Origin of the sequence: Pseudomonas sp. CM27 (assembly GCF_013179515.1) — a bacterium.
Classification (GTDB): domain Bacteria; phylum Pseudomonadota; class Gammaproteobacteria; order Pseudomonadales; family Pseudomonadaceae; genus Aquipseudomonas.
This window is the reverse complement of the sequence record NZ_JABMCN010000004.1, coordinates 1-51622: the sequence shown is the minus strand read 5'-3', so window position 1 is coordinate 51622 and position 51622 is coordinate 1. Positions and strand designations below refer to the sequence as shown.

Genomic DNA, 51622 nt, shown 5'->3' with positions numbered 1-51622 from the left:
TGCCATCCCGGTCACGAGGGATATCCAGCCTTAGCGGGCCATCACCAGTGAGTACCGTTTTGCCGCTCTTCCCATTTCGCTGGTTGGTTTCATCCTCCGGGCGCTGCGCGCCCGGTGGATAGCCCAGATGATGACCCAGTTCGGCATTCAAGGCTCGCTCTATCAGCGCCTTCTTGAATGCCGCAGAGGCTTCTTCGATGGCTTCTGCGGTCATCAGCGGAACAGCGGAAAACTGTTCCAGCAGCTCTTTCGGAACCTTTGGTAACTCTCGGAGCGGTTTTTTTTTGGTTGGCATACATGCACCTCTTACTCATGTTATGCCCGAACACAAAATTTCTGACACCCTCGCCCTCATCGCCGGCAAGCCAGCTCCCACAGGAAGATCACCGCCCTCAAGAACTGTGGTGTACCTGTGGGAGCTGGCTTGCCGGCGATAGGGCCGGCGCCGGACTACCCCAAAGCCCGCTGCGCCTCGTCCAGTTCCAGCTCACTGAACACCTGCACCCCTGCCCGCCGCAGCAACGCCGTGGTAACCCCTTCCCCCAGCACCTTCACGCCACTGAACGTGCCGTCATAGGTCAGCCGGTTGCCACACGAAGGGCTGCCCGCCTTCAGCACCGCCACGCGGATGCCATGCCGTCGCACCAGCGCCAGCGCCAGCTGCGCACCGGCCAGGAACTCGGCACTGACATCCTCGCCCGTCACCGTAATCACCTGTGCGTCGCCATCAAGCACTTGGCCACCCTGCCCGCCGGGGATCTCCGCCGGCGGGCGCGGGGTCGGTAAACCTCCGGCTACTTCCGGGCACAATGGCACCACACGCCCTGCGGCCTGCCACTGCTGCAACAGGTCGGGGTGGCCGCTGGCGCGGCCGTCATAGCGCACCGGCTGGCCCAGCAGGCAGGCGCTGACCAGCACTTTGGGCACGTCAGAACGGGTCATTGCCACGCCGCCTGAACCAGCCCGTCAACGACAAACGCTCGCGCCCCGCCGGCAGCACCTCATGGGGCACTTCGCCGGACAGGAACACCACCAGGCAACCCGCCACCGGCTGCACATCGTGCTCGACACCGTCGCCCAAAAACATGCGCAATTGCCCGCCATCATCCGGCTGCCAGTCTTCGTTGAGATACAGCACCGACGAGACCATGCGCCGATCATCGTCGCGGAAGCGGTCCAGATGCCGGCGATAGAAAGCACCGCGTGGATACAGGGCGAAATGGCACTCGAAATCTTCCAGGCCCAGGAACAGGCCCTGGTTGATGGCCAGCCGCAACTGGTCCATGGCCGCCAGGTACTCGTCGCAAGCCTCGGCCTGCCCAGGGTCGATCCACTGGATCTGGTCGCCACGGATGGCTTCGCGCACCTCCTGAGTAGCCCCGCGCCCAACCCCCGCAGGGTTGAGTTCGCCTTCGGCATCGCGGCGCCGGCACTCGGCTGCCAGCGCACGCACCAGGTCGGCAGGCAGAAAGAGTGCCTGCTGGGACCAGCCATGGGTGGCCAGATCGTCGACGACGGCCGCAAGCATCGGGTGTTCAGGGGAGATGTGCATGGCGCGCATCATATCCATTAGCCCTGCCGGCGCACAGCGCCACTTGGCCGAGAAACACGCGCATATCTCGACAAACCGACGCCGGGCCAAGGACAATAGCCATCTGCCGACAGGAGTCCTGAATGCGCCGTCTGTTTTCCCTGATTCTGCTGATGATCTGCACCATGCCTGTCTGGGCAGACAACCTGGATCAACTGTACAAGGCCGCCGGCTGGCCCGACCAGCGCGCCCACTTCAACGATGCCCTGAGCGCCGCCCAGGAACGCTACCGCAACAGTTTGCCCCCCGCCGTGTACCAGGCGCTGGTCAACAACAGCAATCAGCGTTTCCAGGCCCAGGCGGTGGATCGGCGCGCCCAGGCGAAGCTGCGCACAAGCCTGCCCAACCCGGCGCCGGCGCTGGCCTTTTTTCAGTCGCCGCTGGGGCGCAAAGTGGTGGCGGCCGAGCTCAAGGCCACGCGCAAGGACGAACTGGCGAAAAACGCCAAAGGCTTGCCGAAGATTCAAGCCAGCGACAACCGCCTGCTGGTCATCGGTCATCTGGCCCAGGCCCTGCCGGCCCGTGAAGCCGGTGCCGAAGTCAGCCTGGCTATCGCCGGGGTAGCGGCCGACAGCCTCAGTTCGATGATCCCCGGCCTGTTCGGCGGCGGCCAGGCCCAGGGCCTGCTCGACGGCCAGCGGCAACGCCTGATGGGCCAGATCGGCGAAGACCTCAACAACACCCTGCTCTACGTCTATCGCGACTTGTCTGACGCCGAACTTGAAGAGTTCGCCACCTTTGCCGAGTCGCCAGAAGGCAAGGCTTACTACCAGGCCGCCCTGGCCGCTGTGCGTGCAGGCCTGGCGGTTGGCCAGAACGCCAACGACCTGAAGTGATCAGCCCAGGCGCTGGTCGATGAAGTCGAAATAGCGCTGGCGAATGCCCGGCAGCTCGTTGGCCAGGTGATGACGGGCCTCAGGCAGCATCAGGATCTGCGGTTCGGCGAACTTGGCCTTGAGCACTTCGAGGTTATAGGGCCAGTCCACCGTAGCGTCGGCCTCCCCCTGCACGATCAATGGTTGCCGCGTACTGCGCGGCGCGGCTTCGATGCGTTTGACCCAGGCAATCAGTGCGCCCACCCAGGCGGTTGGCAGGCGGCGCGGTTGCAGCGGGTCGGCCTCGAGGAACGCCAGGAAGGCCGGGTCATTGGTGTTTGCGCTGAAGCGCCGTTCAATGCCATTGACGAAGTGCCGCAGCACCCGGTAACTGAACTTCGACCAGCGCCAGGAACAAGGCCGCACCAGCGGGGCCAGCAGGATTACCTGGCCATCGATGGGGCTGCGGGCGCCCTGGGTCAGCAGGTGGTCAACGGCGATGGCGCCACCAGTGCTCTGCCCACACAAGTGCCAGGGGCGCGGCAGTGGTAGCGTGCGCGCCTGTTCGAACAAGGCATCCAGCACTTGCTGGTACACCGCGAAATCACTGATGCTGGCGCGCTCGCCGCTGGACAGGCCATGACCGGGCAAGTCGCAGCTGATGACTGCGTAACCCTGCTGCAACGCCCACTCGATCACGTGCCTATAGAGGCCCATGTGGTCGTAGTAGCCGTGCAACAGGAACAGCGTCGCGCTCGGCTGGTCGGGTAGCCAGGCCTGCCCGACCACATCGAAGCCCGCCGCCTGAAAGCCGCCCAGCCAACTTTGCGCCGGCATGTCCAGGCCATAGAAACGCTGGTAGTCCCGGGCTGGCGCCGACAGCGGCTGACGGGCAGTCAACGGCGCCAGGCTGGTGCGCAGGTGGTCAGGGTCAAAGGCGGTGGGCATAGGGTACATCCACAGTGAAGCAAGTATTGATCTGGGATATTCAGCTCTGGCCCGCGTCATGGCAAGCTTGGGCTATGTGTCACCTGTACGGGTCCTGTCGCCGGCAAGCCAGCTCCCTCAGGGATATCACCGGGTTTCAGGCCTGTTGGTAACCTGTGGGAGCTGGCTTGCCGGCGACAGGGCCACTGAGCCCACCACAAAATTACCCGCGGATATCCATGCAGACCCGCCTTGTAAAACCCGCCCTGATCACCGTTACCCTGCTGCTCTGCGCCGCCCTGCTGTGGCAAGCCTACACCAGCTTCCAGGCCCGCTACCTGCGCCCGTTCGACAACCAGGCCACGCTGTTCGAGGGCAGTCAGTTGCAGCTGCCCGCAGAGCTGGCCGGCCCAGGGCCGGTCCGTGTGGTGCACTTCTGGGACCCGGCCTGCCCCTGCAACGTCGGCAACCAGCAACACCTGGGCGACCTGGTCAGCCAGTTCGGCGACCTGGGTGTGAGCTTCCATGTGCTGCAAAAGCCCGGTAGCCACGGCCAGCTACCCGCCAACCTCACTGCGCTGAAGCCGCTTGCCAGCCTGCCGGGCAGCGAACACCTGCCCGCCTCCCCGGCAGTGGCCATCTGGGACCGGCAAGGCAACCTCGCCTACTTCGGCCCCTACAGCGAGGGCGCCGTGTGCAACGCCAGCAACAGCTTCGTGGAGCCCATCATCAAGGCCTTGCTAGAGGGCCGGCCCGTGCAGGCCAGCAATACCTTGGCCATAGGGTGTTACTGCCCCTGGTAGATAGCGAGTACCCGATAGATATCTACAGCGTCAGGCCGAGGGAGGAATTTTACCGTAGCGTCAACCACGCACCCGCGCCGGGTTACCCACAACCGTCACCCCCGCCGGCACATCCCGGGTCACCACACTGCCAGCACCCACCACTGCGTTGTCGCCAATGGTCACCCCCGGCAGGATGATCGCCGCGCCGCCGATCCACACGTTGTTGCCAATGGTCACCGCCCGCCCGCTTTCCAGCCCGCTGCGCCGCAGGTCAGCGTCCAGCGGGTGGTCGGCGGTGTAGATCTGCACATTCGGGCCGATCTGGCAGTCGTCACCGATACGCACCGGCATCACGTCGAGAATCACGCAGTTGAAGTTCATGAAGGTATTGCGGCCAACGCTGATGTTGTAGCCGTAGTCACAATAGAACGGCGGGCGGATCACCGTGCCTTCGCCAACCTGGCCAAAGTGCTCCAGCAATAGCCCATGGCGTGCGTCGTTGAGCAGTTCCACGCTGCTGTTGTAGCGGTGCATCCAATGTTTGTTGGCGATCTGCTCGGCCTGCAGCTCAGGGCAACCAGCATGGTAGAGCTGGCCTGTAAGCATCTTCTGTTTTTCGCTGAGTGACATGGAATCTCCTCCCCGGGGCTATGCTCTGTTCGCGAATCCGCCGATGATCGGACCACATTTTCTGCTTTGATGCACAAGGAGTCTGCATGAAACGCAGCCTGACCCTGTTAGCCGTGGTGGTTGCCGTGGCCGTCGGCGCCGGATACTGGTACGTGCAGGGCAAACTGCCGCAACGCGCGGGCGAGGTGGCCATCGCCGGCCTGCAAGCACCGGTCAGCGTGCGCTACGACGCCCGCGGCGTGCCGCACCTGCAGGCGCAGAGCGAGCCGGACCTGTACCGCGCCCTCGGCTACGTGCATGCCCAGGACCGATTGTTCCAGATGGAGATCCTGCGCCGCCTGGCCCGCGGCGAGCTGGCCGAGGTGCTGGGCGACAAACTGCTGCCCACCGACACCCTGTTTCGCAGCCTGCGCATTCGCGACCAGGCAGCACTGATGGCCCAGCGTCATGACCAGCAGTCACCCGCCTGGCAGGCCCTGCAAGCCTACCTCGATGGGGTCAACAGCTGGCAGGCCAGTCACCCCAAGCCGATGGAATTCGACCTGCTCGGCATCACACCGCGACCCTTCACCGCCGAAGACACCCTGAGCATCGCCGGCTACCTCGCCTACAGTTTTGCCGCCGCCTTCCGCACCGAGCCCGCACTGACCTACATCCGCGACCAGCTGGGCCCCGACTACCTGAAGATCTTCGACCTCGGCTGGCAAGCCGACGGTGCGCTGGCCAGGCCGTTGGCCGCCGCCGACTGGCAGAGCCTGGAGGCACTTGCCCGCCTTGGCAACGATGCGCTGGCCGACGCCGGCATCGCGCAGTTCGAAGGCAGCAATGCCTGGGCCATCGCTGGCAGCCGCACCCGCAGTGGCAAGCCGCTACTGGCCGGCGACCCGCACATCGGCTTCGCCGTACCGGCGGTGTGGTACGAAGCCGAGCTGTCGGCGCCCGGTTTCAACCTTTACGGCTACTTCCAGGCGCTCAACCCGTTCGCCCTGCTCGGACACAACCGCGATTTCGGCTGGAGCCTGACCATGTTCCAGAATGACGATGTCGACCTGATCGCGGAAAAGACCAACCCCGCCAACCCCGATCAGGTGATGATCGATGGCCAGTGGCAAACCCTGGAAAAGACCGAGCAGACGATTGTCGTCAAAGGCGAACAGCCGGTCACCCTCAACCTGCGCCGTTCGCCCCATGGCCCGATCGTCAACGACGTGCTCGGTGCTACCGCCGGGCCCACGCCCATCGCCATGTGGTGGGCCTTCCTGGAAACCGAAAACCCGATCCTCGAGGGTTTCTACCAGCTCAACCGGGCCGACACGCTGGCCAGGATGCGCGCAGCTGCGGCCAAGGTGCATGCGCCTGGGCTGAATTTCGTGTGGGCCAATGCCCGGGGTGATATCGGCTGGTGGGCTGCCGCGCAGCTGCCGATCCGCCCTGAAGGCGTGGACCCCGCGTTCATCCTTGACGGTGCCAGTACGCAGGCCAGCAAGCTGGGCTTCTACCCCTTCAGCGCCAACCCGCAGCAGGAAAACCCCGCAAGCGGCTATATCGTCTCGGCCAACTACCAGCCGCCGTCGGCGGTACCGATACCGGGCTACTACAACCTGCCCGACCGTGGTCGCCAGCTCGACCGCCACCTGGCCAACCCCGAGGTGAAATGGGACCTGCAGAACAGTCAGGCATTGCAGCTGGACACCGCCAGCGATCACGGCCCGCGCACCCTTGCACCGCTGCTGGCGACACTGCGCACGGTGGCCGAAGGCGACGAGGAAAAGGAGCTGGTCGAGCAGCTGGCCGCCTGGCGCGGTGACTATCCACTGGACTCGACCAGTGCCACGCTGTTCAACCAGTTTCTCTTTGAGCTGAGCTACGCGGCCATGAATGACGAACTCGGTGACACCTGGTTCCCGGTGCTCATCAGCACCCGCGCCATCGACGCTGCACTGCCGCGCCTGGCGGCGGACGCCAATTCGCCCTGGTGGAACACCCGTGGCGGCAATCTGCGCACCGACCGTACCACCATCGTGCGCATCGCCTGGCAGAAAAGCCTCAAACATCTGCGCGACAACTTGGGCAGCGACCCGGCCAGCTGGCAATGGGGCAAGGCCCATACACTCACCCACAACCATCCGCTGGGGGTGAAAAAGCCGCTGAACCTGCTGTTCAACGTCGGGCCCTTCGCTGCGCCAGGCACCCATGAAGTGCCGAACAACCTCTCGGCGAAGATCGGCCCGGCGCCATGGCCAGTGACATATGGGCCGTCGACGCGGCGGCTGATCGATTTTGCCGATGCCGGGCAGGCCCTGACCAGCAACCCGATCGGGCAAAGCGGCGTACCGTTCGACCGGCACTATGCGGACCAGGCCAAGGGGTACATCGAAGGGCAGTACCAGAAAGCGCAGCTGGGGGTGATCCCCGCGCAGAGCACCCTCAGGCTTGTGCCTGACATATGAACAAACACTGCCTTTAGCCGCACTCGGCTCACTCTCGCTACCCTGAAGTACCTCCATCGCCGGCAAGCCAGCTCCCACATTTATCGGCGTATGCCAAACCCTGTGGGAGCGGGCGTGCCCGCGAAGCTGTCGACGTGGTGGATGGCACCGGCTACGCCGGTGTTCGCGGGCACGCCCGCTCCCACAGGTAACTGCGCCCAGAAATGAAAACGCCGACACAAAGGTATCGGCGTTGGGTCATGCCGGTATTGCAAGCGGATCAGAACGCTGGCAGCACGGCACCTTGGTACTTCTTGGCAATGAATGCCTTCACTTCCGGGCTGGTCAGGGCCTTGGCCAGTTTCTGGATGGCTTCGCTGTCCTTGTTGTCCGGGCGGGCGACGAGGAAGTTCACGTACGGCGAGTCGCTGCCTTCGATTACCAGCGCATCCTTGGCCGGGTTCAGGCCAGCTTCCAGTGCGTAATTGGTGTTGATCATGTCCAGGTCGACCTGGTCCAGCACACGCGGCAGCATGGCGGACTCAAGCTCGCGGAACTTCAGCTTCTTCGGGTTCTCGGCGATGTCCTTGGGGGTGGCCAGGGCATTCTTCGGGTCTTTCAGGGTGATCAGGCCAGCCTTCTGCAGCAGGATCAACGCACGGCCGCTGTTGCTGCCCTCGTTAGGGATGGCGACGGTCGCGCCCTCTTTCAGCTCGCTCAGGCTTTTGACCTTTTTCGAGTAACCACCGAACGGCTCGACGTGCACGCCGACCACGGTTTCCAGGTGGGTGCCTTTACCTTCGTTGAAGCTTTGCAGGTACGGCAGGGTCTGGAAGTAGTTGGCGTCCAGGCGCTTCTGGTCAACCTGTACGTTGGGCTGCACATAATCGGTGAAGACCTTGATCTGCAGGTCGATACCTTCTTTGGCCAGGGTCGGCTTGATCAGCTCGAGGATCTCGGCGTGCGGTACCGGGGTAGCGGCAACCACCAGCTTCTCGGCAGCAGCAGCCAGGCCGGAGAACGACAGGGCAGCGGCCAGGGCGGTGGTCAGCAGGGTCTTCTTCATGGTGGTCCTTGTTCTGGATCTGGGCCATCGAGGATGGCGAATCGGGTGCCCAGCCGCATCAGCAGTGGGCTTGAGTCGGACAATACCGAGATTTTTTATTCCGGAACAATATCTTTTATTTAGCTGCTTATTCCAAAAACAAATTGCCACCAGCCTGTTTGCTTATGAGCCATGTCTAGCGCGCGATATTGGGCAGGTCGAGGTCTTCCGGCACGATCTCTTCGCTGTCATTCACCAGCAAGGCAAAGTGGATGACGTTCTCCAGTTCGCGGGTGTTGCCAGGCCACGCGTGCGCTTCCAGTACCTGCTGCGCGGCCTCGCTCACCAACGGCACAGGCCGCTGCAGGCGCACGCTGTAGATGCCCACGAAGTACTCGGCCAACGGCAGAATATCGCCCGGCCGCTCACGCAGCGGCGGCAGTGCCAGCGCGCCCTCGCGCAGGTATTGGTAAAGGCGCTCGTTGAAGCGACCCGCGCGCACCACCCGCGCCAGGTCGATGCTGGTGGCGGCCACCAGGCGCACATCCACTGGCTGTGGCTGCTGCGCACCGACGCGGGTGACTTCGCGGTTTTCCAGGGCGGCCAGCAGCTTGGCCTGGATGGCCAGCGGCAAGTCGGCGATCTCGTCCAGGTACAGTGTTCCGCCGTTGGCCGAGCCAAACCAGCCGGCGCGGCTACTGGCCGTGCCGCCGTGGCTGCCGGCGCTGTAGCCGAACAACTCGGCATCGGCGTAAGTGGGGCTGATGGCCGCGCAGTTGACCGAGACGAACAATCCGCCGCGGTCACTGGCCCGGTGGATGTGCCGGGCCAGCAGCTCCTTGCCGGTGCCGGTTTCGCCACCGATCAGCACCGGCAAGGGCTGCGGCGCCAGGCGCTCGAGGTCCTGGCGCAGCTGTTGCGATCGAGGGTCGATGAACACCAGGGCCTTGGCGCGAATGCTCAGTGGGCTCTTGTCCAGCTCGGGGAAGGTCAGCAACGGCTGGCCAAAGGTGTTTTGCAAAGTCATGACAAACTCCCGCCCCAGGCCTGCATTGGCCGGGCGTCAGGCAAACGGAAAACAGCAAGGGCGATCAGGCGCGGCGCAGGGCCCGCTGCTCAACCCGGCTCTGCAAGCGATACAGGTAGGCGAAGCCTTGTTCCCAGCGCTCATGGCCGGACTTGACGTTGATATGGCCAGCGTTGCTCAGCAGCCCCGCTTCAGCACCCCACACCTGCGCCAGGTACAGTGCCCGCGGCACGCTCACGGCCGGGTCGTTATCCGAGCTGACCACCTGGCTGGGGAACGGCAGCGCCTCGCTCGGGATTGGCGCGAAGTTGCGCAGGGCTGGCGCGCAGGTCGACCGCTCGACGTCCGCCGGGGCCACCAGCAGCGCGCCACGCACCCGACGCAGCAGGGCCGGGCTGGCCTGGGCGGCCCAATGGGCGACGGTGATGCAGCCCAGGCTGTGGGCAATCAGGATCACCGGCGAGTGCTCGGCAGCAATCGCCTGCTCCAGCGCCTGCACCCAGTCCTGCCGCTGCGGGGTCAGCCAGTCGAGCTGCTCGACCCGCGCGCTGTTGGGCAGGTTGCGCTGCCAGTGACTTTGCCAATGGTTGTCTGGCGATCCTTGCCAGCCCGGCACAATCAGGTAACGAATCGACTCATTGCGCATGGGGACGCCTCCGGTAACTTTGCGTGCTTGGAGACAAGTATAGGGATCGATCTATACCAGTAAAGGAATAAGAAGCTATTTGTTAATAACCTAAATGTTAACCTTGAGAAATTTGTCGCCTGTGAGACCGAGCGCCGCGCGGGCGGCGCTCGATCTCACAGGCGCTGAACCTGTCACGGCAAAAAAAAAGGCCAACCCCCTGCCAGGAGATATGGCCCATAAGCACTTGCCTGAAGAAGATTGATCGGGTTCAGCGCGCGGTAATCACCGCCAGTTTGCTGATCCCCGCCCGTTCGATGGCCGCCATGGCCCGCGCCACTTCGCCGTAGTTCACGCCGTCATCCGCCTGCAGCTGCACGCGCACATCCGCGTCCGTGGCCTTGGCTACCTTGAGGCGGGTTTCCAGCAGGTCGGGCTGAATCTGGTCTTTGTTGATGAACAGCTTGCCTTCGCCATCGATGCTGACCACCAATGGGTCCTTCTGCTCCACCGGGGCCACGGCCTCGGTCTTGGGCAGGTTGATGGGAATGGCGTTGGTCAGCAGCGGCGCGGTGACAATGAACACCACCAGCAGCACCAGCATTACGTCCACCAATGGCGTTACGTTGATTTCACTGAGGACTTCGTCGCTGTCCTGGGTCGAAAACGCCATGTCAGGACGCCTCCTTCACCGGCTGGGTGAACCCGGCCTGGGGCTTGTGCACAGCGGGGTGCACCAGCACGCGGAAGGCACTCTTCTGCGCCAGGCTGTAGAAGTCGTGGGCAAAGTCATCCAGGTCGGCGGCGGTCAGCTTGAGGCGGCGCAGGAAGTAGTTGTAGACCAGCACCGCGGGCACGGCGACAGCGATACCCACACCAGTGGCCACCAGCGCCGCGCCGATTGGCCCGGCCACGGTTTCCAGGCTGGCGGAGCCTGCCGCGCTGATACCCTTTAGCGCCTCCATGATGCCCCAAACGGTGCCGAACAGGCCGATGAAAGGTGAAGTGCTGCCGATACTGGCAACCACTGCCAGGCCGGTTTCCAGCGAGCGGCGCTCACGCACGATCTGCTGCCGCAGGGCGCGCTCCAGGCGGTCTTGATGATTGATGGCGTGGCTCAGGTCGTTGGCCTGGGTGTCACCGACGGCGATCGCGGCGTAGCCGGCCTGGGCAACGCGAGCAGCAGGCCCAGGCTGTTCGTGGCTGATCTGCGCCGCCGAGTCCAGGCTCGAAGCTGCCCAGAACTGCTGGTGGAAGCGCTTGTCCTGGTGCCTCAACCGTACGAACTGCGCAACCTTGACCAAGGCCAGGCCCCAGGTGACGACAGAAAAACCGACCAGCAGCCAGATGACTGCGCTTTCAACAGATTCGAGGGGGGATGCCAGCAGGCTCATGATGATGTTTTCCTGTGTTCTGAAAAGTTAGCGAAGCTTGAAATCGATCGGCACACTGACCCAGCCGGTCTGGGCCACGTCGCCCTGCTTGGCGGGCACGAAACTCCAGCGCTTCACCGCAGCCAGCGCGGCGGCATCGAGGGCATCGCGGCCGCTGCTTTTCTGAACCTGGATCTGCCCGGGCTTGCCACTGGGCAGCACCTCGACGCGCAGCAGCACGGTGCCTTCCCAGCCACGGCGCTGAGCCATTTGCGGGTATTCCGGCGCAGGGTTCTTCAGGTAGGCGGCGTTGGCCGATGCTGGCGTTACCGGGGCCGGCGCGGGTGTTGCTGGCGCAGTCGGTGCCGGGGCCGCTACCGGGGCTGGCGGCGGCGCTTCAACCGGCTTGGGCTGCGGTTTCGACTGCTGCTTGACCACCGGCTTGGGCACAGGCCTCGGCTTGGGTTTGGGTTTGGCGGCCAGTTCGTCGACCACTGGCGGCGGTGGCGGCTCGACCACAGTAGGAGCAGGCGCAGGCGGTGGAGGCTTGAGCACCGGAGGGGTCGGCGCGGCAAACTCGATGGTCATGGGTGGCACCTGTGGCGGTACTACCGGCAGCTCGGGGGTTGGCGCCTGACTCAGCCAGTACGCGGCCGCGCCATGCAGGGCCAGCACCAGCAAGCCCAACAGCAGCTTGTGGCGGCGCTTGATCCCACTGACCGGCGTGCGCTGCAGGCGCAGCTGGCCGAGTGGCAAGCGAAGCGTGCGCCCAAGCTCGACCAGGTCGCCCGGGGCTGGCCGCCATGGCTGGTCGTAGGCCCTGACGGCCGACTGCACATTACCCATTGATCAAACTCCTGGGGTCTCGATTCAGGTGTGTGGCTGAATCATCGGGGCCAGGGGCTTATCTCTTAAAGTAATGTTTAAAATTATGTTTAGAACTTATGGGAATATTTATTTGCCCTCTTCGTGGGAAGGCCTTGGAATTCGCGGGCTGTGGCTTGAGCGCCTCAAGTCGATGCACTGCGGGCATGCAAAATATTCGCTCAAGGCATGAGATTGCCGCGAGGGCTGCGCCCTCGATCGCCGGCAAGCCAGCTCCCACAAGGACCGCATCATAGCTCGCAGTCAATGCGATCGATGTGAGGGCTGGCTGCGCAGCCCCGGCAATCTCACAGGCAGAAAAAAGCCCAGGACCAACCCCGGGCTTTTCTTCATCAACGGTGACTCAGATATCCGCCACCTTCTGCCACACCTTGGGCCGGAAGAATAGCGTTTCCCCCCGCGCCAACCCGGTCAGGCTGTCATGGTCCTTGACCACCTCGGCCTCGATCAGCTCGCTCTGTCCTTCCACCTTCAAGGTAACCCGCGTGGTCGCGCCCAGCGGCCGGATATCCCGCACCTCGGCCGCATGGTGCCCTTCGGTCTCATGCCGCGACAGCGAAACCTCATGCGGGCGGAACAGCACATGGTGCCCTTCGCTCAGCGCCAGGCGGTTGGAATCGCCCAGGAAGTGGTAGACGAAATCGTTGGCCGGCTGCTCGTACACCTCGCCCGGCGAGCCGATCTGCTCGATCACGCCCTTGTTCATCACCACGATGCGGTCGGCCACTTCCATGGCTTCTTCCTGGTCGTGGGTGACAAACACCGAGGTCAGGTTGATATCTTCGTGCAAGCGCGCCAGCCAGCGGCGCAGCTCTTTGCGCACCTTGGCATCCAGCGCGCCGAACGGCTCGTCCAGCAGCAACACCTTGGGCTCCACCGCCAGGGCGCGGGCCAGGGCGATACGCTGGCGCTGGCCACCGGACAACTGCTCGGGGTAGCGGTCGGCCAGCCAGTCCAGCTGCACCATGTTCAACAGCTCATGCACCTTCTCGGCAATTCTGCTCTCGCTCGGGCGCTCGCCCTTGGGCTTCATGCGCAGGCCGAAGGCGACGTTGTCGAACACGCTCATGTGGCGGAACAGCGCATAGTGCTGGAACACGAAACCGACGTTGCGGTCACGCACGTCGTGGCCGGACACGTCCTCGCCATGAAACACGATGCTGCCCTGATCGGGTGTTTCCAGGCCGGCAATGATGCGCAGCAAGGTGGTCTTGCCGCAGCCGGACGGGCCGAGCAGGGCCACCAGCTCGCCGCTGTTGATGTCCAGGTTGATGTTGTCCAGGGCCTGGAAGCTGTTGAAGCGCTTGCTGACGTTACGAACTTCGATCGACATGAATCATTCCTCCGCGGCGCTGTGGCGCAGGCGGTTAATACGGTTCTCGCTCCACTGCTTGAGCAGCAGGATGAAGAGCGCCAGGATCAGCAACAGGCTGGCCACGCTGAAGGCCGCCACGTGGTTGTACTCGTTGTAGAGGATCTCCACGTGCAACGGCAAGGTGTTGGTCACGCCGCGAATGTGGCCGGAAACCACCGACACCGCGCCAAACTCGCCCATGGCCCGGGCGGTGCACAGCACCACGCCGTAGATCAGGCCCCACTTGATGTTCGGCAGGGTCACGTGCCAGAACATCTGCCAGCCATTGGCACCGAGCAGGCGTGCAGCCTCCTCTTCCTGGGTACCCTGCTCCTGCATCAGCGGGATCAGCTCGCGGGCCACGAACGGCACGGTAACGAAGATGGTCGCGAGGACGATGCCCGGCAAGGCGAACACGATCTGGATGTCGTGGTCCTGCAGCCACGGACCGAACAGACCTTGCGCACCGAACATCAGCACGTAGACCAGGCCGGCGATGACCGGCGACACCGAGAACGGCAGGTCGATCAGGGTGACCAAAATGCTCTTGCCACGGAAGCTGTACTTGCTCACGCACCAGGCAGCGCTGACGCCGAACACCAGGTTCAACGGCACGGAGATGACCACGGCGAGCAGGGTCAGCTTCAGGGCGGACAAGGCATCAGGCTCGAAGATCGCCTCGAAGAAGGTGCCAAAGCCGTTTTTCAGCGCCTGCGATACCACGATCACCAGCGGCAGCAGCAAGAACAGCGCGAAGACCAGCCAGCCAAGGCCGATCAGGATGCGCCGCGACGTGGCGCTGCCCCTGCGGGCGGCGTTGGCGGCGGCGTTTGCACTCAGGGATGAACTGGACATGCCGGCCTCCTTCAAGGGGTTTCGATGCGGCGCTGCAGCAAGTTGATCAGCAGCAGCAGGATGAAGGAAACCACCAGCATCAGCACGCCGATGGCGGTCGCGCCGGTGTAGTCGTACTGGTCGAGCTTGACCATGATCAGCAGCGGCAGAATCTCGGTCTTCATCGGCATGTTGCCGGCAATGAAGATCACCGAACCGTACTCGCCAACGCCCCGGGCGAAGGCCAGGGCAAAGCCGGTGAGCCAGGCCGGCAACAGCGCCGGCGCCAGCACATGGCGGAACACCTGCAGCGGCTTGGCCCCCAGGCAGGCGGCGGCCTCTTCCACTTCACGCGGGATATCGGCCAGTACCGGCTGCACCGTGCGCACCACGAACGGCAGGGTGACGAAGGTCAGCGCCAGGGTGATGCCCAGCGGGGTGTAGGCGATCTTGAAGCCCAGGTCGGTGGCGAACTGGCCGACCCAGCCTTGGGGGGCGTACAGGGCGGTCAGGGCGATACCGGCAACGGCGGTAGGCAGGGCGAACGGCAGGTCGATCATCGCATCGATGATCTTGCGCCCGGGGTACGTGTAGCGCACCAGCACCCACGCCAGCAGGGTGCCGATCACACCGTTGATGATGGCGGCGAACAGCGCGGTGCCGAAGCTCAGCTTGAGTGCAGCGATCACCCGTGGCGCACTGATGATGGTCCAGAACTGCTCGAAGGTCAGCTGCGAGGCATGAATGAACATGGCCGCCAGCGGTATCAGCACAATCAGGCTGAGGTACACCAAGGTGTAGCCCAGCGTCAGCCCGAAGCCGGGTATGACGGGGGAAATGCGACGTGACATAAATATCCCTGGTTGAACGCACCAAGCCCCGGCTCAGGCCGGGGCGGTGCAGGATCCTGAATCCTGGGGCTGCTGCGCAGCCCATCGCCGGCAAGCCAGCTCCCACAGGATTAACACAGGCCTGAGAGCTGCGCGATTCCTGGGGAGCTGGCTGGCCGGCGATAGGCCGCAAAGCGGCCCCGCTTTTCCGTGGCCTTTACTGTGCCTGATAGATCTGGTCGAACACACCGCCATCATTGAAGAATTTCGGCTGTGCAGTCTTCCAGCCACCGAAGTCTTTGTCGATGGTCACCAGGTCGAGTTTCGGGAACTGCTTGCCGAACTCGGCAGCCACCTTCTCGTCACGCGGGCGATAGAAGTTCTCCGCAGCAATCTTCTGCCCCGCCGGGCTGTAAAGGTGCTTGAGGTACTCGGTGGCGATCTCGGTGTTGCCCTTCTTCTCGGCGTTCTTGTCGACCACGGCCACCGGCGGTTCGGCGAGGATCGACAGCGACGGCACGACGATCTCGAACTTGTCGGCACCACCGTCTTCCTTCAGCGCCAGGAAGGCTTCGTTTTCCCAGGCCAGCAACACGTCGCCCTGGCCGTTGTTGACGAAGGTGATGGTCGAGCCGCGGGCACCGGTATCCAGTACCGGCACGTGCTTGAACAGCTCTTGCACATAGGCCTTGGCCTTGTTCTCGCTACCGCCGGCCTTCAGCCCGTAGGCCCAGGCGGCGAGGAAGTTCCAGCGTGCGCCACCGGAGGTTTTCGGGTTGGGGGTGATGACCGACACGTCCTTCTTGATCAGGTCGCCCCAGTCCTTGATGCCTTTCGGGTTGCCCTTGCGCACCAGGAACACGATGGTCGAAGTGTACGGGGTGCTGGCATCCGGCAGCCGGGTCTGCCAGTCGTCCGGCAGGGTCTTGCCGAGCTTGGCGATTTCGTCGATATCGCCGGCCAGGGCCAGGGTCACCACGTCGGCGCGCAGGCCGTCGATCACCGCACGGCCCTGCTTGCCCGAGCCACCATGGGATTGCTGGATCTTCACCTTGTCGTCCGGGTGGGCCTGCTGCCAGTGTTTGATGAACTCGGCGTTGTACTGCTGGTACAGCTCACGGGTCGGGTCGTAGGACACGTTCAGCAGTTCGTAGTCCTTGGCGATGGCGGAACCGGCAAAAACAGCACTGGCCAGGGCGGCGAGCGCATAACGGCGGATGGACATGGTGAAGCTCCCGATTGGCATTTTTCTAATTTTGAATGGTGTGGTGCGATCAGCCGGGCTTGTTGCCTGGCTGTTGCAGGCGGAACTTCTCCTTGCGTTCGATCTGCACCACCTGGGCGTTGTGCACGGTGATCTCCACCGCACCAAAGCGCAGATCGCGCAGGGCGCTCTGGATTTCACGCAGAATGGTGGCTTCGTCCTGACCGTCGACGCTACGCAGCGATGCACTCATGCTCGTTCTCCTTGGAGTGAGGTGCCGGGCAGGGGTTTGAAGGGGGGTTATTGCCTGGCTTGAGGGCAATAGTAGTGAGGCGGGATTATTCTTAAAAATACTGTTTAAGAATTTTTATATAACCAAATAAAAGACCATCTTGACGGGAATGCAAGACCCTGTGGGAGCGGGTTCACCCGCGAATGCGGCGGTGGTTTCACCATCGTATTCGCGGGTGAACCCGCTCCCACAGGGGCCGTACAAGGCTTCAGTTGTGTTTTTCAGGCTCGCGGATCTTGTACCAGGCCACATACAAGGCCGGCAGGAACAACAACGTCAGCAGGGTCGCGACGATGATCCCGCCGATCATGGCGTACGCCATCGGCCCCCAGAACACCTCACGGGCAATCGGGATCATGCCCAGGCTGGCGGCCGCTGCGGTCAGCAGAATAGGTCGCCGCCGGTGGTTGGTGGCCTCCACCACTGCATCCCAGGGCGAGTAGCCCTGCGCTTCGAACTCGTCGATCTGGGTCACCAGGATGACCGAGTTGCGAATGATGATGCCCGCCAGCGCGAGGATGCCGAGAATCGCCACGAAGCCCATCGGCGTGCCCGTCGGTACGAGCGCCAGCACCACGCCAATCAGCCCCAGCGGCGCCACACTGACCACCAGGAACAGCTTCTGCACGCTGTGCAGCTGAATCATCAGGAATGTCGCCATCAGGAACAGCATCAGCGGGATCACCGCCGCAATCGGCCCTTGGGCCTTGCTGCTTTCTTCCACAGTACCGCCCGTGGCCACTTCGTAGCCCACCGGCAGCTTGCTGGCGAACTCATCGATTTTCGGCTTCAGCTGGGCTACCAGGTCGGTCGGCTGGATTTCGCCGCTCACCGAGGCCTTGATGGTAATGGTCGGTTTGCGATCACGTCGCCATACCAAGGGCTGCTCCAGCTCGTAGCGCACGGTGGCAAAAGACAGCAGCGGAATCGAGGTACCGTTGGGGGTCAGGATCTGCAGGTTCTGCAAGGTATCAGGCGAGCCGCGCTCGCTGTCTTCGGCGCGGGCAACCACATCGATCAGATAGATGTTGTCGTTGACCTGGGTAATCGGCACGCCACTGACGATGCTGTTCATCACGTTGGCCACGTCCTCGGACGAAAGCCCTAGCTGGCGTGCCTTGTCCTGGGCGATTTCAATGCGCAGGACCTTACCGGGCTCGTTCCAGTCGTAGATCATTTCACCAATGTGCGGGTCCTGGTCGAGCAAGGTCGCCAGCTCGATGGCGTGCTTGCGCACCTGGTCGATGTCCTTGCCGCTGACCCGGTACTGGATCGGCCGCCCCACAGGCGGGCCCATCTCCAGCGACTGCACGTTGGTGCCGATGCCGACAAAGTCTTCGTGCAGGCGCTTCTGCAGGCGTGCCATCAACTCGCCGCGCTCTTCCAGGCCTTTGCTGACGATGACGAACTGCGCGTAGTACGGGTTCTGCAGTTGCTGGTCGAGCGGCAGGTAGAAGCGGATCGCGCCCTGGCCGATGTAGGTGCTCCAGCTGACGATTTCCGGGTCATCCTTGAAGGTGGCTTCAAAGCGATCGACCACTTTGCGGGTTTCTTCGATGGAGGCGTTCTGCGGCAGGTTCAGATCGACGAGGATTTCCGGGCGGTCCGAAGACGGGAAAAACTGGTTCTGCACGAAGCGCATGCAGAACACCGAGAGCACGAACAGCACGATGGTGCCGACGATGGTCAACCAGCGATGGCGCATGCACCACAGCAGGCCATGTTCGAACCCTCGGCCGACACGGCCAGGTTCGCTGTCATGGGCCTTCATTTTCTTGCTGTTGAGGATATGCACGCCGAGCACCGGTGCAAAGAACACCGCCACCACCCACGACACAATCAAGGCCACGGCGATTACCGCGAACAAGGTGAAGGTGTATTCGCCTGCCGAGCTGGCATTGAGCCCGATCGGCACAAAGCCGGCCACCGTCACCAGGGTGCCGGTAAGCATCGGGAACGCCGTGGAGGTGTAGGCGAACGTCGCCGCCTGCTCCTTGCTCTCACCCATCTCCAGGCGCGTGACCATGACCTCGACGGTGATCATGGCGTCATCCACCAGCAGGCCCAGCGCGATGATCAGCGCGCCAAGGGAAATCCGCTGCATGGTGATGCCGCTGTATTCCATGAATACAAAGACCATGGCCAGCACCAACGGGATCGAACAGGCTACCACCAGCCCGGCGCGGACCCCCAGGCTGACGAAGCTCACCGCCAGCACGATGATCACGGCCTCGAACAGCGCACTGGTGAAACCGCCGACCGCCTTCTTCACCACCACTGCCTGGTCGGAAACGGTATGCACGCCGATCCCCACCGGCAAGTCGTTGGTGATGCGGTCCATCTTCTTCTTCAACGCCTCGCCGAACACCTGGATATTGCCACCGGCTTTCATGCCGATGGCCAGGCCGATGGCGGTCTGGCCGTTGTAGCGGAACATGGGTGAAGGTGGGTCGGTGTAGCCGCGTTCGATGTCGGCGATATCGGCCAGGCGGAAGAAACGGTCGTTGATGCGCAGGTTGACTGATTGCAGGTCTTTTTCCGACGCGAACTGCCCGGTGGTGCGCACTGAAATACGCTCCGGCCCGGCCTCGATCACGCCGGCGGGGGTAACCGCGTTCTGCGACTGCAGGGCCTGCATCACCTGGCGCTGGTCAATGCCCAGAGCGGCCAGCTTGCGGGTGGAGAAGTTGAGGTAGAGCACTTCGTCCTGGGTGCCGACCATCTCGATCTTGCCGATATTGGGGACTTCTCGCACTTCGGCGCGGGCCTGCTCCACGTAATCGCGCAACTGGCGCAGGGTCAGGCCATCGGCCGTGAACGCATAGATCGAGCCGTACACGTCACCGAATTCATCGTTGAAACCCGGCCCCTGGATGCCCGAGGGGAATTCCCCGCGGATGTCCTGGATCTTCTTGCGCACCTGGTACCAGATGTCGGGGATGTTCTTGGCCTTGGTGGTATCGCGCAGGTAAACGTAGACCGTGGACTCGCCCGGCCGAGTGTAGCTCTTCACGTAATCGAGGGAATCCAGCTCCTCCAGCTTCTTCTCGATACGGTCGGTGACCTGATACAGGGTTTCGTCCTGGGTGGCGCCGGGCCAGCGGGTCTGAATGACCATGGTCTTGATGGTGAACGACGGGTCTTCCTCGCGGCCCAGGTTGAAGTACGAGAAAATCCCCATCAGCAAACCGACGAACATCAGGTACCAGACGAACGACTGATGCTTGAGCGCCCATTCGGACAGGTTGAAGCTTCCTTTCATTGCGCATCCTCGTCGAAGGCGACCTTCTGGCCAGGCTTGAGGCTGTTCACCCCCGCAGTCACCACCCGCTCCCCGGGCTGCACGCCGGAGGTAAGGATAATGCTGTCTGCGGTGCGCTCGAGCAGGGCTACATCACGGGTGGCCACGGTTTTCTGCTGGGTATCGATCACCCATACCTGGGTCTTGCCGTCCCGTTCCAGCAGGGCGCTCAAGGGCAACTCGCTGCGCGGTGTCACCTGCGAGCTCAAGGTCACGCTGATGGCGGTGCCCAGGTGGAACGCGGCGGGGGTACTGGCCAGCGTCAGGCGGGCGCGCCTTGTGCGCGTGGTGGCGTCAGCCTGGGGTTCAAGCTCGCGCAGGGTGGCAGTGGTGTTGATGGACGGGTCCAGCTGCGAGGCGACGGTAAAGGCAAGGTCCTTGTCCAGCTGCTCGGCCAGGCCGATTGGCAGGTCGATCACGGCCTCCTTCACATCCGGGCGGGCCAGGGTGACGACAGCCTGACCTGCAGTGACGGTCTGCCCGGCCTCGGCCTGCCAGGCGGTGATAACAGCGGCGTGGTCGCTGCGCAGGGTGCTGTAGTCGAGCTGGTCGCGGGCCTGGCTGACCGCTGAGCGCGCCTGCTCCAGCGACGCGCCGGTGGTTTTCAGGTTGGTCTGGGCAATATCCAGCTGGGCCTGGGCGCCGACGCCACGGTCGTACAGCTGCTGTTGGCGGCGGGCATCGGCCTGGGCGTTGATCCACTGCGCCTGCACCCTGGCCAGGTCGCCTTCGGCGGCGCGCAACTGGTTCTGTTGATCGGTCGGGTCGAGGGTGGCCAGGGTGTCGCCCGGCTTTACCTGGGCGCCAACGTCGAGCCAGCGGCGGGCGATACGCCCACCCACGCGAAAGCCCAGGGTGCTTTCGAAGCGCGCCTGAATGTTGCCGGCAAAGCGCCCCAACTGGGCCTGGACCTGCGGCTCGACCTTTACCGACAACACCGGGCGAACAGGCTCGGGGGCTTTTTCTTCACTGCCGCAGGCTGCCAGCAGCAAGCTGGCAGCAAGCATCCACAGGGGCTTTTTCATGGTGCAGCTCCCCCGGCCTTGGCATCGACTTTTTCCACCTTCATGTCGGGGTGCAACAGCTGCCCACCGCTTACCACCACGGTCTCACCGCCCTTGATGCCACTGGCAATCACCACTTTGCCGGTAAGATAACGCGACACCTCTACTTTGCGCAGTTCAGCCTTGTCGCCCTCGCCCACCACCCATACCGCGGGTTCATGCAAGGCCTTGGTCAGTGCCGACCATGGCAGCTCGATGCTCGGGCGGCCCTGGGCATTGGTGGTGGCAGTCACCGGGGCGCCCAGCTGCATGCCCGGTGGCACATCTTTCAATGCCACCTTGACCTGCACCGTGCCACTTTGCGCGGACACGGTAGGGGTGATTTCGCGGACGAAGCCCTGGGCCTTGACCTTCGGGTCGTCCAGCAGGCTGACGATTACCCCGGCATCGCTCGGCGGCGCCACCAGCAGTGACTCATAGACGTTGAACACCGCGTCCCGGTCGCCATCGCGGGCGAGGCTGAAGATCGGCATGGTCGCCTGCACCACCTGACCCACCTCGGCCTGGCGTTCGGTAATCACCCCATCGGCCTCGGACACCAGTGCGGTGTAGCTCAACTGCTCGTTGGCGTTGGCCAGCTGTGCCTGCGCCGCCTTGAGGGCACTCTGGTTGCTCAGCAACGCGGCCTGGGCGGAATCGTATTCGCTCTGGCTGGTGTAGCCCTTGGGCAGCAGTTTTTGCTGGCGCACGAAAGCGGCAGCGGTTTGCGTCACACGCGCCTGGGCTGCGAATACCTCGGCCTTGGCTGAATTGACGTTGTTCTGCAGGTCTTTCGGGTCCAGCCGCGCCAGCACCTGGTTGGCCTTGACGTGGTCGCCCACGTCGACGCTGCGCGAAATGATCTTGCCGCCCACGCGGAACGACAGGTCGGTCTGCACCCGCGCCTGAACATCGCCGGTCAGGGTGACCCTGGCAGCGAAATCAGTGGGCTCGACCCGCAGCACCCCGACCCGCGGCAACACCTCGGGCGCTTCCTCTTTGCTACAGCCCGCGAGCAGAACAACCAGCCCCAGACCAACGACCAACAGCGGACGCGTGAGCGACATGCAGGCTCCTAGCTTGCGCGCAAATGATTCGTGTAATGCGACTGTTAGCGTAGTTCAGGGTTCGATAAACATCACTGGCGGGGCTCAGTTCGGCATTGTCGGCGTCTGCCCGGGCCTCTTCGCGGGTGAACCCGCTCCCACAGACACTACCCACTCGAAGGCTGTGATTTCCCTGTGGGAGCGGGTTTACCCGCGAAGAGGCCGGTACAGGTCAAACCTGTACTGAAGCCTTGTTCAGCCCCAGCTCGATGTCATCGATCAAAGCTTTGGCAAAGCCACTGAGAATTCTTGCTGCACTACCAGCAAGCCGGTCATTTTCCATCTCGGCTTCGGTTGTCAGGTGAGTGATGCAGCCGAGCATAACGGAGAGTTCGGAGAAAGCATGATTGAAGGGGATGTTGGCCTGGACACGGAACAGGTCCATGCAGGTTTCCTGGCCGACGGTGCTGCTGTTTTCTGGGTGATCTGGAGCGTGCTTTGTCATGGTTGGAATCCAATGTCGTTAATTGGACCACCAACTCGTCTTTCTCACGGACAAGGGGTGGCAGCCGAACGTGGGGTGAGAAACCGAGGACATTGAACCCGGCCAGACCGAAGCCTGCCCACGTAAGGCCGCCATGACAGGAAGCCCGTTCAACATCGAGCGGGTTCTCACACCCGGTCGCCTTGCTTGGCGACCTAACGACGTTATCCCTGGGGCATTTCCCCTACAACAGAGCAGCTTCCACGCGGCTCGTAGGATAATTCCCAAGCTGACCCGAATGAAGCTTTGGGTTTGAGTTGATGAAAAGTCGTACGCCGTGAGGGCCTCTTCGCGGGTTTACCCGCGAAGAGGCCGGTATTGCCACCAAAGCGTCTGCCACATCCAGAAACCATCCTCTACACAGTATCTGTCTCCCAACCACTACCTTTGAAAGCTCACCTGCTTTTCAAGGAAGAAACCAATGCCTCGGGCCCAGTCTCACCTGCTTCGCCGTGGTCGCTATTCCGAGCTTGGCAGGCTCTATCTGCTAACCACCGTCACCCACCAGCGCAGCCACTGTTCCAGGACTTCCACCATGCTCGACTGGTCATACACCAACTGCGGCAGTCGGATGAGGAACATTCCTGCCGATCATTGGCTTGGGTGCTGATGCCGGACCATCTGCATTGGCTGATTGAGTTGAAAGGTACGACGCTGGGGACCTTGATGCGAAGATTCAAATCCAGGTCCAGTCTGGTGTTGCATCGGGCAGGGGTTGAGCATGATCCGGTTTGGCAACCCGGGTATCAGGACCGGGCACTCAGAAGGGAAGAAAACATGGTGGATTTCGCCAGGTACATCGTTGCCAATCCTTTGCGAGCTGGACTGGTCAGCAGTGTCAGGGACTATCCACATTGGGATGCAGTCTGGCTTTGAACATGTGCTGGGGCATTCGCGGGTGAACCCGCTCCCACAGGAATATCACAGGCCTCAAGGCAGTGTTGTCCCTGTGGGAGCGGGTTCACCCGCGAAGGGGCCGGATCAGGCCGAAGCAGCCACCTGCGTCGGGCGCCGGACCTGCGGCTGCGAAGCATTGGCCGCAGCACCCTCCTCGATCGCCTGCTGAATCGCCTTGCGGCGACGCTCTTCGGCGCGGCGGCTAAAGAACCAGACAAAGAAGGTCACCAGCGATACCGACAGCAGAATCAGACTGGCTACGGCGTTGATCTCCGGCTTCACGCCCAAGCGCACCGCCGAGAACACTTCCATCGGCAAGGTGGTCGAACCCGGGCCGGACACGAAGCTGGCCAGAACCAGATCATCCAGCGACAGGGCAAACGACATCATGCCGCCCGCCGCCAGCGATGGCGCGATCATCGGAATGGTGATCAGGAAGAACACCTTCCACGGCTTGGCACCCAGGTCCATTGCCGCTTCCTCGATCGACAGGTCCAGCTCGCGCAAACGTGCCGACACCACCACCGCCACATATGCCGCACAGAACGTGGTGTGGGCGATCCAGATGGTGACGATGCCGCGCTCCTGCGGCCAACCGATCATCTGTGCCATGGCCACGAACAGCAGCAACAGCGACAGACCGGTGATCACCTCGGGCATCACCAGCGGCGCGGTGACCAGGCCACCGAACAGCGTGCGGCCCTTGAAGCGGGTGACCCGGGTCAGCACGAACGCCGCCAGGGTACCCAGCGCCACCGCCGCCACCGCCGTGTAGCAGGCGATTTCCAGCGAGCGCATCACCGAGCCCATCAACTGGGTGTTGTCGAGCAGGCCGACGTACCACTTCACCGACCAGCCGCCCCACACCGTCACCAGCTTGGAGGCGTTGAACGAGTAGATCACCAGGATCAGCATCGGCAGGTAGATGAACAGCAAGCCGAGCACCAGCATCAGCTTGGAGAAACTGAAGCGCTTCATGCCCTGCCCTCCATCTCTTTGGCCTGGCTGCGGTTGAACAGCAGGATCGGTACGATCAGGATCGCCAGCATCACTACTGCCAGCGCGGATGCCACCGGCCAGTCACGGTTGTTGAAGAACTCCTGCCACAGTACCTTGCCGATCATCAGGGTTTCCGGGCCGCCGAGCAGTTCAGGGATCACGAACTCGCCCACCACCGGGATGAATACCAGCATGCAGCCGGCGATGATGCCGTTCTTGGACAGCGGAACGGTGATCTTCCAGAAGCTGTTGAAGGTGCTCGAACCCAGGTCCGAAGCAGCCTCCAGCAAGCTCTGGTCGTGTTTCACCAGGTTGGCGAACAGCGGCAGGATCATGAACGGCAGGTACGAATAGACCACACCGATGTACACCGCCAGGTTGGTGTTGAGGATCTGCAGCGGCTGGTCGATCAACCCGGTCCACAGCAGGAAGCCGTTGAGCAGGCCGTTGTTGCTGAGGATGCCCATCCAGGCATAGACGCGGATCAGGATCGCGGTCCAGGTCGGCATCATGATCAGCAGCAGCAGGACCGTCTGGGTCTCCTTTTTGGCATTGGCGATGGAGTAGGCCATCGGGTAGCCGATCAGCAGGCACAGCAGCGTGCTGAAGAACGCCATCTTCAGCGAGCCCAGGTAGGCCGAGAGGTACAGCTCATCCTCGGTCAGCAGGCCGTAGTTGGCCAGGTTGAGCACCAGCTGGATCTTGTCTTCGACGTAGCTGTAGATTTCGGTGTACGGCGGGATCGCCACGTCGGCTTCGGCAAAGCTGATCTTCAGCACGATGAAGAACGGCAGCATGAAGAACAGGAACAGCCAGATGAACGGCACGCCGATCACCAGGTGCCGCCCCTCCGGGGTGAGGCGCTGGAAGGCTCGCTTGAGCTTGCGCAGTTTCATGACCGCAGTACCACGCCGCTGTCGTCTTCCCACCACACGTACACTTCATCGCCCCAGGTCGGGCGGGTGCCCTGGCGCTCGGCGTTGGCGACGAATGACTGAACCACCTTGCCACTCGGCAGCTCCACGTAGAATACCGAATGGCCACCCAGGTAGGCGATGTCGTGGACCTTGCCGCGCGACCAGTTGTGCTCGAAATCCGGCTGGGTAGTGGTGACCAGCAGTTTTTCCGGGCGCAGGGCGTAGGTGATGTGCTTGTCTTCCACCGACGTGGTGATGCCGTGGCCGACGTAGATCTTGCGCTCCAGTTCCGGGCTGGCAATGATCGCGTGCCCTTCGGCGTCGTCGACCACGTCGCCCTCGAACAGGTTGACGTTGCCGATGAACTCGCACACCAGGCGGCTGGTCGGCGTCTCGTAGATATCCACAGGCGAGCCAATCTGGGCGATCCAGCCCAGGTGCATGATGGCGATGCGCTGGGCCATGGTCATGGCCTCTTCCTGGTCGTGGGTCACCATCACGCAGGTCACGCCTACGCGCTCGATGATCTCCACCAGTTCCAGCTGCATCTGCGAACGCAGCTTCTTGTCCAGTGCACCCATCGGCTCATCGAGCAGCAGCAGCTTGGGGCGCTTGGCCAGGGAGCGGGCCAGGGCCACGCGCTGGCGCTGGCCACCGGACAGCTGGTGCGGCTTGCGCTTGGCGTACTGGGACATGTGCACCAGCTTGAGCATCTCGGCCACGCGGGCATCGATCTCGGCCTTGGCCATCTTGTCCTGCTGCAGGCCGAAGGCGATGTTCTGCGCCACGGTCATGTGCGGGAACAATGCATAGGACTGGAACATCATGTTGATCGGCCGCTCGTAAGGCGGCATATCGGTGATGTCGACGCCATCGAGGAAAATCCGCCCTTCGGTCGGGCGCTCGAAGCCCGCCAGCATGCGCAGCAAGGTGGACTTGCCAGAGCCGGAGCCTCCCAGCAGGGCGAAGATCTCGCCTTTGCGGATTTCCAGGGACACATCGTCCACGGCTATCGTTTCGTCGAACTTCTTCGTGACCCGGTCGATCTTGACCAGCACCTGCTTGGGTTGCTGGCCACCCTCGAGGGCTTTCTTATAGGCACCGGAGGCAACTGCCATGAGTGAAACTCCCAACAAGATTTTTGTGCCCGCGCGGCCTGTTCTGCAGGAGCCGCGGCGGGCCTGGATTTTTACTTGCCCGACTTGACCTTGGTCCAGCTACGGGTCATCAGCCGTTGCACCTTGGGTGGCAACTCTGAGTTCACGAACATCTTGTCCAGCACTTCCTGCGGTGGGTAAACCGCGGCGTCAGTCCTCACGGCCTGGTCCATCAGGTCGCCAGCCTTGGGGTTCGGGTTGGCGTAACCGACGTAATCACTGACCTGGGCGATAACCTCAGGCTTCAGCAAATAGTTGATGAAGGCGTGCGCCTCCTTGACGTTCCTGGCGTCCTTGGGGATCGCCAGTACGTCGAACCAGAGGTTGCCGCCTTCCTTGGGAATGGCGTAGGCCAGGTTCACGCCCTTCTTCGCTTCTTCGGCGCGGGCCTTGGCCTGGAAGATGTCACCCGAGAAGCCTGCCGCGACGCAGATGTCGCCGTTGGCCAGGTCGGTGATGTATTTGGACGAGTGGAAGTAGGTCACGTACGGGCGCACGGCCAGCAGCTTCTGTTCGGCCTTGGCGTAGTCCTTGGGGTCGGTGCTGTTGGGGTTGAGCCCCATATAGTTGAGCACCGCCGGCAGCATTTCGTCCGCCGAGTCGAGGAACGCAACACCGCACTTGGAGAGCTTCTTCATGTTCTCGGGTTCGAACAACACGGCCCAGGAGTCGATGGTGTCCACGCCCAGCGCAGCCTTCACCTTCTCGACGTTGTAGCCGATGCCGTTGGTGCCCCACAGGTAAGGCACGGCGTACTGGTTGCCGGGATCGTTCTTTTCCAGGCGCTTCATCAGCGCCGGGTCGAGGTTGGCAAAATTGGGCAGCAGGTGCTTGTCGAGCTGCTGGAACGCGCCCGCCTTGATCTGCTTGCCGAGGAAATGGTTGGACGGCACGACCACGTCATAGCCGGTGTTGCCGGCCAGCAGTTTGCCTTCCAGGGTTTCGTTGGAGTCGAAGACGTCCTGCACGGGCTTGATGCCCGTGTCTTTCTCGAAGTCCGCGAGTGTGGTCGGGCCGATGTAGTCGGACCAGTTGTAGAAGTGCACCGTAGGCGCCGCTTGGACGCTGCATGCCAGCGTCAGGCCCGCGCCAGCCATAAGGGCCTTGCGGATTACAGAAATAGACAAGTGGGTGGTCCTCACAATCAGTGCCTGGGTAGCAACAGTGCTGCCGCACACGCAAAACCGGCGCGCAACTTACCTTCGCAGCTTCGATGCCGCAATCATCAATTGCCTTTCACTGGCTCTGGGCCGGAAAACCCCGGCCCAGAGGCGCTGCATCGGGCTTATTTACCCGACTTGATCCTGGTCCAGCTGCGGGTGATCAAACGCTGCACCGAGGCGTCTGGCGCGGCAATCGCATACAGCTGCTTCTTCACGTCTGCTGGCGGGTAGATGCTCGGGTCGCCGGAAATGTCCTTGTCCACCATCGGGGTGGCTGCCTTGTTGCCATTCGGGAAGCGCACGGCATTGGTGATTTCAGCCATGATTTCCGGCTGCATCAGGAAGTTCATGAACTGGTAGGCGGCGTCTTTGTGCTCGGCATCCTTGGGGATGGCGACCATGTCGTAGAAGGTACCGGCACCTTCTTTCGGAATGACGTAGTCCACTTTGACCTTGTCGCCGGCTTCATGGGCGCGGGCCTTGGACTGCTCCAGGTCACCCGAGTAACCCACGGCTACGCAGATGTTGCCGTTGGCCATGTCGCCAATGTACTTGGACGAGTGGAAGTAGGTGATCGAAGGACGAATCTTCAGGAACAGGTCTTCAGCGGCCTTCAGGTCTTCTTTCTTGGTGCTGTTGCTCGGCAGGCCCAGGTAGTGCAGCGCGGCCGGGATCATCTCGGTTGGCGCATCGAGGAAGCTCACGCCACAGCTCTTGAGCTTGGCGATGTTCTCGGGCTTGAACACCACGTCCCACGAGTCGATCTTGTCCACGCCCAGCGCAGCCTTGACCTTCTCCGGGTTGTAGCCGATACCGATGGAGCCCCACATGTACGGGAAGGCGTGCTTGTTGTCCTTGTCGCTGGCATCACCGACGGCCTTGAGCAGGTCTTCGTCGAGGTTTTTCCAGTTTGGCAGCTTGGAACGGTCCAGCTCCTCGTACACCCCAGCCTTGATCTGCTTGGCCAGGAAGTTGTTGGACGGTACGACAACGTCATAGCCCGACTTGCCGGCCAGCAGCTTGGCTTCGAGGGTTTCGTTGCTGTCGAATACGTCGTACTTGACCTTGATACCAGACTGCTTCTCGAACTTGGCGATGGTGTCCGGAGCGATGTAGTCCGACCAGTTGTAGACGTTCAACACTTTGTCTTCAGCCTGAACAGCAGTAGCCATGGCACCCATCAGGGCTGCGGCCAGCAACGTCTTACCCATTTTATTCATGCGTAATGCTCCAGATTTTTTATTTGGCAACTGTCCAGCAGCCAGGACCCACGGTGCAGAGCGCGCGGCGACTGGATCAGTCGCTAGTCTGGCAAGTTACAAGGCACTGTTTCAAGGAAACCAGAGCCCTGTAACGACTTAATGTCACATCGCTAGCCTAGCAGTTGATCAGTTGATCGCCTGCAGGGTCAGATCGAGGCATTTGCGCGCTTTTTCCACCAGCTCGTCGATCTCCGCATGGCTGATCACCAACGGCGGCGCGATGATCATGGTGTCACCCACCGCACGCATGATCAGGCCGTTGTCGAAGCAGAAGTTACGGCAGATCATGCCGACGCCCTTGCCTTCGTAACGGCTGCGGGTGGTCTTGTCCTTGACCAGCTCGATCGCGCCGAGCATGCCCAGGCCGCGTACCTCGCCTACCAACGGGTGGTCCTGCAGCTCACGCAAACGCTTTTGCAAATACGGTGCCGCTTCGCTGCGCGCCTTCTCGACAATTTTCTCGTCGCGCAGGATGCGCAGGTTTTCCAGGCCTACGGCGGCCGCCACCGGGTGCCCGGAGTAGGTGAAGCCGTGGTTGAAGTCGCCGCCTTCGCTGACCACCTTGGCCACGGTGTCACGCACGATCACACCGCCCATGGGGATGTAACCGGAGGTCAGGCCCTTGGCGATGGTCATCAGGTCAGGCTTGAGGTCGTAGTAGTCGGAGCCGAACCACTCGCCGGTGCGGCCGAAACCGCAGATGACTTCGTCGGCGACGAACAGGATGTCGTACCTGGCCAGGATCTCCTTCACCTTCGGCCAGTAGGTCTGCGGCGGGATGATCACGCCACCGGCGCCCTGAATCGGCTCGGCGATGAAGGCGGCGACGTTGTCTTCGCCGACTTCGAGGATTTTCTTCTCCAGCTGCTCGGCAGCCCAGACGCCGAACTCATCCGGCGTCATGTCGCCGCCTTCGCCGAACCAGTACGGCTGAGGGATATGCACGATGCCAGGAATCGGCAGGCCGCCCTGCTCGTGCATGCCACTCATGCCGCCCAGGCTGGCGCCGGCCACGGTGGAGCCGTGGTAGCCGTTGACCCGACCGATGATGGTCTGCTTGTGCGGCTTGCCCTTCAGCGCCCAGTAGTGGCGAACCATGCGCAGCACGGTGTCGTTGCCTTCGGAGCCGGAGCCGGTGAAGAACACATGGGTCATGCCCTCGGGCGCCACGTCGGTGATCGCCTTGGCCAGCTCCAGCGCTGGCGGGTGAGCGGTCTGGAAGAACAGGTTGTAGTACGGCAGCTCGCGCATCTGCTTCTCTGCCGCCTGTACCAGCTCCTCGCGGCCGTAGCCCACCGCCACGCACCACAGGCCCGCCATGCCGTCGAGGATCTTGTGCCCCTCGCTGTCCCACAAATGCACACCCTGGGCCTTGGTGATGATGCGCGGCCCCTTCTCCTTCAGCTGCTTGTAGTCACTGAAAGGTGCAAGGTGATGCTCCCCGCTGAGGGTTTGCCATTCACGGGTTTGCGGGTTGTTGACGCTCATGTGCTTCTCCGTTGTTCGACAGCCGCGCTCCTGCGGCACCAGGGTTGATCAGACAGCAAACAGCAGGAACTCACGCTCCCAGGAACTGATGACGCGTTTGAAGTTTTCGTGCTCGGCGCGCTTGGTGGCGACATATCCGGTAATGAATTTTTTGCCCAGGTACTGCACCAGCGCACGGCTGTTTTCCATGCGTTCCAGGGCGTCCTCGATGGTCAGCGGCAGGCGCAGGTTGCGGCGTTCGTAGCCACGGCCCTGCACCGGGGCGCTGGCCTCGATGCCTTCGACCATGCCGATGTAGCCACACAGCAGGCTGGCGGCGATGGCCAGGTAAGGGTTGGCGTCGGCGCCCGGCAGGCGGTTCTCTACCCGTCGGTTTTGCGGCCCGGCATCCGGCACGCGCAGGCCGACGGTGCGGTTTTCCTCGCCCCACTCCACGTTCACCGGTGCCGAGGTGTCTGGCAGGAAACGGCGGAACGAGTTGACGTTGGGGGCGAACAGCGGCAGCGCTTCGGGGATGAACTTCTGCAGGCCACCAATGTGGTTGAGGAACAGCTCGCTCATGCTGCCGTCGTCGTTGCTGAAGATGTTCTTGCCGGTGGCAACATCGACCACGCTCTGGTGCAGGTGCATGGCACTGCCAGGCTCGCCGGTCATGGGCTTGGCCATGAAGGTGGCGGCCACATTGTGCTTGAGCGCCGCCTCGCGCATGGTGCGCTTGAACACCAGTATCTGGTCGGCCAGGTGCAGGGCATTGCCGTGACGGAAGTTGATTTCCATCTGCGCCGTGCCGTCTTCGTGGATAAGCGTGTCGAGGTCCAGCTGCTGCAGTTCGCACCAGTCGTAGACGTCTTCGAACAGCGGGTCGAATTCGTTGGCGGCTTCGATCGAGAACGACTGACGGCCGGTTTCCGGGCGGCCCGATCGGCCTACCGGTGGCTGCAGCGGGAAGTCCGGGTCTTCGCTGCGCTTGGTCAGGTAGAACTCCATCTCGGGCGCGACGATAGGCTGCCAGCCCTTGTCGGCGTAGAGCTGCAGCACCTTTTTAAGCACGTTGCGCGGCGACAGCTCGACCGGGTTGCCCTTCTTGTCGTAGGTGTCGTGGATGACCTGGGCGGTCGGCTCTATGGCCCATGGCACCAGGAACACAGCGTTCTCGTCGGGGCGGCAGATCATGTCGATGTCTGCCGGATCGAGCAGTTCGTAATAGATGTCGTCGTCGACGTAGTCGCCGGTCACGGTCTGCAGCAGCACGCTCTCGGGCAGGCGCATGCCTTTTTCGGCGATGAATTTGTTGGTGGGCGAAATCTTGCCGCGCGTGATGCCGGTCAGGTCACTGATCATGCATTCGACTTCGGTGATCTTGTGCTCTTTCAACCAATCGGTGAGCTGGTCGAGGTTGTTACTCATAAATACCTCAGGAGGTAAGGTGGTCCGCGCATTGATTCTGGATGGAGTACATTGCTAAAGCAAAACACGCGCGCACGGCCGCAGTGGATACACTGAAAACAGATGTGTCCAAAATGAGTTCGAAGGGCAGAAAGACGAAACGAAGGGCAGCAAACCGCTACGAGGGCGGGCATGGAAGCGCCAAGCGTCAATTATTGCGGCCAGGGCGACCACGCCATTGACGAAGCTTGCAAAAACGACGGAGGTACCCGATGGCACTGCGCAGGCAGTGCTTTCAGGTCGCGGCAAGCGGACCATGTGACCCTCGTATTATTGTGTTTTGGGTTGAGACCGAGCTTAGCCTTGTTCATTTTTTTACACAACACCTCCGTAAAAAATAAAACACGGCACGTCGGAGATACCCCTTTGTGAAAGAAATAGCGGATAATGGCACGCCCCGATTTGCAGCAAATCTGCCGTCGATGTGCCATTTCAGGGCATCATGGGGTTGGCTTGACATCAGTTTGTCTTTTCGATTGACTGGACCTGCAAGCCCCCCTTGATTGATATTTTTAACAACAAAGGTGTTGCATCATGTCGGTACCCCCGCGTGCCGTTCAGCTTAACGAAGCGAACGCGTTCCTTAAGGAACATCCTGAGGTTCTCTACGTTGACCTTCTGATTGCAGATATGAATGGTGTGGTGCGCGGCAAGCGCATAGAGCGCACCAGCCTCCACAAGGTTTACGAAAAAGGCATCAACCTGCCTGCCTCCCTCTTTGCCCTGGATATCAACGGTTCCACCGTCGAAAGCACCGGGCTTGGCCTGGACATCGGCGATGCTGACCGCATCTGCTACCCGATTCCCGACACGCTCTGTAACGAGCCGTGGCAAAAACGCCCCACCGCCCAGCTGCTGATGACCATGCACGAGATCGAAGGCGAGCCGTTCTTCGCCGACCCTCGTGAGGTACTGCGCCAGGTCGTCAGCAAGTTCGACGAAATGGGCCTGACCATCTGCGCCGCCTTCGAGCTCGAGTTCTACCTGATCGACCAGGAGAACGTGAACGGTCGCCCGCAGCCGCCGCGCTCGCCAATCTCGGGCAAGCGCCCGCAGTCGACCCAGGTCTACCTGATCGACGACCTCGACGAATATGCCGACTGCCTGCAGGACATCCTCGAAGGCGCGAAGGAACAAGGCATTCCAGCTGACGCCATCGTCAAGGAAAGCGCCCCGGCGCAGTTCGAAGTCAACCTGCACCACGTGGCCGACCCGCTCAAGGCGTGCGACTACGCGGTACTGCTCAAGCGGCTGATCAAGAACATCGCCTACGACCATGAAATGGACACCACGTTCATGGCCAAGCCCTACCCGGGCCAGGCAGGTAACGGCCTGCATGTACACATTTCCGTGCTGGACAAAGATGGCAACAACATCTTCACCAGCGAGGATCCCGAGCAGAACGCCGCGCTTCGTCACGCAATCGGCGGTGTGCTCGAGACCCTGCCTGCATCGATGGCGTTCCTCTGCCCGAACGTCAACTCGTACCGCCGCTTTGGCGCACAGTTCTACGTGCCGAACGCGCCCAGCTGGGGCCTGGACAACCGCACCGTGGCCTTGCGTGTACCAACAGGCTCGGCGGATGCCGTGCGCATCGAACACCGCGTGGCCGGTGCCGACGCCAACCCGTACCTGATGATGGCGGCTGTGCTGGCTGGCGTGCACCACGGCCTGACCAACAAGATCGAGCCAGGGGCGCCAGTCGAGGGCAACTCGTACGAGCAGCACGAGCAGAGCCTGCCGAACAACCTGCGCGATGCCCTGCGCGAGCTGGACGACAGCGAGATCCTGAACAAGTACATCGATCCGAAGTACATCGACATCTTTGTCGCGTGCAAGGAAAGCGAGCTGGAGGAGTTCGAACACTCGATCTCCGACCTCGAGTACAACTGGTATCTGCATACCGTGTAAATGAAAACGCCGCCCACAAGGGCGGCGTTTTTCATTCTGGGGAATGCACCGGCTGTACCGGCCCTATCGCCGGCAAGCCAGCTCCCACAGGTAGAGGCCAGCTTTGAAGGCTGTGCAGTACCTGTGGGAGCTGGCTTGCCGGCGATAGGGCCAGTAAAGGTTTACAAAGACTTCTCGAAAATCTTCGAATTGCGCTGGTAGTTGTACAGCGAAGCCCGCGCCGCCGGCAGCCGTTCCACACCACTGGGCGCAAACCCGCGTTCGCGGAACCAGTGCGCCGTGCGCGTCGTCAGCACGAACAGGGTATTCAAGCCCATCTGCCGCGCCCGGCTTTCGATACGCTCCAGCAGTTCATCCCCACGCCCACCATGGCGGTATTCCGGGTTCACCGCCAGGCACGCCAGCTCACCGGCCTCGGAATCGGCAATCGGGTACAACGCCGCACAGGCGATGATCATGCCTTCGCGCTCGACCACGCTGAACTGTTCGATCTCGCGCTCCAGCACCTCGCGCGAGCGGCGCACCAGGATGCCCTGCTCTTCCAGCGGGCTGATCAGGTCCAGCAAGCCGCCGACATCCTCGATGGTCGCCTCGCGCACCACTTCGAACTGCTCCTGCGACACCAGTGTGCCGCCACCGCCACGGGTGAACAGCTCGGTCAACAAGGCACCGTCCTCGGCATAGCTGACGATATGGCTGCGCGCCACGCCGCCTTTGCAGGCCTCGGCGGCGGCATCCAGCAATTCGCCCTGGTAGTCGCTGCCCAGACGCTTCAAGTGCGGCGCAACCTGCTGCGGGCGCAGCTCGCGCACCAGCTTGCCGTCGGCGTCCAACAGGCCCGGTTCGGCGCCGAACAGCAGCAGCTTGTCGGCGCCCAGTTCGATGGCGGCACGGGTGGCCACGTCTTCGCAGGCCAGGTTGAAGATTTCTCCGGTGGGCGAATAGCCCAGCGGCGACAGCAGCACGATGGAGCGCTCGTCGAGCAGGCGGCTGATGCCCTTGCGGTCGACCCGGCGCACTTCGCCGGTGTGGTGGTAGTCCACCCCTTCGAGCACGCCGATCGGCCGCGCCGTGACCAGGTTGCCAGACGCCACGCGCAGCCGCGAGCCCTGCATCGGCGAGGCAGCGATGTCCATCGACAGGCGCGCCTCGATGGCCAGGCGCAGGGCGCCGACGGCATCGATCACGCAGTCCAGGGTGGCGGCATCGGTGATGCGCAGGCCATGGTGGTAGTGCGGCGTGAGGCCGCGATCAGCCAGACGGCTTTCGATCTGCGGGCGCGAGCCGTGCACCAGCACCAGCCGCACGCCAAGGCTGTGCAGCAGCACCAGGTCGTGAACGATATTGCCGAAATTAGGGTGTTCCACCCCATCGCCAGGGAGCATGACCACGAAGGTGCAGTCGCGATGGGCATTGATGTACGGGGAGGCATGACGCAGCCAGTTGACGTAGTCGGGCATGACAGGGCCTGTGGATAAGTGGACGGAGAACGGCGATACAGGGGGCGTTCAGGATCATCGTCGGAACAGGCTTGCGGTCACGCGCGGTCTCCTCTAGGCAGGAACGAATCAACTTGATTGACGTTTAGTGCAGGCAATAGTGCCGGATCAGGTCACGCAATAGACGCACGGTAGGCTCGATTCGTGACATTTCCAGGTATTCGCCGGGCTGGTGGGCACAGGCGATGTCGCCAGGGCCCAGCACGATGGTCTGGCAGCCCAGCTGCTGAAGATAAGGCGCTTCGGTGCCGAACGCTACCGCTTCGGCGCGATGGCCGGTCAGGCGTTCTGCCACCTGCACCAGCTCGGCGTCGGCGGCTTGCTCGAACGCGGGCACCTCCGGGAACAGCGGCGCGTAGTCGATACGCACTTCATGGCGCTCGGCTACGGGCCGCAGTTTTTCGCGGATGGCCGCGCGCAATTGCTCCACATCCATGCCTGGCAGCGGGCGCAGGTCGAATTCCAGGGCGCACTGGCCACAGATGCGGTTGGGGTTGTCACCGCCGTGGATGCAGCCGAAGTTCAGGGTAGGGGTTGGCACGCTGAACTGCGGGTTGCTGTAGTTTTCCTGCCATTGCTGGCGCAGGCCCATCAGCTCGGCCATCACCGCGTGCATGGCCTCCATCGCGCTGCGGCCCAGGCTTGGGTCCGACGAATGGCCGCTGCGCCCGAGGATATCGATGCGGTCCATGAGGATGCCCTTGTGCATGCGGATCGGCCGCAACCCGGTAGGCTCGCCAATCACCGCCGCGCGGCCCAGCGGCTGGCCGGCCTCCGCCAGGGCACGGGCGCCGGACATGGAACTTTCTTCATCGCAGGTGGCGAGGATCAGCAGCGGCTGCTTGAAATCGTGCTCCAGCAACGGAATGACCGCTTCGATGACCAGCGCGAAGAAGCCCTTCATGTCGCAGCTGCCCAGGCCGATCCAGCGGCCATCGGCCTCGGTCAGCTTCAGTGGGTCGCTGGCCCACAGCTGGTCGTCATAGGGCACGGTGTCACTGTGCCCGGCCAGCACCAGGCCACCCGGGCCGCTGCCACGGCTGGCCAGCAGGTTGAACTTGCCGGGGCTGACCTGCTGGATATCGCAGGCGAACCCCAGGTCGCCCAGCCAGCCGGCCAGCAGGTCGATGACCTGGCGGTTGGACTGGTCGAGCGCGGGCTGGGTGCAACTGACCGAAGGCGCGGCGATCAAGGCGGCAAACTGGTCTTTCAGCGTCGGCAACGGCATGCGCGTACTCCTCGGAAGCGTTACCCATCATAACAATGCCGTCCATTCGCAGGACAACCCCGCGAACAATCGACCACGATCCAACAGTCGACAGCCGACTGCTGTAAACTCCTTGGCAACCACGCCCCCTCCTTCGAGTCTGTGATGCACAAAGAAACCGAACTCAAGCTCCGCGCCAGTCGCGAGACCCTTGCCGCCTTGCGCGAGCACCCTCTGCTGAAAAAGCGCAACAAGTCCGGCTGGCAGACCCGCGAACTGACCAACCAGTACTTCGACACCCCCGAGCGCGAGCTTTCTGCAGCCCGCGTCGCCCTGCGCCTGCGCCGCGATGGCGAAGTCATCATCCAGACCTTGAAGTGCCGTGGCCAGAGCGTGGCCGGTCTGTCCGTACGCCAGGAACATGAATGGCAGCTGGACAAGGCCAAGCTCGACCTGAAGAAACTCGACGCCACCTGCTGGCCCGAGCAGCTGGCCGACCTGGACAAGAAAACCATCAAGCCGCTGTTCAGCACCGATTTCACCCGTGAATTCGCCGAAATCGCCTGGGGCCGTGGCAAGAGCAAAGTGGTGATCGAAGCTGCGCTGGACCAAGGCTTCGTCATCGCCGGCAAGCGCAAGGAAGAGATTTGCGAGCTGGAGCTGGAACTGCGCGAAGGTGAGCCGCAAGCCCTGCTGGAGCTGGCCGCCGAGCTGGCCGCCAGCCTGCCGCTGATGCCCTGCGACATCAGCAAGGCCGAGCGTGGCTACCGCCTGCTGCAGCCGGACAGCTACGAGCTGGGCCTGCCCAGCACCGAGCTGGACGCCGAAATGGCCTTGGACGACGCCTACGCTGCGGTGGCCTGGCAACTGTTGGCCAGCAGCCAGCGCCTGGCCGAGCAATACCGCCACAACGGCCACTGGCGTCTGCTGCAAGACTGGGTCGATTGCCTGAGCGAGCTGCGGGCGCTCACCGCCAGCCTGGGCCAGGCCGCGCCACGTGCCACCACCCGCGACCTGCGCAGCAGCCTCGACGCCTTGCTCGAAGACTGGCGCCCGCTGGTGCAGGCCGGTAACGATGACGAAGACATCCGCCGCGCCGCCCCCGAGCAGTTTGCCGAAGAGCTGGAAGATGTGCGCTGGGGCCAGTTCTCGCTGGAAACCTCGCGCTGGCTGCTGGCCCGAGCCTGGACCGTGGACCGCAAGGGCCGCGGCGAACGTCAGGGCAAGGCGCAGCTGGCCAACTGGCTGGCGCACCTGCTGGGCGAAGAAGGCCGTGCATTGAAGCTGCCGTTGTACACCCAGCGCCCGGAAGACCTGGCCGAGCAGCTGCCACGTATCGAGCAGTTGCTGGCCTGGCTGCACCATGCCCGCCAAGTGCTCGAAGCACCACAGATGGACCGCCTGTATGGCGACCTGAAAAAACTCCACGAGCTGGCGGAATCGCCGCTGGGTGAAGAGCCCAACGAACTGCTTGAGGCGCGCATCGACCAGGCGCGTGCAGTCGATCAGAGCCGCGGCTGGAAGCACCTGCTCAAGGGCTGATCCCTGTAGGAGATTGCCCAGCTCATTGGGCTGCGCTGTCGCCCAGAGAACTGATGCTGGGCGCTCCGCGTAACCTCTGGGAGCCGGCGCGCCCGCTCCCACAGGGTCCCTTCTAAATCAGTAAGTTATATGCACTTCTATGAGGACGGGCTTGCCCGCGAAGAGGCCGGCACAGGCACAGCAAGATTTCGAAACTTAACTTTCGCGGTAACCCTCCCCCGTCCGGGCTAGCCTTGCTCAGCACTTCCATCAGGCACGGACGCCAATCATGCATACCCCCGACAACCCGGCACTCGACCTCAAGCGCGTCCTCGAAGCGCTGCTGGCTGATCAGCACCTGCACGCCAACGACACCCTGCACGTGCTCGAACACGCCGCAGCCAAGCCAGCCTGCCACCCCCTCGAGCAAATTGCCGCCTGCCACCTTGAAAACCGCCAGGACCCTGGCCACCCCCTGGACCTGGAGTACCTCTGCCAATGGTTGGCCGGCAAGGTCGGCCAGCCCTACCTGCGCATCGACCCCCTGCAACTCGACCTGCCCCAGGTCGCGGGTCTGATCTCCCCGGCGTTCGCCCAGCGCCATGGCATCCTCATCGTCGCTGCCGACCCATCCAGCGTTACGGTCGCCAGTGCCCAGCCCTACCAGCAGGACTGGCAGGCCGACCTGGCCCGCAGCCTGGGGCGGCCGATCCGTCGTGTCCTGGCCAGCCCACTGCAACTGCGCCAGTCAGCGCAGTCGTTCTCCCGTCTGGCCCAGTCGGTAAAAGGTGCGCAACACCAGCAATCGGCCAGCCTTGGCGAACTCGAACAGCTGCTGGAGCTGGGCAAGCGCCAGGCCGAAGCCAGCGCGGACGACGCGCACATCGTGCATATCGTCGACTGGCTGCTGCAGTACGCCATCGAGCAGCGCGCCAGCGATATCCACCTGGAACCGCGCCGCGAGCAGGGCCAGCTGCGCTACCGCATCGACGGCGTGCTGCATAACGTGTACGCCTTCCCCGCCGGGGTGACCCTGGCATTGGTCAGCCGCCTGAAACACCTTGGCCGGATGGATGTAGCGGAAAAGCGCCGGCCACAAGACGGCCGGCTGCAAAGCCGGCTGCAAGATGGCGGCGAAGTGGAGCTGCGGCTATCGACCCTGCCAACCCCGTTTGGTGAAAAGCTGGTGCTGCGCCTGTTCGACCCGCAACAACTGCAGGTGGGCTTTGACCGGCTCGGCCTGCAAGGGCAACAACTGGCCCGGTGGCACGACCTGCTGCGCCAGCGCCAGGGCATCATCCTGGTGACCGGGCCCACCGGCTCCGGCAAGACCAGCACGCTGTATGCCAGCCTCAAGCTGCTGGCCACGCCGCAGGTCAACCTGTGCACCATAGAGGACCCGATCGAGCGCCTGGAGCCCGCCTTCAACCAGCTGCAGGTCCAGCCCACCCTGGACCTTACGTTTGCCAGCGGTGTGCGGGCGATGCTGCGCCAGGACCCGGATATCATCATGATCGGCGAAATTCGCGACCGCGAAACCGCTCTGGTGGCGGTACAGGCAGCGCTGACCGGTCACCTGGTACTGTCGACCCTGCATACCAACGACGCCTGCGCGGCGATTACCCGCCTGCAAGAGCTGGGTGTTGCCGACTACCTGCTCAAGGCAACGCTGGTCGGGGTCATGGCCCAGCGACTGGTGCGCACGCTGTGTGCCGACTGCCGGGGCGATGCGGCGGCAACCAGCGGCCAGCCATGCCGTACTTGCCGCGGCACCGGGTTTCATGGCCGCACGGGGCTGTTCGAACTATTGGTGCCCAGCGACAGCCTGCGTGCGCAGATAGGCCCGGGCAGCGACCTGGCCACCCTACGGCGCCAGGCCGTGGCCGATGGGCTGCTCGATTTGCGCAGCTGTGGGGAGGCCAAAGTGGCCTGCGGGCAGACCCGGCTGGAGGAAGTACTGCGGGCCTGTTCCTGAGCAAAAAACCCTTGTAATCAAGGAACTTGCCCTCTGAAGCAAGATCAAACCGCGCATCTTCAACCCTCACCCTTCGAGGTGTTTCAACATGCGTCTCAAAACCGCCATCGCCGCCGCTGCCTTGCTTTCGCTGCCTCTTGGCTCGGCCATGGCCGATACCTTTTGGCGTAACGTGATTTCTTCCGGTGCCACTACCGCATCCAGCTACCTGACCTCGCGGGATCACAAGCTGGTGATGGCGGCGCAGGATGACGCCGGCAGCTTCGTGGCCAGCGAGGGCGCCATTCGCGGGCCGTTCCTGGAGTCGGCGCTGAACCAGGTGCGCGCGGAGAACCCGGGCATGCAGGCATCCGACATGGAGCTGGCCAATGCCATCCTGGCCAAGAACGCGGTAGCCGAATAACCGCGCTGGATTCTTCGCGGGCAAGCCCGCGAAGAATCCACACCATCCTCAGCGATAAGCCTCCACCGGCACACACGCACAGAACAGATTCCTGTCCCCATACACATTGTCGACCCGGTTCACCGCCGGCCAGTACTTGTGCTGACGCACATGAGCACTGGGCGCCACCGCCTGCTCCAGGCTATACGGCCTTTCCCACGCCCCCAGCACATCGGCCAAGGTATGCGGCGCATGCTTGAGCGGGTTGTTCTCCGCTGGCCAGTTGCCCTCCTGCACCTCAGCAATTTCCGCCCGAATCGCCAGCATCGCCTCGACGAACCGGTCCAGCTCGGCCTTCGATTCACTCTCGGTCGGCTCCACCATCAGCGTGCCCGGTACCGGGAATGACATGGTCGGCGCGTGGAAACCATAGTCCATCAGGCGCTTGGCCACGTCCTCCTCGCTGATGCCGGTCAAGGCCTTCAACGGCCGCAGGTCGAGGATGCACTCATGCGCCACCCGCTGGTTGCGCCCGCGATAGAGCACCGGGAAGGCGCCACCCAGCTGGCTGGCCAGGTAGTTGGCCGAGAGAATCGCCACTTCGCTGGCATCGGCCAGCTGTGGCCCCATCATGGCAATGTACATCCAGCTGATCGGCAGAATGCTGGCGCTGCCCCAGGGTGCGGCGCTGACCGCGCTGTTGTTGGGGTCCAGGCCCGGCACCGGTACCACCGGGTGGCTGGCGACAAATGGCGTTAGGTGCGCACGGATGCCGATTGGCCCCATGCCCGGGCCGCCACCGCCGTGGGGGATGCAGAAGGTCTTGTGCAGGTTCATGTGCGAAACGTCGGCACCGATGTCTGCCGGCCGCGCCAGGCCCACCTGGGCATTGAGGTTGGCGCCGTCCATGTACACCTGCCCGCCGTGCTGATGCACCACCTCGCAGATTTCGCGAATGCCCTCTTCGTACACGCCGTGGGTCGACGGATAGGTGATCATCAGGCATGACAAGCGCTCGCCAGCCGCATGGGCCTTGGCCTTCAGGTCGGCCAGGTCGACGTTGCCATCGTTGTCGCAATCGACGATCACCACCTCCATACCGGCCATTTGCGCCGAAGCCGGGTTGGTACCGTGGGCCGAGGACGGGATCAGGCACAGGGTTCGTTGCGGCTGGTGGCGGCTGCGGTGGTAGCGGGTGATGGCCATCAGGCCGGCGTACTCACCCTGGGCGCCCGAGTTGGGCTGCATGCAGATGGCGTCGAAACCGGTGATCGTACACAGCCAGCTTTCCAGCTCGTCGATCATCGCCTTGTAACCCGTAGCCTGGGCCGCCGGGGCAAACGGGTGCAGTTGGGCGAAACCCGGCCAGGTAATGGGGATCATCTCGCTGGTGGCGTTGAGTTTCATGGTGCACGACCCCAGCGGGATCATCGATTGGTTCAGGGCCAGGTCCTTGTTTTCCAGCTGCTTGAGGTAGCGCAGCATCTCGGTTTCGCTGTGATGCAGGTTGAACACCGGGTGGGCGAGCAATGGCGTGCGCCGCACCAGGTTGGCCGGGATGCCCTCGGGCAGTGCCAGCTGGTCGAGTGCCGCAATGTCCAGGCCGTGGTCGACACCCAGGAAGATGTCCAGCAGGCGCAGCACCGTCTGCTCGTTGCACGTTTCGTCCAGGCTGACACCCAGGTGCCCGCGACCAAGGATGCGCAGATTGATGTGCGCCGCTTCGGCGCTTTCGATGATGGCGGCCTGCGCGCCACCCACATCCACGGTAAGGGTGTCGAAGAAGTGCTGGTTGAGGCGCTGGATGCCCTTGGCCTCAAGGCCTGCGGCCAGGATGAAGGTCAGCCGATGCACCCGCTGGGCAATACGCTGCAGGCCTTGCGGCCCGTGGTACACCGCATAGAAACCGGCGATATTGGCCAGCAGCACCTGGGCCGTGCAGATATTGGAGTTGGCCTTCTCGCGGCGGATATGCTGCTCACGCGTTTGCAAAGCCATGCGCAGCGCGGTGTTGCCCCGCGCATCGCGGGACACGCCGATGATGCGCCCGGGCATGGCCCTCTTGTAGTCGTCGCGGCAGGCGAAATAGGCAGCATGGGGGCCGCCGTAGCCCATCGGCACGCCGAAGCGCTGGGTCGACCCCAGTACCACATCCGCGCCCAGCTCCCCAGGCGGCGCCAGTACCACCAGGCTGAGCAGGTCGGCAGCGACGCAGGCCAGGGCCTGCTGGCCGTGCAACCGGTCGATCAGCGGGCGCAGATCGCGCACTTCGCCGTGGGTATCGGGATACTGCAGCAAAGCGCCGAATACCGCGTGTTTGCCAAGGTTATCCACAGAATCGACGATCAGCTCGAAGCCAAAACCCTCGGCACGGGTCTTCAGTACCGACAAGGTCTGTGGATGGCAGTGCTGGTCGGCGAAGAAGGCATTGCTCTTGTTGCGCGCCACCCGTTTGGCCAGGGCCATGGCTTCGGCGGCGGCGGTGGCTTCGTCGAGCAGAGAGGCATTGGCCAGGGCCAGCCCGGTGAGGTCGATGACCATTTGCTGGAAGTTCAGCAGCGCCTCGAGCCGGCCTTGGGCGATCTCGGGTTGATAGGGGGTGTAGGCGGTGTACCAGCCCGGGTTCTCCAGCACGTTGCGCAGGATCACGGTTGGGGTGATGGTGCCGTGGTAGCCCATGCCGATCAGGCTGGTCCAGACCTGGTTCTGCTCTGCGTAACCGGCGAGTTTGGCCAGGGCGGCTTGCTCGTCCAGCGCCGGCGGCAGGTCGAGAGGGCGATTGAGGCGAATATCGGGCGGTACGGTCTGCTCGATCAGCTCACTGCGACTGGTAATGCCCAGCGCATCGAGCATGGCCTGCTGCTCCGCGGCATCGGGGCCCAGGTGGCGACGCAGGAAAGGGTTGAGTTCTTGCAGTTGACGCAGGGACGGCGACTGGGACATGACGACGCTCTCTTCCTGGACCAGGTCTCATGGAGACTTACAAGTCTAGGAAGGGATTGCCGATTCTGCGGGGAAACTTGTTTACAGGCCCGGCCTCTTCGCGGCTAAAGCCGCTCCTACAGGGGGCTGCACCGGTTTCGGGTGCAGCGCTGTATCTGTGTAGGAGCGGCTTTAGCCGCGAAGCAGGCGACGCGGTCTTACTCGCCGATGGCCGCCTTGTAGCCCGCAGCATCCAGCAGCTTGTCCAGCTCGGCCTTGTCGCTAGGCTTCAGCTTGAAGATCCACGCGCCGTAAGGTTCTTCGTTCAGCTGCTCCGGGCTATCGGCCAGCTCTTCGTTCACCGCAATCACTTCGCCACCGATCGGCGCGTAAATATCCGAAGCGGCCTTCACCGACTCGACCACACCGGCAGCGTCGCCAGCGTCAAACACCTTGCCGACTTCGGCCAGTTCGACAAACACCACATCACCCAGGGCTTGCTGGGCGTGGTCGCTGATGCCCACGGTCACCGTGCCGTCGGCTTCCAGGCGGGCCCATTCATGGCTTTCGGCAAAACGCAGGTCGGCGGGGATATTGCTCATGTCTTGAATTCCTCGATTGGCTCAGCGGTAGGCCCGCCGTTAAAAATTGTTCAGATCAGGATCTTGCCGTGGCGCACGAAGGTTGGTTTCACCACCCGCACCGGGTACCACTTGCCGCGGATTTCCACCTCGGCCCGGTCACCGGTAGCCATGGGTACGCGCGCAAGGGCAATGGACTTGCTCAGCGTAGGTGAGAAACTACCACTGGTGATCTCCCCTTCGCCAATACCGGCTACTCGTACCACCTGGTGGGCACGTAATACACCTCGCTCTTCAAGCACCAGGCCAACCAGTTTTTCCTGCACGCCGTGCTCGATTTCCGCCAACAGGCCGGTGCGGCCGATGAAGTCGCGGTCGGCTGGCTCCCAGGCGATCGACCAGCCCAGGTTGGAGGTGAGCGGGGTGTGGGCTTCGTCGATATCCTGGCCGTACAGGTTCATGCCGGCTTCCAGGCGCAGGGTATCGCGGGCGCCTAGCCCGCTTGGAGCAATGCCGGCACCGACCAGATCGTTGAAGAAAGCCACGGCCTGATCACCCGGGAAGATGATCTCAAGGCCGTCTTCACCGGTGTACCCGGTGCGGGCAATGAACCAGTCACCTTCCGCTACGCCTTCGAACGGGCGCAGCTCACGCACCAGAGCGGCGCGCGAGGCACTGAGCAAAGCTGCGACTTTTTCGCGGGCGTGCGGCCCCTGGATGGCGAGAATGGCCAGGTCGGGGCGTGCCTTGAAGCTCACGGAATGGTCGGCCTGCTGACGCTCAAGCCAATCGAGCACCTTGGCCCGGGTGGCGGCGTTGGTAACCAGGCGATAGCCGTTTGCCGTGCGGTAGACGATCAGATCATCGATGACGCAGCCCTGCTCGTTAAGCAGCGGGCTGTACATCGCCTTGCCAACCCCTTCGAGCCGGGCGACATCGTTGGCCAGCAGATGCTGCAGCCAGACAGTGGCGTCAGCGCCATCGACATCGATCACCGTCATGTGGGAAACATCGAAAACCCCACAGTCGCTACGCACCTGATGGTGCTCTTCCACCTGCGAGCCATAGTGCAGGGGCATGTCCCAGCCACCGAAATCGACCGTCTTGGCACCTAGCGCCAGGTGCAGGTCATACAAAAGCGTGCGCTGTCCCATGGGTTTCTCCTTCCGGGCGTGGCGAAGCGGCGGCGGTCGATGACGTTTGGTCGTCAGCTCTTCTTGTAGGACCCGCCGCGCGAATGCCGCGCATTGTAGCCGCAAGGTCGCGAACTGGCATCCTCACTGACTGTGACCGGGTCGTCGTGCCGAACGGCGGATCAGGCCGATAACCGGCAGCAAGCCCACAACTATCAGGGTCAGCGCCGGTAACGAGGCCCGCGCCCACTCGCCTTCGCTGGTCATCTCGAACACGCGCACCGCGAGGGTATCCCAGCCGAACGGACGCATCAGCAAGGTGGCCGGCATTTCCTTGAGCACATCGACGAACACCAGCAGGGCCGCGCTCAGCGCACCCGGTACCAGCAACGGCAGATACACCTTGAAAAACAATCTTGCGCCACCTACGCCCAGGCTGCGCGAGGCCTCGGGCAATGACGGGCGAATGCGCTCCAGACTGCTTTCCAGCGGCCCGTAGGCCACCGCGATGAAGCGCACCAGATAAGCCAGCAGCAACGCCGACAGGCTGCCGAGCAGCAGCGGCTTGCCCGCCCCGCCCAGCCAGGTCGACAGCGGGATGACCAGGTGGTTGTCGAGGTAACTGAAGGCCAGCATGATCGCCACCGCCAGCACCGAACCTGGCAAGGCATAGCCCAGGTTGGCCAGCCCGACCCCGGCGCGGATACCGCCTGTCGGCGCCTGGCGCCGGGCAAACGCCAGCAGCAATGCCACGCACACCGTCACCAGCGCCGCCATGCCGCCCAGGTACAGGGTGTGCAGTACCAGGCCGACATAGCGCTCGTCCAGGTCATGCCTGCCGCGCTGCCAGAACCACGCCAGCAGCTGCAGCAGCGGGATGACGAAGGCGCAGGCAAACACCAGCAGGCACCAGCCGCTGGCCAGCAACGCCTTGACCCCACGCAGGTGATACAGCGCCTGCGCCCGCGGGCGTTCGTTGCCGCTGCGGCTGGCGCCCCGTGCCCGGCGCTCGCCGTACAGCACCAGCATCACCGCCAGCAACAGCAGGCTGGCCAGCTGCGCCGCGCTGGAAAGGCTGAAGAAGCCGTACCAGGTCTTGTAGATGGCGGTGGTGAAAGTGTCGAAGTTGAACACCGCCACCGCACCGAAGTCAGCCAGGGTTTCCATCAGGGCCAAGGCAATACCGGCACCGATTGCCGGCCGCGCCATGGGCAGGGCCACGCGCCAGAACGCCTGCAGGGGGGACAAGCCGAGTACGCGGGCCGCTTCCATCAGGCCCTTGCCCTGGGCCAGGAACGCCGTGCGTGCCAGCAGGTAGACATAGGGGTAGAACACCAGCACCAGCACGATGATCACCCCGCCGGTGGAGCGCACGCGTGGCAGGCGCATCGGCCCGAATACCTCGCGCAGGGCGGTTTGCACCGGGCCGGCGAAGTCCAGCAGGCCGACGAAGACGAATGCCAGCACGTAGGCCGGGATGGCGAATGGCAGCATCAGTGCCCAGTCCAGCCAGCGCCTGCCGGGGAACTCGCAGAGGCTGGTGAGCCATGCCAGGCTCACGCCCAGCACGGTGACGCCGATGCCGACCCCCACCACCAGGGTCAGGGTATTGCCGAGCAGGCGGCTCATCTGGGTGTCGAGCAGGTGCGACCAGATCTGCAGGTCGATCGATTGCCAGGACAGCAGCAGGACGCTGAGGGGCAGGAGTACCAGGGCCGCGATCAGTGAGACCGGGAGGTACCAGCGGCGTTGGGGGGTGTGAGGCAAGGCTTGGTTCTCGATTGCGATGGCGACCGCTGCGCGGTCGTTCGCGGCTGTTCGGCGTTCCGATGAACCGCCGCGAAAGGGCCCTTGCAGGCCCCGGAAGGATAAGCCTTGGCGCTTAGTTGTAGCCAGCCCGATCCATCAGGCGGATGGCCTCAGCCTGGCGCTTGCCGGCAATTTCCACAGGAATGCTGTCAGCCTTGAAGCTGCCCCACGCCGCCACTTCCTCCGAAGGCTTGACCTTAGGGTTGGCCGGGAACTCCTGGTTGATGTCGGCAAACAGCTTCTGCGCCTCCTCGCCAGTCATCCATTCCACCAGTTTTTTCGCCGCTTCCGGGTGTGGTGCGTGCTTGGTCAGGCCGATGCCCGACAGGTTCACGTGCACGCCACGGTCACCCTGGTTGGGCCAGAAGATCTTCACCGGCAGCTGCGGGTTCTGCTTGTGCAGGCGGCCGTAGTAATAGGTGTTGACCACGCCCACGTCGCATTGGCCAGCCGCGACCGCCTGGATCACGGCGTTGTCGTCGGAGAACACATCGGTGGACAGGTTGTTGACCCAGCCTTTGACGATCTGCTCGGTCTTGGCCTCGCCATGGGTTTCGATCAGGGTGCCGGTCAGCGACTGGTTGTACACCTTCTTCGCTGTACGCAGGCACAGGCGGCCTTCCCATTGCTTGTCGGCCAGGGCCTCGTAAGTGCTCAGCTCCTGCGGCTTGACCCGCTCGGTGGCGTAGATGATGGTGCGCGCCCGCAGGCTAAGGCCGGTCCATTCATGGGACGAGGCGCGGTACTGGGGCGGGATGTTCTGGTCGATGATGTCGGACTTGATCGGCTGCAGGATGCCCATCTGCTCGGCTTGCCAGAGGTTGCCGGCATCCACGGTCAGCAGCAGGTCGGCCACGCCGTTATCGCCCTCGGCCTTGATGCGCTGCATCAACGGTGCTTCCTTGTCGGTGATGAACTTGATCTTCACCCCGGTCTTGGCGGTATAGGCATCGAAGACCGGCTTGATCAGCTCGTCGATGCGCGAGGAGTACACCACCACTTCGTCTGCTGCCTGGGCAGTGCCGCCGAACAGGGTCAGGGCCAGGGCGGCCAGTAGGGGCTTGCGTGGCAACATGGAAAGCACTCCTCGGATCGTATGAGAGGCGCAAATGGTAGTGAATCCCATTTTCCAGCTCACCCTCCGCGCAGTTACCGGATGTTGCAGAAGCCGCACATTGTCTTTGTAGGAGCCGCCTTGTGCTGCGAAAGGGCCAGCAGCCTGATCCAGATGTTCGGCTAGGCTCCCGAGCCTCTTCGCAGCACAAGGCTGCTCCAACAAGGCATTGTCGGCGGCCTTCAGGCCTTTGCCAGATCTGGCAGGTCACCACTGAGCCCCAACGCCTGACGCACAAACAGTGCCTTGGCCTCCGGCATCTGCTCTACCAGTTTCAACCCGCTGTTACGCAACCAGCGCAGCGGCAACGGATTGGCCTGGAACAACCGCTCGAAGCCCTCCATCGCCGCCATCAACGCCAGGTTGTGCGGCATGCGCCGGCGCTCGTAGCGGCTCAGCACCTTCACATCCGCCAACCGCTCGCCACGCTCGCAGGCATTGACCAGTACCTCGGCCAGCACCGCCGCATCCAGAAAGCCCAGGTTCACGCCCTGCCCCGCCAGCGGGTGAATGGTGTGCGCAGCATCACCGATCAAGGCCAGACCTTCTTGCACATAGCGCTTGGCGTGACGCTGTCGCAGCGGCACGCACACCCGTGGGTCGGCCTGCAGTACATCGCCCAGTCGGCCCTCGAAGGCCCGCTCCAGCGCCTGCAGGAACGCCGTTTCATCCAGCGCCATCAGTCGCTCGGCGTGCTCCGGGGTGGTCGACCAGACAATCGAGCACCAGTCCTGCTGGCCATCGCGGGTCAATGGCAGGAAGGCCAGGGGCCCTTCATCGGTGAAGCGCTGCCAGGCGGTAGCCTGGTGCCCGGCGCTGCAACGCACACTGGTGACGATGGCATGGTGCAGGTAATCCCACTCGCGGGTTTCGCAACCGGCCAGGCGCCGTACCGCCGAGTTGGCGCCGTCGGCCGCGATCACCAACGGCGCGCGCAGTTGCCTGCCATCGGCCAGAGTCAGCAGCCACTCGTCACCGGAGCGGCGCAGTTGCTCCAGCCGCGCATTGGCCAGCAAGCCGATGTCGCTGTCATGCAGGCGTTCCAGCAGGCCATCCTGCACCACCCGGTTCTCGACGATATGGCCGAGCACCTGGGCATGCACGCTGGCGGCCGAAAAGTGAATCTGCCCGGTGCCACTGCCATCCCACACGTGCATGTCCGAGTAAGGCGTGGCACGCCGCCGGGCAATGCCCTCCCAGGCGCCAAGGCGCTCGAGGATGCGCTGGCTGGCGGCCGACAACGCACTGACGCGTGGCTCGAACGCGGCCTGGGCATCGAACGGCTTGACCGTCAGCGGGCCACCGTCGAGCAACAGGATTTGCAGGCCACTGTGGCGCAATGCCAGGGCCAGAGCGCTGCCGACCATACCGGCACCGACAATCAACAGATCTGCGCGCATTTCCATGCCTTACGCCAGCCTCGCTTGCGGCTTCAGCCGCACGTATAGGGTTTTATCGACCCGCGCCACCAGCTCACCGGCGCCATCGCGGATATCAACCTGCAAACGCGGCAGGCACTTCTTGCCGGTGGCGGCCTGCTGGCGAATGTCGTCCAGCAGCGCGTCATCGACGTGGAATTCGGCATATACCGGGCCTTTGCCCGGCGAAATGAAGTCGATGCTGGCGGCTTTGTCCCAGACAATGTAGTCGCGCCCCAGTTGCTCGATCAGCAGCAGCATGTAGAACGGGTCGACCATCGAATACAGGCTGCCACCAAACTGGGTACCGACGTAGTTGCGGTTCCAGCGGGTCAGCTTCATGCACACCTTTACGCTGCGCAGGTCCGGGCCGATGTGCTGGATACGGATGCCGGCACCGAGGTACGGCGGGTAAAGGTTCAACAGCCAGCGCAACATGCGTGCCCGGCGCGCCAGCCTGCGGGGGTTGCTCATGCCTGGCCCCGCGGATCGGGGCGGGTGCCCAGGCCCATGGCCTGGCGGGCAAACCAGCTTTTGGCCGGCGGCAGCAGATCCAGGCCAAGCAGGCCGAGGTTGCGCCCGGCGGCCAGCAGTGGCTGGTTGCTGCCGAACAGCCGGGTGACCTGGTCGGAAAAACCGATGGTCAAGGCCTGGTCCGTACGCTGGCGTTGGCGATAGGCCTGCAGCGTGGCCAGGTCGCCGGGTTGCTGCGGGCCAGCCAGCAGCGCGTCGGCCAGCGACTGCACGTCACGCAGCGACAGGTTGAAACCCTGGCCGGCGATGGGGTGCAGGCTGTGCGCGGCGTTGCCCAGCACCACCAGGTGCGGGCGCACCTGCTCTTGGGCCTCGATCAATGACAGTGGATAAAGGTGCCGCGCGCCTACCTGGCGCAAGGCACCCAGGCGGTAGCCGAACACACCCTGCAGCTCGCGCAGGAAGCTGCGTTCGTCGATGTCGGCCAGACGCCGCGCGTCCATGCCCTGCCGGGTCCAGACCAGTGCACAGCGGTTGTCCGGCAGCGGCAGCAAGGCCATCGGGCCTTCTTCGGTAAACCGTTCAAAGGCCTGGCCGCCATGGGCCTCGCCCGGGGTGATGTTGGCGATCAACGCACTTTGCTGGTAAGGCGTATGGCGCACGTGAATCCCCAGTTGCTCGCGCAGGCCAGAGCGGCCACCGTCGGCCAGTACCGCCAGGTCGCACTCCAGCTGGGTTTCATCGTTGAGCACAAGGCGGTAGCCGCCTTCGATGGCCTGCATCGACGTCACTTCCGCCGGGCAGCGCCAGCTCACCACGTCGCTGTCCAACCCTTGCCACAGGCACTGGCCGAGCCAGGCGTTTTCCACCACGTAGCCCAACGCCGGCACGCCTTCTTCCAGTGCATCCAGGCGGGTGGCGCCAAAGCGTCCACGGTCGGAAACATGAATCTGCCGGATCGGCTCGGCGCGGCGGCCGATGGCCTGCCACAGGCCCAGTTGCTGATAGATCTGCTGGGTACCGAACGACAGCGCCGAAGAGCGCGCATCGTAGCTGGGCTGGAAGCTGTCGCCGGGAGCAAACGGCTCGATCAGCATGATTTCCCAGCCACGTGCCTTGGCCCCGGCCTGCAGGGCCAAGGCCAGGCTTGCGCCCACCAGGCCACCGCCGATGATCGCCAGGTTCACTCGATTCATGCGGCGTCCTTGCGGGCAGCCAGCATCAGCGCCTCGATCTCCGCGACCGTGCGCGGCACACCCGAGGTGAGGATTTCACAACCTTGCCTGGTGACTACCACGTCGTCCTCGATCCTTACACCAATGCCACGCCACTTTTTGGCCACGGCCTGATTATCGGCACCTATGTAAATGCCCGGTTCGACGGTCAGCGCCATGCCGGGTTCCAGCACCCGCCACTCGCCGCCCACCTTGTACTCGCCAACGTCATGCACATCCATGCCCAGCCAGTGCCCGGCGCGGTGCATGTAGAAGGCGCGATAGGCCTCGCTGTCGATCAGCGCCTGCACCTCGCCTTCAAGCAGGCCCAGTTCAACCAGGCCCTCGGTGATGACCTGCACCGTCGCCTCGTGGGCGTGGTTCCAGTGCTTGCCAGGGGCAATCTCGGCAAACGCCGCCGCCTGCGCCTTGAGTACCAGCTCGTAGATGGCCTTCTGCTCCGGCGAAAACCGCCCGCTGACCGGGAAGGTGCGGGTGATGTCACTGGCATAACAATCGATTTCGCAGCCAGCGTCGATCAGCACCAGGTCAC

45 protein-coding genes and 1 pseudogene are annotated in these 51622 nt (G+C 63.1%); 8 read left to right on the top strand and 38 right to left on the bottom strand.

From position 1 onward, the window contains the following. The 3 genes from HP547_RS01265 to HP547_RS01255 all read right to left on the bottom strand — a co-directional run. A partial coding sequence (locus HP547_RS01265; RefSeq protein ID WP_172222886.1) for a transposase occupies positions 1-295 on the bottom strand: 295 nt, incomplete at its 3' end. A 155-nt stretch (positions 296-450) separates the two neighbouring features. Continuing rightward, entirely contained in the window at positions 451-942 is a 492-nt protein-coding gene (locus tag HP547_RS01260) for a DUF523 domain-containing protein (protein ID WP_172231772.1), read from the bottom strand. Further along, positions 929-1561, bottom strand: a complete 633-nt coding sequence (locus HP547_RS01255) for a 2OG-Fe(II) oxygenase (RefSeq protein ID WP_172231787.1) — start codon at positions 1559-1561, stop codon at positions 929-931. Before HP547_RS01255 ends, HP547_RS01260 begins: the two co-directional genes overlap by 14 nt. A gap of 113 nt (positions 1562-1674) precedes the next feature. Here HP547_RS01255 and HP547_RS01250 point away from each other — a divergent pair, with 113 nt between their 5' ends. Beyond that, positions 1675-2427, top strand: coding sequence for a DUF2059 domain-containing protein (locus HP547_RS01250; RefSeq protein WP_172231775.1), 753 nt, complete (start codon positions 1675-1677; stop codon positions 2425-2427). On the opposite strand, the gene HP547_RS01245 is transcribed toward HP547_RS01250, so the two are convergent. Beyond that, a complete protein-coding gene (locus HP547_RS01245; protein WP_172285316.1) occupies positions 2428-3354 on the bottom strand; it encodes an alpha/beta hydrolase in 927 nt (308 codons plus the stop codon). Between the two features lie 218 nt (positions 3355-3572). Here HP547_RS01245 and HP547_RS01240 point away from each other — a divergent pair, with 218 nt between their 5' ends. Further along, positions 3573-4136: a DUF6436 domain-containing protein gene (locus HP547_RS01240; RefSeq protein ID WP_172285315.1), complete on the top strand. Its 564-nt coding sequence runs from the start codon at positions 3573-3575 to the stop codon at positions 4134-4136. Between the two features lie 60 nt (positions 4137-4196). Here HP547_RS01240 and HP547_RS01235 read toward each other — a convergent pair whose 3' ends face one another. Further along, positions 4197-4748: a sugar O-acetyltransferase gene (locus HP547_RS01235; protein WP_172285314.1), complete on the bottom strand. Its 552-nt coding sequence runs from the start codon at positions 4746-4748 to the stop codon at positions 4197-4199. A gap of 86 nt (positions 4749-4834) precedes the next feature. Between HP547_RS01235 and HP547_RS01230 the strand changes: the two genes are divergently transcribed. Continuing rightward, the gene (locus HP547_RS01230) at positions 4835-7198 is read left to right on the top strand and encodes a penicillin acylase family protein (protein ID WP_172285313.1); all 2364 of its coding nucleotides are present in this window, start codon (positions 4835-4837) and stop codon (positions 7196-7198) included. Between the two features lie 259 nt (positions 7199-7457). Here HP547_RS01230 and HP547_RS01225 read toward each other — a convergent pair whose 3' ends face one another. The 15 genes from HP547_RS01225 to HP547_RS01155 form a co-directional block, all read right to left on the bottom strand. Beyond that, positions 7458-8243, bottom strand: a complete 786-nt coding sequence (locus tag HP547_RS01225; RefSeq protein ID WP_172230256.1) for a MetQ/NlpA family ABC transporter substrate-binding protein — start codon at positions 8241-8243, stop codon at positions 7458-7460. Between the two features lie 175 nt (positions 8244-8418). Further along, complete coding sequence (locus HP547_RS01220) at positions 8419-9249, bottom strand: sigma 54-interacting transcriptional regulator (protein ID WP_172285312.1); 831 nt, start codon at positions 9247-9249, stop codon at positions 8419-8421. A 64-nt stretch (positions 9250-9313) separates the two neighbouring features. Further along, positions 9314-9895 (bottom strand): alpha/beta hydrolase, encoded by a 582-nt coding sequence (locus tag HP547_RS01215; protein WP_172230262.1) that lies wholly within the window; start codon positions 9893-9895, stop codon positions 9314-9316. Between the two features lie 250 nt (positions 9896-10145). Beyond that, positions 10146-10547 carry a biopolymer transporter ExbD gene (locus HP547_RS01210; RefSeq protein WP_172285311.1) on the bottom strand — a complete coding sequence of 134 codons (402 nt, stop codon included), beginning with the start codon at positions 10545-10547 and terminating at the stop codon, positions 10146-10148. Position 10548: 1 nt separating this feature from the next. After that, positions 10549-11268, bottom strand: a complete 720-nt coding sequence (locus tag HP547_RS01205) for a MotA/TolQ/ExbB proton channel family protein (protein ID WP_172285310.1) — start codon at positions 11266-11268, stop codon at positions 10549-10551. 27 nt (positions 11269-11295) lie between these two features. Beyond that, positions 11296-12093, bottom strand: coding sequence for an energy transducer TonB (locus tag HP547_RS01200; RefSeq protein WP_172285309.1), 798 nt, complete (start codon positions 12091-12093; stop codon positions 11296-11298). Positions 12094-12475: 382 nt separating this feature from the next. Further along, complete coding sequence (locus HP547_RS01195; protein WP_172285308.1) at positions 12476-13465, bottom strand: sulfate/molybdate ABC transporter ATP-binding protein; 990 nt, start codon at positions 13463-13465, stop codon at positions 12476-12478. A gap of 3 nt (positions 13466-13468) precedes the next feature. Further along, on the bottom strand, positions 13469-14341 hold the full coding sequence (gene cysW / locus HP547_RS01190) for a sulfate ABC transporter permease subunit CysW (protein WP_172285307.1): 873 nt from the start codon (positions 14339-14341) through the stop codon (positions 13469-13471). Between the two features lie 11 nt (positions 14342-14352). After that, positions 14353-15171, bottom strand: a complete 819-nt coding sequence (gene cysT / locus HP547_RS01185) for a sulfate ABC transporter permease subunit CysT (RefSeq protein WP_172285306.1) — start codon at positions 15169-15171, stop codon at positions 14353-14355. 196 nt (positions 15172-15367) lie between these two features. Further along, the gene (locus HP547_RS01180) at positions 15368-16375 is read right to left on the bottom strand and encodes a sulfate ABC transporter substrate-binding protein (protein ID WP_172285305.1); all 1008 of its coding nucleotides are present in this window, start codon (positions 16373-16375) and stop codon (positions 15368-15370) included. A gap of 49 nt (positions 16376-16424) precedes the next feature. After that, positions 16425-16607, bottom strand: coding sequence for a sulfur starvation response protein OscA (gene oscA, locus HP547_RS01175; RefSeq protein WP_007975618.1), 183 nt, complete (start codon positions 16605-16607; stop codon positions 16425-16427). A gap of 247 nt (positions 16608-16854) precedes the next feature. Next, on the bottom strand, positions 16855-19908 hold the full coding sequence (locus HP547_RS01170; RefSeq protein WP_172285304.1) for an efflux RND transporter permease subunit: 3054 nt from the start codon (positions 19906-19908) through the stop codon (positions 16855-16857). Further along, entirely contained in the window at positions 19905-20972 is a 1068-nt protein-coding gene (locus HP547_RS01165; RefSeq protein ID WP_172219439.1) for an efflux RND transporter periplasmic adaptor subunit, read from the bottom strand. Before HP547_RS01165 ends, HP547_RS01170 begins: the two co-directional genes overlap by 4 nt. Next, positions 20969-22057: an efflux RND transporter periplasmic adaptor subunit gene (locus HP547_RS01160; protein WP_172219441.1), complete on the bottom strand. Its 1089-nt coding sequence runs from the start codon at positions 22055-22057 to the stop codon at positions 20969-20971. The genes HP547_RS01165 and HP547_RS01160 overlap by 4 nt, the downstream gene beginning before the upstream one ends. A 211-nt stretch (positions 22058-22268) precedes the next feature. After that, the gene (locus HP547_RS01155; protein WP_172285303.1) at positions 22269-22541 is read right to left on the bottom strand and encodes a DUF3077 domain-containing protein; all 273 of its coding nucleotides are present in this window, start codon (positions 22539-22541) and stop codon (positions 22269-22271) included. Between the two features lie 460 nt (positions 22542-23001). On the opposite strand from HP547_RS01155, the pseudogene HP547_RS01150 reads away from it, so the two are divergent. Then, positions 23002-23456 (top strand): annotated as a pseudogene (locus tag HP547_RS01150) (transposase). A 105-nt stretch (positions 23457-23561) separates the two neighbouring features. Here the strand turns inward: HP547_RS01150 and HP547_RS01145 are convergent. From HP547_RS01145 to HP547_RS01115, 7 genes are all read right to left on the bottom strand, one after another. Beyond that, the gene (locus HP547_RS01145; RefSeq protein ID WP_172219447.1) at positions 23562-24455 is read right to left on the bottom strand and encodes an ABC transporter permease subunit; all 894 of its coding nucleotides are present in this window, start codon (positions 24453-24455) and stop codon (positions 23562-23564) included. After that, positions 24452-25372 (bottom strand): ABC transporter permease subunit, encoded by a 921-nt coding sequence (locus HP547_RS01140; protein ID WP_172219449.1) that lies wholly within the window; start codon positions 25370-25372, stop codon positions 24452-24454. The genes HP547_RS01145 and HP547_RS01140 overlap by 4 nt, the downstream gene beginning before the upstream one ends. Then, positions 25369-26511, bottom strand: coding sequence for a polyamine ABC transporter ATP-binding protein (potA, locus tag HP547_RS01135; protein ID WP_172219451.1), 1143 nt, complete (start codon positions 26509-26511; stop codon positions 25369-25371). Before potA ends, HP547_RS01140 begins: the two co-directional genes overlap by 4 nt. A 71-nt stretch (positions 26512-26582) precedes the next feature. Further along, positions 26583-27677: a polyamine ABC transporter substrate-binding protein gene (locus HP547_RS01130; RefSeq protein WP_172219453.1), complete on the bottom strand. Its 1095-nt coding sequence runs from the start codon at positions 27675-27677 to the stop codon at positions 26583-26585. Between the two features lie 158 nt (positions 27678-27835). Further along, positions 27836-28933: a polyamine ABC transporter substrate-binding protein gene (locus HP547_RS01125; RefSeq protein ID WP_172219455.1), complete on the bottom strand. Its 1098-nt coding sequence runs from the start codon at positions 28931-28933 to the stop codon at positions 27836-27838. 168 nt (positions 28934-29101) lie between these two features. Further along, positions 29102-30463: an aspartate aminotransferase family protein gene (locus HP547_RS01120; protein WP_172285302.1), complete on the bottom strand. Its 1362-nt coding sequence runs from the start codon at positions 30461-30463 to the stop codon at positions 29102-29104. 48 nt (positions 30464-30511) lie between these two features. Next, positions 30512-31870, bottom strand: coding sequence for a glutamine synthetase family protein (locus HP547_RS01115; RefSeq protein ID WP_172219459.1), 1359 nt, complete (start codon positions 31868-31870; stop codon positions 30512-30514). Positions 31871-32443: 573 nt separating this feature from the next. Here HP547_RS01115 and HP547_RS01110 point away from each other — a divergent pair. Beyond that, on the top strand, positions 32444-33820 hold the full coding sequence (locus tag HP547_RS01110) for a glutamine synthetase family protein (RefSeq protein ID WP_172219461.1): 1377 nt from the start codon (positions 32444-32446) through the stop codon (positions 33818-33820). A gap of 161 nt (positions 33821-33981) precedes the next feature. Here the strand turns inward: HP547_RS01110 and argA are convergent, their stop codons facing one another. Together argA and argE are read right to left on the bottom strand one after the other, a co-directional pair. Continuing rightward, a complete protein-coding gene (gene argA / locus HP547_RS01105) occupies positions 33982-35280 on the bottom strand; it encodes an amino-acid N-acetyltransferase (protein WP_172219463.1) in 1299 nt (432 codons plus the stop codon). Positions 35281-35404: 124 nt separating this feature from the next. Further along, entirely contained in the window at positions 35405-36547 is a 1143-nt protein-coding gene (gene argE / locus HP547_RS01100) for an acetylornithine deacetylase (protein ID WP_172219465.1), read from the bottom strand. A 144-nt stretch (positions 36548-36691) separates the two neighbouring features. On the opposite strand from argE, the gene HP547_RS01095 reads away from it, so the two are divergent. The 3 genes from HP547_RS01095 to HP547_RS01085 all read left to right on the top strand — a co-directional run bounded on the left by HP547_RS01095 (position 36692) and on the right by HP547_RS01085 (position 40425). Then, positions 36692-38068 (top strand): inorganic triphosphatase, encoded by a 1377-nt coding sequence (locus HP547_RS01095; RefSeq protein WP_172219467.1) that lies wholly within the window; start codon positions 36692-36694, stop codon positions 38066-38068. Between the two features lie 268 nt (positions 38069-38336). Continuing rightward, positions 38337-40022: a GspE/PulE family protein gene (locus HP547_RS01090; RefSeq protein ID WP_172219469.1), complete on the top strand. Its 1686-nt coding sequence runs from the start codon at positions 38337-38339 to the stop codon at positions 40020-40022. 88 nt (positions 40023-40110) lie between these two features. Beyond that, the gene (locus HP547_RS01085) at positions 40111-40425 is read left to right on the top strand and encodes a DUF2388 domain-containing protein (RefSeq protein WP_172219471.1); all 315 of its coding nucleotides are present in this window, start codon (positions 40111-40113) and stop codon (positions 40423-40425) included. Positions 40426-40473: 48 nt separating this feature from the next. On the opposite strand, the gene gcvP is transcribed toward HP547_RS01085, so the two are convergent. The 9 genes from gcvP to HP547_RS01040 all read right to left on the bottom strand — a co-directional run. After that, positions 40474-43347: an aminomethyl-transferring glycine dehydrogenase gene (gene gcvP, locus HP547_RS01080; RefSeq protein WP_172219473.1), complete on the bottom strand. Its 2874-nt coding sequence runs from the start codon at positions 43345-43347 to the stop codon at positions 40474-40476. A 197-nt stretch (positions 43348-43544) separates the two neighbouring features. Then, positions 43545-43928 (bottom strand): glycine cleavage system protein GcvH, encoded by a 384-nt coding sequence (gene gcvH, locus HP547_RS01075; protein WP_172285301.1) that lies wholly within the window; start codon positions 43926-43928, stop codon positions 43545-43547. A 50-nt stretch (positions 43929-43978) separates the two neighbouring features. Next, positions 43979-45061: a glycine cleavage system aminomethyltransferase GcvT gene (gcvT, locus tag HP547_RS01070; RefSeq protein ID WP_172285300.1), complete on the bottom strand. Its 1083-nt coding sequence runs from the start codon at positions 45059-45061 to the stop codon at positions 43979-43981. A 123-nt stretch (positions 45062-45184) separates the two neighbouring features. Next, a complete protein-coding gene (locus HP547_RS01065; protein ID WP_172285299.1) occupies positions 45185-46807 on the bottom strand; it encodes an iron ABC transporter permease in 1623 nt (540 codons plus the stop codon). A gap of 115 nt (positions 46808-46922) precedes the next feature. Beyond that, positions 46923-47924, bottom strand: a complete 1002-nt coding sequence (locus HP547_RS01060) for an extracellular solute-binding protein (protein WP_172219481.1) — start codon at positions 47922-47924, stop codon at positions 46923-46925. 221 nt (positions 47925-48145) lie between these two features. Next, entirely contained in the window at positions 48146-49363 is a 1218-nt protein-coding gene (locus tag HP547_RS01055; RefSeq protein WP_172285298.1) for a 2-octaprenyl-3-methyl-6-methoxy-1,4-benzoquinol hydroxylase, read from the bottom strand. Positions 49364-49372: 9 nt separating this feature from the next. Beyond that, the gene (locus HP547_RS01050; protein ID WP_172285297.1) at positions 49373-49855 is read right to left on the bottom strand and encodes a DUF4442 domain-containing protein; all 483 of its coding nucleotides are present in this window, start codon (positions 49853-49855) and stop codon (positions 49373-49375) included. Beyond that, the gene (gene ubiH, locus HP547_RS01045; RefSeq protein ID WP_172285296.1) at positions 49852-51051 is read right to left on the bottom strand and encodes a 2-octaprenyl-6-methoxyphenyl hydroxylase; all 1200 of its coding nucleotides are present in this window, start codon (positions 51049-51051) and stop codon (positions 49852-49854) included. The genes HP547_RS01050 and ubiH overlap by 4 nt, the downstream gene beginning before the upstream one ends. Then, positions 51048-51622, bottom strand: a 575-nt coding sequence (locus HP547_RS01040) for a M24 family metallopeptidase (RefSeq protein WP_172285295.1), incomplete at its 5' end; no start/stop codon positions are given. The genes ubiH and HP547_RS01040, both read right to left, overlap by 4 nt.

Coding starts and splice junctions, on each gene's coding strand:
- HP547_RS01260 (WP_172231772.1), bottom strand. CDS start 942: ATGACCCGTTCTGACGTGCCCAAAGTGCTGGTCAGCGCCTGCCTGCTG.
- HP547_RS01255 (WP_172231787.1), bottom strand. CDS start 1,561: ATGCGCGCCATGCACATCTCCCCTGAACACCCGATGCTTGCGGCCGTC.
- HP547_RS01250 (WP_172231775.1), top strand. CDS start 1,675: ATGCGCCGTCTGTTTTCCCTGATTCTGCTGATGATCTGCACCATGCCT.
- HP547_RS01245 (WP_172285316.1), bottom strand. CDS start 3,354: ATGCCCACCGCCTTTGACCCTGACCACCTGCGCACCAGCCTGGCGCCG.
- HP547_RS01240 (WP_172285315.1), top strand. CDS start 3,573: ATGCAGACCCGCCTTGTAAAACCCGCCCTGATCACCGTTACCCTGCTG.
- HP547_RS01235 (WP_172285314.1), bottom strand. CDS start 4,748: ATGTCACTCAGCGAAAAACAGAAGATGCTTACAGGCCAGCTCTACCAT.
- HP547_RS01230 (WP_172285313.1), top strand. CDS start 4,835: ATGAAACGCAGCCTGACCCTGTTAGCCGTGGTGGTTGCCGTGGCCGTC.
- HP547_RS01225 (WP_172230256.1), bottom strand. CDS start 8,243: ATGAAGAAGACCCTGCTGACCACCGCCCTGGCCGCTGCCCTGTCGTTC.
- HP547_RS01220 (WP_172285312.1), bottom strand. CDS start 9,249: ATGACTTTGCAAAACACCTTTGGCCAGCCGTTGCTGACCTTCCCCGAG.
- HP547_RS01215 (WP_172230262.1), bottom strand. CDS start 9,895: ATGCGCAATGAGTCGATTCGTTACCTGATTGTGCCGGGCTGGCAAGGA.
- HP547_RS01210 (WP_172285311.1), bottom strand. CDS start 10,547: ATGGCGTTTTCGACCCAGGACAGCGACGAAGTCCTCAGTGAAATCAAC.
- HP547_RS01205 (WP_172285310.1), bottom strand. CDS start 11,268: ATGAGCCTGCTGGCATCCCCCCTCGAATCTGTTGAAAGCGCAGTCATC.
- HP547_RS01200 (WP_172285309.1), bottom strand. CDS start 12,093: ATGGGTAATGTGCAGTCGGCCGTCAGGGCCTACGACCAGCCATGGCGG.
- HP547_RS01195 (WP_172285308.1), bottom strand. CDS start 13,465: ATGTCGATCGAAGTTCGTAACGTCAGCAAGCGCTTCAACAGCTTCCAG.
- cysW (WP_172285307.1), bottom strand. CDS start 14,341: ATGTCCAGTTCATCCCTGAGTGCAAACGCCGCCGCCAACGCCGCCCGC.
- cysT (WP_172285306.1), bottom strand. CDS start 15,171: ATGTCACGTCGCATTTCCCCCGTCATACCCGGCTTCGGGCTGACGCTG.
- HP547_RS01180 (WP_172285305.1), bottom strand. CDS start 16,375: ATGTCCATCCGCCGTTATGCGCTCGCCGCCCTGGCCAGTGCTGTTTTT.
- oscA (WP_007975618.1), bottom strand. CDS start 16,607: ATGAGTGCATCGCTGCGTAGCGTCGACGGTCAGGACGAAGCCACCATT.
- HP547_RS01170 (WP_172285304.1), bottom strand. CDS start 19,908: ATGAAAGGAAGCTTCAACCTGTCCGAATGGGCGCTCAAGCATCAGTCG.
- HP547_RS01165 (WP_172219439.1), bottom strand. CDS start 20,972: ATGAAAAAGCCCCTGTGGATGCTTGCTGCCAGCTTGCTGCTGGCAGCC.
- HP547_RS01160 (WP_172219441.1), bottom strand. CDS start 22,057: ATGTCGCTCACGCGTCCGCTGTTGGTCGTTGGTCTGGGGCTGGTTGTT.
- HP547_RS01155 (WP_172285303.1), bottom strand. CDS start 22,541: ATGACAAAGCACGCTCCAGATCACCCAGAAAACAGCAGCACCGTCGGC.
- HP547_RS01145 (WP_172219447.1), bottom strand. CDS start 24,455: ATGAAGCGCTTCAGTTTCTCCAAGCTGATGCTGGTGCTCGGCTTGCTG.
- HP547_RS01140 (WP_172219449.1), bottom strand. CDS start 25,372: ATGAAACTGCGCAAGCTCAAGCGAGCCTTCCAGCGCCTCACCCCGGAG.
- potA (WP_172219451.1), bottom strand. CDS start 26,511: ATGGCAGTTGCCTCCGGTGCCTATAAGAAAGCCCTCGAGGGTGGCCAG.
- HP547_RS01125 (WP_172219455.1), bottom strand. CDS start 28,933: ATGAATAAAATGGGTAAGACGTTGCTGGCCGCAGCCCTGATGGGTGCC.
- HP547_RS01120 (WP_172285302.1), bottom strand. CDS start 30,463: ATGAGCGTCAACAACCCGCAAACCCGTGAATGGCAAACCCTCAGCGGG.
- HP547_RS01115 (WP_172219459.1), bottom strand. CDS start 31,870: ATGAGTAACAACCTCGACCAGCTCACCGATTGGTTGAAAGAGCACAAG.
- HP547_RS01110 (WP_172219461.1), top strand. CDS start 32,444: ATGTCGGTACCCCCGCGTGCCGTTCAGCTTAACGAAGCGAACGCGTTC.
- argA (WP_172219463.1), bottom strand. CDS start 35,280: ATGCCCGACTACGTCAACTGGCTGCGTCATGCCTCCCCGTACATCAAT.
- argE (WP_172219465.1), bottom strand. CDS start 36,547: ATGCCGTTGCCGACGCTGAAAGACCAGTTTGCCGCCTTGATCGCCGCG.
- HP547_RS01095 (WP_172219467.1), top strand. CDS start 36,692: ATGCACAAAGAAACCGAACTCAAGCTCCGCGCCAGTCGCGAGACCCTT.
- HP547_RS01090 (WP_172219469.1), top strand. CDS start 38,337: ATGCATACCCCCGACAACCCGGCACTCGACCTCAAGCGCGTCCTCGAA.
- HP547_RS01085 (WP_172219471.1), top strand. CDS start 40,111: ATGCGTCTCAAAACCGCCATCGCCGCCGCTGCCTTGCTTTCGCTGCCT.
- gcvP (WP_172219473.1), bottom strand. CDS start 43,347: ATGTCCCAGTCGCCGTCCCTGCGTCAACTGCAAGAACTCAACCCTTTC.
- gcvH (WP_172285301.1), bottom strand. CDS start 43,928: ATGAGCAATATCCCCGCCGACCTGCGTTTTGCCGAAAGCCATGAATGG.
- gcvT (WP_172285300.1), bottom strand. CDS start 45,061: ATGGGACAGCGCACGCTTTTGTATGACCTGCACCTGGCGCTAGGTGCC.
- HP547_RS01060 (WP_172219481.1), bottom strand. CDS start 47,924: ATGTTGCCACGCAAGCCCCTACTGGCCGCCCTGGCCCTGACCCTGTTC.
- HP547_RS01055 (WP_172285298.1), bottom strand. CDS start 49,363: ATGCGCGCAGATCTGTTGATTGTCGGTGCCGGTATGGTCGGCAGCGCT.
- HP547_RS01050 (WP_172285297.1), bottom strand. CDS start 49,855: ATGAGCAACCCCCGCAGGCTGGCGCGCCGGGCACGCATGTTGCGCTGG.
- ubiH (WP_172285296.1), bottom strand. CDS start 51,051: ATGAATCGAGTGAACCTGGCGATCATCGGCGGTGGCCTGGTGGGCGCA.